General features: G+C 46.0%; 50 protein-coding genes and 3 pseudogenes (1 of these 53 running past the window's edge). 25 read left to right on the forward strand and 28 right to left on the reverse strand.

Annotated features, from left to right (window positions below; translation table 11 throughout):
• A pseudogene (locus tag QUA04_RS05265) lies at positions 1-594 on the forward strand (hypothetical protein); the annotation flags it as partial.
• 71 nt (positions 595-665) lie between these two features.
• Entirely contained in the window at positions 666-1469 is an 804-nt protein-coding gene (locus tag QUA04_RS05270) for a DUF4142 domain-containing protein (protein WP_333254454.1), read from the forward strand.
• A 472-nt stretch (positions 1470-1941) separates the two neighbouring features.
• On the opposite strand, the gene QUA04_RS05275 is transcribed toward QUA04_RS05270, so the two are convergent.
• The gene (locus tag QUA04_RS05275; protein ID WP_333254455.1) at positions 1942-2310 is read right to left on the reverse strand and encodes a Lin0512 family protein; all 369 of its coding nucleotides are present in this window, start codon (positions 2308-2310) and stop codon (positions 1942-1944) included.
• A gap of 282 nt (positions 2311-2592) precedes the next feature.
• Here QUA04_RS05275 and QUA04_RS05280 point away from each other — a divergent pair, with 282 nt between their 5' ends.
• Positions 2593-3507 (forward strand): branched-chain amino acid transaminase, encoded by a 915-nt coding sequence (locus QUA04_RS05280; RefSeq protein ID WP_333254457.1) that lies wholly within the window; start codon positions 2593-2595, stop codon positions 3505-3507.
• Between the two features lie 190 nt (positions 3508-3697).
• Here the strand turns inward: QUA04_RS05280 and fghA are convergent, their stop codons facing one another.
• On the reverse strand, positions 3698-4552 hold the full coding sequence (fghA, locus tag QUA04_RS05285) for an S-formylglutathione hydrolase (RefSeq protein WP_333254459.1): 855 nt from the start codon (positions 4550-4552) through the stop codon (positions 3698-3700).
• A 201-nt stretch (positions 4553-4753) separates the two neighbouring features.
• Complete coding sequence (locus tag QUA04_RS05290) at positions 4754-5863, reverse strand: S-(hydroxymethyl)glutathione dehydrogenase/class III alcohol dehydrogenase (protein WP_333254461.1); 1110 nt, start codon at positions 5861-5863, stop codon at positions 4754-4756.
• A gap of 79 nt (positions 5864-5942) precedes the next feature.
• Between QUA04_RS05290 and QUA04_RS05295 the strand changes: the two genes are divergently transcribed.
• The 3 genes from QUA04_RS05295 (at position 5943) to sppA (ending at position 9921) form a co-directional block, all read left to right on the forward strand.
• Entirely contained in the window at positions 5943-6626 is a 684-nt protein-coding gene (locus QUA04_RS05295) for an SDR family NAD(P)-dependent oxidoreductase (RefSeq protein ID WP_333254463.1), read from the forward strand.
• A 144-nt stretch (positions 6627-6770) separates the two neighbouring features.
• Positions 6771-7820: a type 2 isopentenyl-diphosphate Delta-isomerase gene (gene fni / locus QUA04_RS05300; protein ID WP_333254465.1), complete on the forward strand. Its 1050-nt coding sequence runs from the start codon at positions 6771-6773 to the stop codon at positions 7818-7820.
• Positions 7821-8100: 280 nt separating this feature from the next.
• The gene (gene sppA, locus QUA04_RS05305) at positions 8101-9921 is read left to right on the forward strand and encodes a signal peptide peptidase SppA (protein ID WP_333254467.1); all 1821 of its coding nucleotides are present in this window, start codon (positions 8101-8103) and stop codon (positions 9919-9921) included.
• Positions 9922-10282: 361 nt separating this feature from the next.
• Here sppA and QUA04_RS05310 read toward each other — a convergent pair whose 3' ends face one another.
• On the reverse strand, positions 10283-10552 hold the full coding sequence (locus QUA04_RS05310) for a GlsB/YeaQ/YmgE family stress response membrane protein (RefSeq protein WP_333254469.1): 270 nt from the start codon (positions 10550-10552) through the stop codon (positions 10283-10285).
• A gap of 300 nt (positions 10553-10852) precedes the next feature.
• Here QUA04_RS05310 and QUA04_RS05315 point away from each other — a divergent pair, with 300 nt between their 5' ends.
• Positions 10853-12040, forward strand: a complete 1188-nt coding sequence (locus tag QUA04_RS05315; protein WP_333254471.1) for a tetratricopeptide repeat protein — start codon at positions 10853-10855, stop codon at positions 12038-12040.
• Between the two features lie 124 nt (positions 12041-12164).
• Here the strand turns inward: QUA04_RS05315 and QUA04_RS05320 are convergent, their stop codons facing one another.
• Positions 12165-12875 carry a carbonic anhydrase gene (locus QUA04_RS05320; RefSeq protein ID WP_333254472.1) on the reverse strand — a complete coding sequence of 237 codons (711 nt, stop codon included), beginning with the start codon at positions 12873-12875 and terminating at the stop codon, positions 12165-12167.
• A 234-nt stretch (positions 12876-13109) separates the two neighbouring features.
• On the opposite strand from QUA04_RS05320, the gene QUA04_RS05325 reads away from it, so the two are divergent.
• Entirely contained in the window at positions 13110-13925 is an 816-nt protein-coding gene (locus QUA04_RS05325) for an MOSC N-terminal beta barrel domain-containing protein (RefSeq protein ID WP_333254475.1), read from the forward strand.
• A gap of 19 nt (positions 13926-13944) precedes the next feature.
• Here the strand turns inward: QUA04_RS05325 and ylqF are convergent, their stop codons facing one another.
• Together ylqF and QUA04_RS05335 are read right to left on the reverse strand one after the other, a co-directional pair.
• Positions 13945-14799, reverse strand: coding sequence for a ribosome biogenesis GTPase YlqF (gene ylqF, locus QUA04_RS05330; protein WP_333254478.1), 855 nt, complete (start codon positions 14797-14799; stop codon positions 13945-13947).
• A 200-nt stretch (positions 14800-14999) separates the two neighbouring features.
• The gene (locus QUA04_RS05335; protein WP_333128466.1) at positions 15000-15413 is read right to left on the reverse strand and encodes a universal stress protein; all 414 of its coding nucleotides are present in this window, start codon (positions 15411-15413) and stop codon (positions 15000-15002) included.
• Between the two features lie 183 nt (positions 15414-15596).
• Between QUA04_RS05335 and QUA04_RS05340 the strand changes: the two genes are divergently transcribed.
• Both QUA04_RS05340 and QUA04_RS05345 read left to right on the forward strand, forming a co-directional pair.
• Positions 15597-16796, forward strand: a complete 1200-nt coding sequence (locus QUA04_RS05340) for a phosphoglycerate kinase (protein WP_333232227.1) — start codon at positions 15597-15599, stop codon at positions 16794-16796.
• 191 nt (positions 16797-16987) lie between these two features.
• Positions 16988-17704 carry a pentapeptide repeat-containing protein gene (locus tag QUA04_RS05345; RefSeq protein ID WP_333254480.1) on the forward strand — a complete coding sequence of 239 codons (717 nt, stop codon included), beginning with the start codon at positions 16988-16990 and terminating at the stop codon, positions 17702-17704.
• Between the two features lie 219 nt (positions 17705-17923).
• On the opposite strand, the gene QUA04_RS05350 is transcribed toward QUA04_RS05345, so the two are convergent.
• From QUA04_RS05350 to QUA04_RS05365, 4 genes are all read right to left on the reverse strand, one after another.
• Positions 17924-18700, reverse strand: a complete 777-nt coding sequence (locus tag QUA04_RS05350; RefSeq protein WP_445242290.1) for a response regulator — start codon at positions 18698-18700, stop codon at positions 17924-17926.
• A 202-nt stretch (positions 18701-18902) separates the two neighbouring features.
• On the reverse strand, positions 18903-20249 hold the full coding sequence (locus tag QUA04_RS05355) for an EAL domain-containing response regulator (RefSeq protein ID WP_333254482.1): 1347 nt from the start codon (positions 20247-20249) through the stop codon (positions 18903-18905).
• Positions 20250-20832: 583 nt separating this feature from the next.
• Complete coding sequence (locus QUA04_RS05360; RefSeq protein WP_333254484.1) at positions 20833-21102, reverse strand: hypothetical protein; 270 nt, start codon at positions 21100-21102, stop codon at positions 20833-20835.
• 80 nt (positions 21103-21182) lie between these two features.
• A complete protein-coding gene (locus tag QUA04_RS05365; protein WP_333254486.1) occupies positions 21183-23090 on the reverse strand; it encodes a serine/threonine-protein kinase in 1908 nt (635 codons plus the stop codon).
• Positions 23091-23392: 302 nt separating this feature from the next.
• On the opposite strand from QUA04_RS05365, the gene QUA04_RS05370 reads away from it, so the two are divergent.
• On the forward strand, positions 23393-24922 hold the full coding sequence (locus QUA04_RS05370; RefSeq protein ID WP_333254488.1) for a phenylacetate--CoA ligase family protein: 1530 nt from the start codon (positions 23393-23395) through the stop codon (positions 24920-24922).
• A 47-nt stretch (positions 24923-24969) separates the two neighbouring features.
• On the opposite strand, the pseudogene QUA04_RS29895 reads toward QUA04_RS05370, so the two are convergent.
• Positions 24970-25155 (reverse strand): annotated as a pseudogene (locus QUA04_RS29895) (serine/threonine protein kinase); the annotation flags it as partial.
• A gap of 448 nt (positions 25156-25603) precedes the next feature.
• On the opposite strand from QUA04_RS29895, the gene QUA04_RS05375 reads away from it, so the two are divergent.
• The 3 genes and pseudogenes from QUA04_RS05375 (at position 25604) to QUA04_RS05385 (ending at position 28335) form a co-directional block, all read left to right on the forward strand.
• Positions 25604-27487: an MASE1 domain-containing protein gene (locus tag QUA04_RS05375; RefSeq protein WP_333254490.1), complete on the forward strand. Its 1884-nt coding sequence runs from the start codon at positions 25604-25606 to the stop codon at positions 27485-27487.
• Positions 27488-27595: 108 nt separating this feature from the next.
• A pseudogene (locus QUA04_RS05380) lies at positions 27596-28012 on the forward strand (element excision factor XisH family protein).
• Positions 28000-28335: a XisI protein gene (locus tag QUA04_RS05385; RefSeq protein WP_333124309.1), complete on the forward strand. Its 336-nt coding sequence runs from the start codon at positions 28000-28002 to the stop codon at positions 28333-28335. The pseudogene QUA04_RS05380 and the gene QUA04_RS05385 overlap by 13 nt, the downstream one beginning before the upstream one ends.
• Before the next feature lie 41 nt (positions 28336-28376).
• Here the strand turns inward: QUA04_RS05385 and QUA04_RS05390 are convergent, their stop codons facing one another.
• The gene (locus QUA04_RS05390) at positions 28377-29135 is read right to left on the reverse strand and encodes a Uma2 family endonuclease (RefSeq protein WP_333254612.1); all 759 of its coding nucleotides are present in this window, start codon (positions 29133-29135) and stop codon (positions 28377-28379) included.
• A 153-nt stretch (positions 29136-29288) separates the two neighbouring features.
• On the reverse strand, positions 29289-30377 hold the full coding sequence (locus QUA04_RS05395; RefSeq protein WP_333254493.1) for a Rho termination factor (modular protein): 1089 nt from the start codon (positions 30375-30377) through the stop codon (positions 29289-29291).
• 221 nt (positions 30378-30598) lie between these two features.
• Here QUA04_RS05395 and QUA04_RS05400 point away from each other — a divergent pair, with 221 nt between their 5' ends.
• Entirely contained in the window at positions 30599-30838 is a 240-nt protein-coding gene (locus tag QUA04_RS05400; protein ID WP_333254495.1) for a hypothetical protein, read from the forward strand.
• A gap of 143 nt (positions 30839-30981) precedes the next feature.
• On the opposite strand, the gene QUA04_RS05405 is transcribed toward QUA04_RS05400, so the two are convergent.
• From QUA04_RS05405 to QUA04_RS05420, 4 genes are all read right to left on the reverse strand, one after another.
• Positions 30982-31695 (reverse strand): ParB N-terminal domain-containing protein, encoded by a 714-nt coding sequence (locus QUA04_RS05405; protein ID WP_333254498.1) that lies wholly within the window; start codon positions 31693-31695, stop codon positions 30982-30984.
• Complete coding sequence (locus QUA04_RS05410) at positions 31695-33197, reverse strand: AAA family ATPase (protein WP_333254500.1); 1503 nt, start codon at positions 33195-33197, stop codon at positions 31695-31697. Before QUA04_RS05410 ends, QUA04_RS05405 begins: the two co-directional genes overlap by 1 nt.
• 315 nt (positions 33198-33512) lie before the next feature.
• Complete coding sequence (locus QUA04_RS05415; RefSeq protein ID WP_333254502.1) at positions 33513-34565, reverse strand: fatty acid desaturase; 1053 nt, start codon at positions 34563-34565, stop codon at positions 33513-33515.
• A gap of 257 nt (positions 34566-34822) precedes the next feature.
• Entirely contained in the window at positions 34823-35104 is a 282-nt protein-coding gene (locus QUA04_RS05420; RefSeq protein WP_333254504.1) for a hypothetical protein, read from the reverse strand.
• Between the two features lie 120 nt (positions 35105-35224).
• Here QUA04_RS05420 and thrC point away from each other — a divergent pair, with 120 nt between their 5' ends.
• Entirely contained in the window at positions 35225-36403 is a 1179-nt protein-coding gene (gene thrC, locus QUA04_RS05425; RefSeq protein WP_445242291.1) for a threonine synthase, read from the forward strand.
• A gap of 295 nt (positions 36404-36698) precedes the next feature.
• Positions 36699-37553, forward strand: coding sequence for a formyltetrahydrofolate deformylase (gene purU / locus QUA04_RS05430; RefSeq protein WP_333254506.1), 855 nt, complete (start codon positions 36699-36701; stop codon positions 37551-37553).
• Positions 37554-37690: 137 nt separating this feature from the next.
• Here the strand turns inward: purU and QUA04_RS05435 are convergent, their stop codons facing one another.
• Positions 37691-38662, reverse strand: a complete 972-nt coding sequence (locus QUA04_RS05435) for a mechanosensitive ion channel family protein (RefSeq protein WP_333254508.1) — start codon at positions 38660-38662, stop codon at positions 37691-37693.
• Positions 38663-39077: 415 nt separating this feature from the next.
• Positions 39078-39710, reverse strand: coding sequence for a hypothetical protein (locus QUA04_RS05440; protein ID WP_333254510.1), 633 nt, complete (start codon positions 39708-39710; stop codon positions 39078-39080).
• A 137-nt stretch (positions 39711-39847) separates the two neighbouring features.
• Here QUA04_RS05440 and QUA04_RS05445 point away from each other — a divergent pair, with 137 nt between their 5' ends.
• On the forward strand, positions 39848-40873 hold the full coding sequence (locus QUA04_RS05445; RefSeq protein WP_333254512.1) for a YihY/virulence factor BrkB family protein: 1026 nt from the start codon (positions 39848-39850) through the stop codon (positions 40871-40873).
• 44 nt (positions 40874-40917) lie between these two features.
• Here QUA04_RS05445 and QUA04_RS05450 read toward each other — a convergent pair whose 3' ends face one another.
• Positions 40918-41106 carry a hypothetical protein gene (locus tag QUA04_RS05450; protein WP_333254514.1) on the reverse strand — a complete coding sequence of 63 codons (189 nt, stop codon included), beginning with the start codon at positions 41104-41106 and terminating at the stop codon, positions 40918-40920.
• On the opposite strand from QUA04_RS05450, the gene QUA04_RS05455 reads away from it, so the two are divergent.
• Positions 41105-41767 carry a hypothetical protein gene (locus tag QUA04_RS05455; protein WP_333254516.1) on the forward strand — a complete coding sequence of 221 codons (663 nt, stop codon included), beginning with the start codon at positions 41105-41107 and terminating at the stop codon, positions 41765-41767. The genes QUA04_RS05450 and QUA04_RS05455 overlap by 2 nt on opposite strands.
• Before the next feature lie 92 nt (positions 41768-41859).
• A complete protein-coding gene (locus QUA04_RS05460; RefSeq protein ID WP_333254518.1) occupies positions 41860-42519 on the forward strand; it encodes a hypothetical protein in 660 nt (219 codons plus the stop codon).
• Between the two features lie 153 nt (positions 42520-42672).
• Here the strand turns inward: QUA04_RS05460 and QUA04_RS05465 are convergent, their stop codons facing one another.
• Positions 42673-42903 (reverse strand): hypothetical protein, encoded by a 231-nt coding sequence (locus QUA04_RS05465; protein ID WP_333254519.1) that lies wholly within the window; start codon positions 42901-42903, stop codon positions 42673-42675.
• A 208-nt stretch (positions 42904-43111) separates the two neighbouring features.
• Here QUA04_RS05465 and QUA04_RS05470 point away from each other — a divergent pair, with 208 nt between their 5' ends.
• Together QUA04_RS05470 and QUA04_RS05475 are read left to right on the forward strand one after the other, a co-directional pair.
• A complete protein-coding gene (locus tag QUA04_RS05470; protein ID WP_193973468.1) occupies positions 43112-43291 on the forward strand; it encodes a ribbon-helix-helix domain-containing protein in 180 nt (59 codons plus the stop codon).
• A gap of 68 nt (positions 43292-43359) precedes the next feature.
• On the forward strand, positions 43360-43536 hold the full coding sequence (locus QUA04_RS05475) for a ribbon-helix-helix domain-containing protein (RefSeq protein WP_333254521.1): 177 nt from the start codon (positions 43360-43362) through the stop codon (positions 43534-43536).
• A gap of 117 nt (positions 43537-43653) precedes the next feature.
• Here the strand turns inward: QUA04_RS05475 and clpB are convergent, their stop codons facing one another.
• Complete coding sequence (clpB, locus tag QUA04_RS05480; RefSeq protein ID WP_333254523.1) at positions 43654-46269, reverse strand: ATP-dependent chaperone ClpB; 2616 nt, start codon at positions 46267-46269, stop codon at positions 43654-43656.
• 407 nt (positions 46270-46676) lie between these two features.
• Here clpB and QUA04_RS05485 point away from each other — a divergent pair, with 407 nt between their 5' ends.
• Positions 46677-47369, forward strand: a complete 693-nt coding sequence (locus QUA04_RS05485; protein WP_333254525.1) for a DUF2259 domain-containing protein — start codon at positions 46677-46679, stop codon at positions 47367-47369.
• 117 nt (positions 47370-47486) lie between these two features.
• Here the strand turns inward: QUA04_RS05485 and QUA04_RS05490 are convergent, their stop codons facing one another.
• From QUA04_RS05490 to polA, 5 genes are all read right to left on the reverse strand, one after another.
• Positions 47487-49223, reverse strand: coding sequence for a calcium-binding protein (locus QUA04_RS05490; protein ID WP_333254527.1), 1737 nt, complete (start codon positions 49221-49223; stop codon positions 47487-47489).
• 366 nt (positions 49224-49589) lie between these two features.
• Positions 49590-51305 (reverse strand): ATP-binding protein, encoded by a 1716-nt coding sequence (locus tag QUA04_RS05495; RefSeq protein ID WP_333254529.1) that lies wholly within the window; start codon positions 51303-51305, stop codon positions 49590-49592.
• Positions 51306-51763: 458 nt separating this feature from the next.
• The gene (locus QUA04_RS05500; RefSeq protein ID WP_333254531.1) at positions 51764-52285 is read right to left on the reverse strand and encodes a hypothetical protein; all 522 of its coding nucleotides are present in this window, start codon (positions 52283-52285) and stop codon (positions 51764-51766) included.
• Positions 52286-52816: 531 nt separating this feature from the next.
• Positions 52817-53389, reverse strand: a complete 573-nt coding sequence (locus QUA04_RS05505; RefSeq protein ID WP_333254533.1) for a thermonuclease family protein — start codon at positions 53387-53389, stop codon at positions 52817-52819.
• 11 nt (positions 53390-53400) lie between these two features.
• A complete protein-coding gene (polA, locus tag QUA04_RS05510; protein ID WP_333254535.1) occupies positions 53401-56472 on the reverse strand; it encodes a DNA polymerase I in 3072 nt (1023 codons plus the stop codon).
• A 392-nt stretch (positions 56473-56864) separates the two neighbouring features.
• Between polA and QUA04_RS05515 the strand changes: the two genes are divergently transcribed.
• Positions 56865-57131 (forward strand): hypothetical protein, encoded by a 267-nt coding sequence (locus tag QUA04_RS05515; protein ID WP_333254537.1) that lies wholly within the window; start codon positions 56865-56867, stop codon positions 57129-57131.
• A gap of 160 nt (positions 57132-57291) precedes the next feature.
• On the forward strand, positions 57292-57671 hold the 5' portion of the coding sequence (locus QUA04_RS05520; protein WP_333254539.1) for a LuxR C-terminal-related transcriptional regulator. 280 nt of this gene lie beyond the right edge of the window; the window shows 380 of its 660 coding nt (coding positions 1-380); the start codon lies at positions 57292-57294; the stop codon falls past the right edge of the window.

Consider the following 57671-nt stretch of genomic DNA (forward strand, 5'->3'; position numbering starts at 1 on the left):
ACAAGCGGTACAAGCGGCACCGGCACAAGCGGTACAAGCGGTACAAGCGGCACCGGCACAAGCGGTACAAGCGGTACAAGCGGCACCGGCACAAGCGGTACAAGCGGTACAAGCGGCACCGGCACAAGCGGTACAAGCGGTACAAGCGGCACCGGCACAAGCGGTACAAGCGGTACAAGCGGCACCGGCACAAGCGGTACAAGCGGTACGACTGGCACCGGCACAAGCGGTACAACGGGTACGACTGGCACCGGCACAAGCGGTACAACGGGTACGACTGGCATCGGCACAACGGGTACAACCGGTACGACTGGCACGGGCACAACGGGTACAAGCGGTACGACTGGCACCGGCACAAGGGGTACAAGCGGTACGACTGGCACAAGCGGTACAACCGATACGACTGGCAGCGGCACAACGGGTACAACCGATACAACGGGTACAACTGGTACGACATCGACGCCGGCTGATACTAATTCTGGAGTTTTGAGTGCTCGGCGCGATCGCCACAACAATTTGGGGTGGCTGGGTGCCTTGGGCGCGTTTGGTTTGATCAACTTGTTTCGGAAAGGCAGTACACCCTCCCATCGGTAGTTTCGGGCGATTCCCTAGGGGATAGCTTCGTTTGACGTACTTTTGAAAACAACTTAGAGGCTTAGAAATTCATGACTTCACTAAATGGCAAAAGCTTGTTCAAAAAATTGGTAACAGTTGCCGGAATTGCCGGCGTTAGTTCCTTGATTGCTGTGCCGGGATTCGCAGAATTAAACCGCCAGACTAACGGCTTCAACCAGTCGGGCGATCGGGTTTTTGATCTTGCTGATAACGCTACCCAGGATCGTACTCTTCCACGCTCTCCTGCTACCGATCCGAACAACAATAACAATCCCGGCGGTTCTCCCAACAGTCCAAATACCCCCAGCAACAACAATCCCGGCGGTTCTCCCAACAGTCCAAATACCCCTAGCAACAACAATCCCGGCGGTTCTCCCAACAGTCCTGCAGGTGGCGAAACTTCGCCTAATTCTCTCAGCAGCAGAGACAGAACCTTTGTCATGCAAGCAGGTCAAATGGGTATGCTGGAAGTGGAGCTCGGCCGATTGGCAGTGCAGCGCGGTTCTAGTGCTGGTGTGAAACAATACGGGCAAGAAATGGTAGAGGAACACACTCGGGCAAATCAAGAGCTGATGCAGTTAGTAATGCAAAAGCAGGTTGAACTGCCAACCGAGATGAGTACCCAGAACACAGCTTTGATGAAGCGACTTTCGGGACTCTCCGGTACAAGTTTTGACACTGCTTACAAGCAGGCTATGATCGAGAGCCACAATCAGGCTATTGCTTTGTTTCAGGCACAATCTCAACAGGGACAAGATCCCGAGTTGAAGGCTTGGGCTACCCAGAAGTTGCCGAACCTTCAGGCGCACTTGCAAATGGTTAACCAAATGTTGGCAGATACCAGCAAGCCGTAATATGAAATAGAGTCCGATCGCGTTTTAGGCGATCGGACTCTACCTTTGCTGAGCCGAGAGGGAACAGCAATAAATTCTTTTAAACCCTATAATTTTTGAGAACAATGGAAGATTTTCTCCGCAGCTTGTTGGGCAGCAATATTACAGCGACGTGGCTGTTATTAATCGTAGGGTTTTGCTGGATTGCTTATATACCCGGTCGCCTGAACAATTAAAAATTATTCATTAAAAATTCAAAATTAACTAGGTAGGCGCAAATAAACCTTACCGTTGCACAGACTAAGTTATAGCGTGCCTCAGAGCCTCAGATTTTCTAAGATATTTCATGCCATATCTCCGGGCCACCCTACAACTTAGTCTAAATTAATCATTTTTTAACAGGCAGGCGTACGATCGCCCGATCGCCGAAACCAGCAAGTGCGATCGGGCGCTCGAACTTCGGCGCCGATTTATTCAAACAACACAAAATTAATTAATCCTCAGTGTCCACAAAAACACTCACAGCCGCCACAGCGATTAGCATTTCATCATTTTTATCATTCAGAGAGGCGATCGCCCTTCCTGCCACAATCATGCCTCCTTGCTCCACAATCAGAGTTTTGCTGCCGAAAGGCAGTACCGCCAACACCTCCTGTTCCCGCACTTGTTCCGGGTAAGGAACAGCCACCTTAACCTCAACAATCATCTGATTGGGGTCGCTCAAACCTGCCACTTCCCAGACCCCCAGCAAAGCATTATGGGCGATCGCATTCCGTACAGCCCTTGCACAGGCTACAGTCGGTTCCTGCCCGTGCTGGTCTATACCCATCCCCATTTCAATGATGAAACATTTGCGTGCCATAGTTGCCCTTTGGTTGATTTTTGTTTGTAGTCGATCGCACTTTTTCCCAAAACAATTATCAAGCAAACTGACCGCTCTTGAGATTATTTTATAAATTGATATAACCAGATAATAATCCCAGTTAAAAAAACAATGCAACTGTGGGCGCTCCAAACTTATATCGAATCAGTCATTTCCAATTCTTCAATTCTTTAATCTAAAATCTAAAATGGTATAACTTATGGTAATATAACCAAATTCACCATTCCTCGCGGACTGCAAAACTCATCGCCAGCTTGAATCATGGATAGTTTTCTGCCAATTGCCTACTTTCAAAACCAATTTCTCCCATTTACCGACGCCAAAATTTCCATAGCCACCCACGCACTGCACTATGGAACCGGAGTTTTAGGCGGGTTGCGGGGAATTCCAGACCCCCAAAATGCCGATCGAATATTGCTATTTAGATTAGACCGCCACTGTCAGAGATTAAGTCAAAGTGCCAGCTTCCTTCACTGCGATTTACCAGCCAGCAAAATCCAACAAATAATCATTGATTTTGTTCACAAAAACCAACCAACAAAATCATTTTATATCCGCCCTTTCGTCTACACATCCAGTTTAGGAATTGCCCCCCGACTGCACAACGTAGAAACCGACTTTTTTGTCTACGGATTAGAACTTTCAGACTATTTGCCCAAAGAAGGAGTCAACTGTAGAATTAGCTCTTGGTACCGCCAAGAAGACCGCAGTTTGCCCTTAAGAGGTAAAATTAGCGCCGCTTACATCACCTCAGCTTTAGCTAAAACAGAAGCAGTACAATCCGGCTTCGACGAAGCTATTATGATGAATACTCAGGGAAAAGTCAGCGAAGCTTCAGGAATGAACATATTTGTCGCCAGAAACGGTAAATTAGTTACTCCCGGTTTCGAGCAAGATATTCTCGAAGGAATTACCAGAGACAGCGTAATCACAATCGCCAGAGACTTAGGAATTGAAGTCATAGAAAGACCAGTTGATAGATCAGAATTGTTGATTGCAGACGAGATTTTCCTCTGCGGAACCGCCGCCAAGATTACGCCGATTAAGCGAGTAGAAAACTATCACTTGCCCAAAAACCGACCCATCACCGAAAAGATTTTGGACAAACTAACCGGGATTATCGAAAATCGCGACAGCAATTATAAAGAATGGGTATTTCCGATTAATCTTAATTAACCGAAAATACCTGTACTCGTAGAAGCGAGTTCACTCGTTACCAGGCTCTGCCTGGTAAAGCAGATCAGGAGGCTCTGCCTCCACATTTCATGGCAGCCATTAGAGGCAGAGCCTCTGGATATCGGTTCCCAGGCAGAGCCTAAGAACCAGTTGTTGTGGAGCAGGCATCTTGCCTGCTTCCTGCTAGGAACTACCCGCACAAAACAGCCGCGTGATGGCGAATGTGATCCTCCATAAAACTAGCTATAAAATAATAGCTATGATCGTAACCTTCCTGCATCCTTAAAGTTAGCGGCTGTCCCGCTTTTGCACAAGCCTCCGCAAACACTTCCGGCAACAACTGCCCGTCAGCAAGAAACGAATCACCCGTGCCGCAGTCAATCAGAATCGGACGGTTGTATTGCGCCTCAAGCACCAATTCGCTAGCATCCCAAGCCCTCCAAATCTCTTTGTCGCTGCCGAGGTAGTTTGCAAAAGCTTTTTGTCCCCAAGGACAGCGCATGGGCGCGGAAATAGGCGCAAAAGCGGAAACTGAAAGATAGCGATCTCCATTTTTCAAAGCACAAATTAAAGCCCCGTGTCCGCCCATGGAATGACCGAAAATTCCTTGTTTTTCCGGTATCGCCGGAAATTTTTCGGCGATTAAATTCGGTAATTCATCAACCACATAACTGTACATCCGATAGTGAGAATTCCAAGCTGCGGCTGTCGCATCAACATAAAAACCCGCACCACTTCCTAAATCCCAATCGTCCTCTTCGCCGGGGATACCAGTATTGCGTGGGCTTGTGTCGGGCGCAACCAGCATTAACCCGTATTTGGCCGCCAATTGTTGCGCCCCCGCTTTTGCCATAAAGTTCTCTTCTGTGCAGGTTAAACCTGATAAAAAATACAAAACAGGTACGGGTTGAGATAAAGCTTGCGGGGGCTGGTAAACAGCGAATTTCATCTCGCTGTTGCAAGCAGAGGATGGATGGCTGTAAAATCCGAGTTTGCCACCGAAACTTTTCTGTTCTTTTTGCAGTTTTAGGGATTCTGATATCATATTAATTCTATTTCATTTGTGAATGAGATTTTTTTATTAAGCGCAGAGGACGCAGAGGACGCAGAGGCAGAGAGAAGAGAGAAGTTATGTAGGGTGCAGCCGTGTACCTTACGGCTATAGGTAGCGTAAAACCACTTTTTCGGTAAGTCCTATCTTCCTTCTTCCCTCTTCCCTCTTCCTTCTTCCTTCACCTTCAAAAACTCAAAATGTCAACACTGTGCGAATTACTTCGCCTTTGTGCATTAAATCAAAGGCTTCATTGATTTTGTCGATCGGCATTACCCGAGATACCAAACTATCAATATCAATTTTACCGTCCATGTACCAATCAACAATCTTAGGAACATCAGTTCTGCCTTTCGCTCCCCCAAAAGCTGTGCCTTTCCAAACCCTACCCGTTACTAGCTGAAACGGGCGGGTGCTAATTTCTTCACCGGCTCCCGCTACCCCGACAATTATGCTCACGCCCCAACCTTTGTGGCAGCATTCTAAAGCTTGGCGCATCACATTAATGTTGCCGATACATTCAAAACTGTAATCAGCTCCGCCTTTGGTTAAATCTACCAAATAAGGCACTAAATCGCCTTCCACTTCGCGGGGATTGACAAAGTGAGTCATGCCGAATTTTTCCGCCATCTCTCGCTTGTCGGGGTTCAAGTCTACGCCGACAATCATGTTAGCTCCCACCATGCGAGCCGCTTGAATTACATTCAAACCCACGCCACCCAAACCGAAAACTACCACATTAGAACCAGGCTCTACCTTCGCAGTATTAATGACAGCGCCGATGCCAGTTGTTACGCCGCAGCCGATTAAACAAACTTTATCAAAAGGGGCATCTTCGCGAATTTTTGCTACTGCAATTTCCGGCAATACTGTATAATTAGCGAAGGTAGAAGTTCCCATGTAATGGTAAAGTTTCTGCCCGTCGATGGAAAACCTACTCGTGCCGTCGGGCATCAATCCCTGGCCTTGAGTCACGCGAATTGCTTGACAGAGATTGGTTTTTTTGCTCAAACAATATTCGCAGTTGCGGCATTCAGGAATGTATAGAGGAATTACCCGATCGCCCACTTTGACGCTCGTTACTCCCGCCCCAACTTCTGCGACAATCCCGGCTCCCTCGTGGCCTAAAATAGCCGGAAACAAGCCTTCAGGATCGGCACCGGAAAGAGTGTAAGCATCAGTGTGACAAACACCCGTGGCTTTAATTTCCACCAGCACCTCTCCAGCCCTCGGCCCATCCAGCTCCACCGTTTCAATACTCAAAGGTTTGCCGGCACTGCGAGCAACTGCTGCTTTTACTTTCATGCTTTCTCCCTGCGATCGATTTGTCAAGTGACCAGTCAATATGTATTGTATTACTTAAGACAAAAATAGCAACAAATCTATGACAAAATTAATTGTAATTACCGGAGTCAGTCGCGGTCTAGGTCTTGCCATGACCGAAAAGTTTATGGAATTGGGACATACAGTTGTGGGATGCGCCCGTTCTGCCGAAGCGGTGGAAACACTCCAACAAAAATATAGTGCGCCCCACCATTTTACTTGTGTGGATGTCACCAACGACGATCGAGTAAAAGCTTGGGCAACAGAAATACTGACCAAAAAAGAGCCGCCAGATTTGCTAATTAATAATGCAGGTGTAGCTAATCATCCCGCGCCTCTTTGGAAGGTCAGCAACGAAGAATTTTCCCAGGTAATTGATGTTAATATTAAAGGTACGGCTAATGTAATTCGCCACTTTGTCCCGGCAATGATTGCTCGAAAAAGCGGGATAATTGTCAACTTTAGTTCGGGTTGGGGAAGGTCAACTTCGCCGGAAGTCGCGCCCTATTGCGCTTCCAAGTGGGCAATAGAAGGACTTACGCGATCGCTCGCTCAAGAATTGCCCGCAGGTATGGCAGCAGTTCCTTTGAATCCGGGGATAATTCACACCGATATGCTGGACATTTGTTTCGGCGAAGATGCGGCAAATTACACATCAGCCAAAGCCTGGGTGCAAAAAGCAGTTCCTTTTTTACTAAAATTGAAACCTTCAGATAACGGAATGCCGCTGACTGTTCCTGGGTAATACAGCAACCCTGGCAGGATTTACGCACATCTCTCTTTTCTTCTCCTCTGTGCCCTCTGCGCTCTCTGCAGTTCATTAAAAAATTCAAAAATGAAATAAAATTGCTATATTCCAAAATCACAACTCTTTCCCCAAATAGCCACTGTGAACTTGCCGCTAACCTCCCCCTCGCAAACCGAAACTCGCAAAGCAGACCACCTGCGGATTTGCCTCGAAGAAGACGTACAATTTCGCGAAACTACCAGCGGCCTTGAACGCTACCGTTTTGATCACTGCTGTTTACCAGAACTCGATCGCACCGAAATCGATTTAACCTCCACATTTCTCGGCAAAAAACTAGCCGTTCCCCTGCTAATTTCCTCGATGACCGGCGGCACACAATTAGCCCAGACAATCAATTATCGCCTCGCCGATGTCGCTCAAGAATACAAACTGGCAATGGGAGTCGGTTCCCAGCGAATTGTTGTAGAAAATCCTCAACTAGCTCCTACCTTTGCCGTCCGTCGCCGTGCTCCCGATATTCTGCTGTTTGCCAATATCGGAGCGGTTCAATTAAACTACAATTACGGTTTGGAAGAGTGCCAAAAAATTGTCGATATTTTAGAAGCAGACGCACTAATTTTGCACCTCAATCCGCTGCAAGAGTGCGTTCAAACCGAAGGAGATACTAACTTTAAAGGACTGCTAGATAAAATTGCCAAATTGTGCGCTAAATTACCAGTACCAGTTATCGCTAAAGAAGTCGGCAACGGTATTTCAGGAAAGATGGCAAAGAAATTGCTCGCCGCCGGGGTAGGTGCGATCGACATTGCCGGGGCCGGAGGCACTTCTTGGGCCAAAATAGAAGGAGAGCGAGCTAAAGATGGCAAGCAGCGCAGGTTGGGCGCAACCTTTGCCGACTGGGGAATACCGACAGCCGAGTGCATTGTCAGCACCCGCGCCGTAGCGCCGGATGTTCCTCTGATTGCCTCTGGAGGCTTGCAGAATGGGTTGGATGCAGCGAAGGCTATCGCCCTTGGCGCGGATATTGCGGGACTGGCGCGGCCGTTTCTACAAGCTGCTGCGGAATCGGAATCAGCGGCAGCCCTCCTAGCTGAGGCTTTAATTGCAGAAATCGCCACCGTGATGTTCTGTACGGGCTGCGGTAATTTGGATGAGTTAAAACAATCTGGCGTTTTGGAAAGGTTAAGATAAAAGTGAGTCAGCAGTCAAAAGTCATTAGTCAGCAGTCAAAAGTCATTAGCTAATAACTACGACAGGGGATAATTGCTAAATCCTAGTTGCAGGAATTACCCATAATATCGTTTTCACTGGCATCGGAATAATATTTTCCCGAGTGCAGTGCGAGCGGGGACGCTTGCAAGCTCGCTATCATTCCGCTCTAACCGGATTTGATATAACTAATAACTAATGACTATTGACTAATGACTATTGACTAATGACTATTGACTAATTACCAATTACAGATTATCTAATGAAAGATTTCCTAAAATATACCTGTGCAAGTTTGCTGGGAACCTTCCTAGGATTGTTGCTGCTGGGCAGCCTAGGATTAGGGGGACTGGTACTGCTAATTGCTCTGGCGGCATCGTCGTCTAAAGATTCAGGCCCACAAGTTAAAGATAAGTCTGTATTGGTATTAGACCTTTCTTTAAATATCACCGACAGCAAACCGATCCGTAGCACTAGCGCGGCGATTGAAGAAGTGCTTTCGGAAGATTCCGGCGATGCTGTGACGCTGCGGACTGTCTTAGACACGATCGAATATGCGAAAAAAGACCCGAAAATCGTTGGCATTTATCTAGAAGGCAGCTCAAATTCGAGCACCAGCGCGTTTGCCAATCTCAAAGAAGTTCGATCGGCTTTGCAGCGTTTCCGAGATGCCAAAAAACCCATTTTTGCTTACCAGATGGACTGGAATGAGCGAGATTATTACCTCGGTTCTGTTGCTAATACAATTGCCGTCAATCCTTACGGCGCTTTGGAAATCAACGGTTTTAGCAGTCAGGCAATGTTTTTCACTGGTGCTTTGGAAAAATACGGCGTGGGAGTGCAAGTGACTCGCGTCGGCAAATACAAGTCAGCCGTTGAGCCGTTTTTGCTCAAAAAAATGAGTCCCGAAAATCGCCAGCAAACTCAAAAGTTGCTCGGAGATATGTGGGGAGAATACCTGCAAACTGTCGCTCCGAGCCGCAAAGTGACTGTTCCGCAACTGCAAGCGCTTGCAGATAATGGCGGAACTTTGATGGCTGACGAAGCTCTCAAAAACAAGTTAGTTGATAAGGTTGTATACTTTGACGAAATATCGACCGAACTCAAAAAGCTCACAGGAACCGATCGCGAAAACAAATCTTTCAAGCAAATTAGTTTGAAAAACTACGCAAAAATTGCTGAGGATAAAAGCTCAACTCGCGCTAACAAGAAAAACCAAATTGCTATACTTTACGCTGAAGGAGAGATTGTAGACGGCGAAGGGGGCCCGACTCAAGTAGGAGGCGATCGCATCGCTAAAGAAATGCGGAAAATCCGAGAAGATGACGACGTAAAAGCAGTGGTTTTGCGCGTCAACAGTCCCGGAGGTAGCGCGACGGCGGCCGAAGTCATTGGACGCGAAGTGATGCTGACGGGGAAAAAGAAACCAGTTATCGTTTCGATGGGCAATTTAGCAGCATCCGGCGGCTATTGGATTTCGATGGGTTCCAGCAAAATCTTTGCCGAACCCAATACGATTACCGGTTCGATCGGCGTTTTCGGAATGCTGTTCAACGCCGAAAAGTTGGCTGCTAACAACGGCGTGACTTGGGACGTGGTGAAAACCGCCCGCTTTGCGGATACTAGCACAGTTTCCCGTCCGAAAAATCCTCAAGAATTGGCGAATATTCAGAGGATAGTTGATCGCATTTACGATCGATTTATTACTAAAGTCGCCAACTCCCGCAAACTGCCGAAAGACAAGGTACAAGAAATTGCTCAAGGCAGAGTGTGGTCTGGTACGGCCGCGAAACAGTTGGGTTTAGTCGATGAAATTGGCGGGCTTGAAGATGCTGTCAGAGAGGCGGCGAAGCAAGCTAAACTCGGCGACGATTGGAAGTTGGAAGAATATCCAAAACGCCGCAGTTTGGAGGAGCGAATTTTGGAAAAAATTTCCGGCGTTCACGTTTTGAAACCAGCCACCAAACTCGACCCGCTAACGGCCGAATTTAAGAAAATGCAAGATGAATTGGCTGTGATCAAGTCGATGAACGACCCGCAGGGGGTTTATGTTCGCTTGCCTTTCAATTTGCGGATTGATTAATTAATACCAAGTCCGGGATTTTTACCCCTTTATTCTTCAGTCCCCCTCTGTTGAGACGAAAGTTTTGCTCTTGAACTGTTGCAAGCGCTGAGTCTGATAGGGGTTTTTAACCCGGATTTGGTAAAAGTAGGCTGACCAAGAATTTCTTGATGGTACAAGCCCCCGCATTTATCCGTGGAATCAATCCAAAATCGAAAATCCTCAAGCCCCCGCATTTATCCGTGGGCTCGCCTCTAAAATCTAAAATCTAAAATCTAAAATCGATTGACGCACCTACAAACAACTGAAAATCCCGGTTTCTTCAAGAAACCGGGTTTATGAATACCCTAAAAGTCGATCGACTGGGAATTGGCAATATTTGTTATGCAGCACGCTGAGTTAACAATCCCCAGATGAAAAGTAGAACGATCGCACCTACTACTGCAAAAGCTATGCTGGGTAGAGTCAATGCTCCGAAGGATGCTCCCCCGCTCGTCCCCAGTAAGACTTGACCTAGATAACCTCCCACTAACGCGCCCAAAATTCCTAAACCTGTTGTTGCCAGAAAGCCACCGCCTTGAGTTCCCGGATAAATGGCTTTGGCTAGCGCACCGGCAATCAGTCCTAAAACGATCCAAGCAATAATTCCCATTTCTTTTTCTCCTGAATACTTAAACTTTTCTTGTGCCTTGTCTTATGTTCTTAGAATAACAACCCCTATCCCGGTCTTACCTCTACCGCAGGGATGAACCGACAGTGGTAGGATTTCTCATGAATCGTCCGAGTTTGAGGCTTTTTAATATCTCAAAAGAGTTAACCCACTTTTTCTAGGGAAGAAAAATACTTATGCTCAAAGCCAAAGGGAAATAGGAAAATCTTTTCTGGGACTTTTTGTGTTTTGGTGGTTAAAAAAATTACAATATGTCTGTGAAATGAGGAAAGTTTGCGCCCGATGGATCTGACTCTGTGCATGATTGTGAAGAATGAAGAGGCAACACTGTCGCGGACTTTGGACAGCGTTAAGGGTGTTGTGGACGAAATGGTGGTGGTGGATACGGGATCGGGCGATCGCACCCGTGAAATTGCCCGAGAATGCGGGGCGAGGGTTTATGACTTTGAATGGTGCGACGACTTCGCAGCGGCGCGCAACGAGTGTCTGAAGCACGCCCAGGGCGACTGGATTTTGGTATTAGATGCCGATGAGGTTTTGGTTCCGGAGATTCTGCCTCAAATTAAGCAGGCAATTGCGAGCGAGAACCTTCTGCTAATCAATCTCATCCGCCAAGAAATCGGCGCCTCTCAATCTCCTTATTCCCTAGTGTCGCGCTTGTTTCGCAATCGCCTCGATATCCGCTTTTCTCGTCCTTACCACGCAATGGTAGACGACAGCGTGGCTGAGATTTTGCAGAGGGAACCAAAATGGAAAATAGCTTCTCTCCCCGATGTGGCGATTTGGCACTCTGGTTATCAAAAAGATGCGATCGCCGCAAAAAGTAAATTCCAAAAAGCTCAAGCAGCAATGGAACGCTATATAGCTTATTATCCAAACGATGCTTATGCTTGTAGCAAATTAGGCGCTTTGTATGTAGAAAGCGGGCAAATCGGGCGGGGAATTAATTTATTAACGAAAGGCTTGACTGCGGAAGCCATTAATGATTCTATTCTTTACGAACTAAACTATCATTTGGGAATTGCATATCGCCAGCAGCAGCAGTTTGCCAAAGCAAAAGAACACTATCAAGCGGCAATTAATACAAATGTGTTCCCGCCCCTCAAGTTGGGTGCTTACAATAACTTGGGTAATTTGCTCAAAGATGAAGGAGATTTGAAATCTGCTGAAAAAGCTTACAAAGCAGCTTTAAAAATTGACCCCAATTTTGCAGTAGGTCACTATAATTTAGGACTGACGCTGAAGGCAGCCGGAAATTTAGCAGATGCGATCGCCTATTACCGACAAGCGATAAAAATCGATCCCGAACACGCCGAAGCTCATCAAAACTTGGCAGTAGCCTTGCTGAAAATTGGCAAAATGCCAGAAAGTTTAGCAGAATTCAAAAGAGCGATCGCCCTTCACGAACAGCGTCGCCCTTTTGAAGCAGAACGCCTGCGCCGGGGACTGCAAGAAATGGGTTTACTTTAAACTTGCATATCTACTTGATCGTTACCAATAATTCTTAGGGGCAATCCCCGATGGTTTCCCCTCGCTCCCCAAGGGGTAGGCACTCTGGGCACTACCCTACAAATTCTGAAAATTACCAGCAAAATCAAGCAATTATCTCTACTTTGCCGCTATCCAAATCGTAGCGGCCCCCAACAACTTTAAGCTTGCCCGCTTTGACTGCTTCAGCTAAAATAGGCGACGAGGATTGTAACTTATTTACATTCATTTTCACATTAGCTCTGACTGCGTTATCCCACGCATCGCCTGTTTGACCTTTGGTCGAATCAACTGCTGGTTTAATCGCCGCCACCAAAGTGCTAATGTGACCAGGCACAGCTTTGCCATCTAAAGCTGCTTTGACAGCCCCGCAGCGTTCGTGACCCAGAATTACTAATAGTGGCACGCCTAATTCTAAGGCCGCATATTCTATATTTCCGAGAACCCCATCGTCTAGAAAATTTCCAGCTACTCGGATATCAAATAAATCCCCTAATCCTTGGTCGAAAATAATTTCGGGAGTAACCCGCGAATCAGAACAAGCCAGGATGGTTGCAAACGGATGTTGAGCCTGTGCTACTTCTACAATTCGCGATCGAGCTTGGTCGGGAAATGTCCGTTTTTGCTCAATGTAGCGTTGATTCCCCGCCATCAATTTCTTAAGAGCACTGTTAGGAGTAATGTCAGAGATTTCCTGTGCATTTGCGGCTTGGGCTTGTAAAAGCGCAGGTGCAAAGCTTGCCGCCAGCATCCCTGCACCAGCCCTCAACATTAAATTGCGTCGCGAAATCATGCCTCTACTTCCGCTTTCAGTCATTGCTTATAACTCGATTCAATTTTTTCTATTTTATACCATAATATCTACCACAAGCTCAGTCATAATTCTTTGATTTTTCTTTACAAGCTGCTCCGGCACAATGTAAACTTTAAAAAAGTTGCCCTTTTTTATTTCATTGAAATTTTATTTAGTAAAGTCAACTGCGGTCCTCATTCTGCTGGCAGGGGATGCTAGAATGTATCTAAAACGACAATTATTTATCAATGGCTCGAAATGTCTTACGTCGCCAGCATTCATATCTATCCGGTCAAGTCCCTTGACGGCATAGCAGTCAGTCAAGCAACAATTCTAGCCAGCGGAGCTCTAGAAGGCGATCGCTCTTTTGCCATCTGCGATGCAGCAGGAGAATTTGTTAATACTAAGCGCAACAGTGGAGTCTGTTTTCTACGCTTATCCTTTGACATAAAAAAGAGAATTGCCGGTCTAAAAATTCAAGGCACCGAACAAGAAATATTTTTTCATGTAGATAGAGAACGCTTGGGAATAGAATCTTGGTTGAGCAGCTACTTCGGTTTCCCCGTCAAGTTAATTGAAAACTTGCTGACAGGTTTTCCCGACAATACCGCTGCACCAGGGCCAAGCATTATCAGTACCGAAACAATTGCCGAAGTTGCATCTTGGTTTCCGAGAGTTTGCGTTAACGAGATGCGCCATCGCTTGCGAGCTAATATTGAAATAGGAGATGTCCCCGCTTTTTGGGAAGACCACCTTTTCCCACAAGCTGATGAAATTGTTAGGTTTAAAATAGGGACTGTAATATTTGAAGGTATTAATCCCGGTCAGCCCTGTCTCCTATCTACGCGAAGTTATGCAGCGAAAGAAGCTTATCCAGATTTTAAAAATATACTAACAGCCAAGCAGAAGGAAATCATGCCTGACTTGGTAAAAAAAGGGCATTTAAATCACTTTAGTCGGCTGATAATTAACACGCGAGTACCACCTCAAGCAGCAGAAGAAATAGTACACATAGGAGACGAAGTTCAAATTCTCAACGTTAGCAAATCCCTATTTAATACCATTCCTGATTAGTTGTATAGCACGAGTCTTATCACGCCGGCGGCAACTCCAAAGTAAGCTGACCCAACACACCCGTTCTAAAATCGTTTAACATCTGCCGCGCCGTTCGTTCGACATCTCCTTTATACCTGTCTTTTGCTACCTCGTGCAGATAATCTTCACCATTACTAGAGGTTGCATCTAATTTATAGCGGGATTTGAAACCAGATAGTGATATCAACGTGTCATCAGCCGCCTCCAGCCCTTGGAGCAAATCTACCATCGCTGCTGCTACTACTTGATTGTCGTAAGCTGCTTCGCCAATATCTTCGCAAATAGCTAATTTTATGGCATTTTCTTGATTGTTAATTCGGGTTGGGATCACTCCGGGGGCGTCTAATAATTCAATTTCCTCAGAAATGCGAATCCATCGGAGCGATTTAGTTACTCCAGCTCTGCGGGCACTATCCACCACTCTCCGCCCTAACAGCCGATTAATTAAAGCAGATTTTCCGACATTGGGAAATCCCATTACCACTGCCCGGACTGGACGGGGCAGCATACCTCGATCGAACCTTCTTTTATTTAGCTGCACCCCAGCATCCTGCACGGCATCCGCCACAGCGTCTACTCCTTGACCGTGCTCGGCATTAGTAAAATACGCAGTTTCCCCCTGGGCCTCAAACCATGTTTCCCACGCCTCGCGCGATCGAGGCGTAATCATATCCATGCGGTTGACGACCAATACTCGCGGCTTGCCGCCCACCCAACTCGGCATTTGGGGGTGATAAGTAGCCAATGGAATGCGGGCATCTCGGACTTCGAGCACCACATCTACCCGCTTTAGCTGTTCTTTTAATGCCCGTTCAGCTTTGGCAATGTGACCGGGATACCAGTGAATTTTCATTAGTTAGTTGACTGTTGACTGTTGACTGTTAACTGTTGACTGTTGACTGTTGACTGTTGACTATTGTGATTGGTTAGTTGTTATTGGTTAGTTGACTGTTGACTGTTGTTATTGGTTAGTTCTTAGTTGTTAGTTCTTGAATGACAACTAACAACTGCCAACAGTCAACTGCCAACAGTCAACAGTCAACTGACAACTGACTAAGGCACAATCAAAACTGCACAAGGAGACAGATTGATCACCCGATTGGTAACGCTGTCAGACGCCCCATCATCGGTTAAACCCATCCCCCGACAGCCCATCACAATCAAATCGGCCCCAATTTCGTCAGCCACATCGCAAATCGTGAAAGCAGGTTTGCCTTCCCGTTCGATGATTTCAGCTTCAATTCCCTGCTGGGAAAACATCGATTGGGCCTCAGAAAGAAGTTTTGCGACTGCTTCGGGAGAAGTCATCACCTCTCGCGCGGGGGCGTCGGCCTCCTCGGCTGGGGGCTCGACTACCGACAGAATAACTAAGCGAGAACCGTAGGTTTTTACGATATTGACCACCTTTTCGGCAGCTTCGCGGGCTTCTCGGCTTTGATCGACAGGAAATAAGACTGTCTTGAACATACTGCACATCTCCGGGACACGGACTCCGATAAAATGTTTAGGTTAAGCCAATCAGTGCCGTTTGTTCCATCTTCCGTTTTTTGTACGGGCGCGGTTGAATGCGTCCGAGGCCGGGGTGCAAGTTACCAGTGCCGCCATTTCAACGGAATTCGACAAAAACACACATATTAGGAGGTTAATCCTGTGACAAAAAAAACTGTAGCAAATTTATCGGCATCGGACTTATCGGGCAAACGGGTATTGGTGCGGGCGGACTTTAACGTGCCGCTCGACAACGGCAATATCACCGATGATACTCGCATCCGGGCGGCTCTGCCGACAATTCAAGATTTAGCGTCCAAGGGCGCTAAGGTGATTTTGTGCAGCCACTTCGGTCGTCCCAAGGGCGTGACGGAGAAGTTACGCTTGACGCCCGTTGCTGTGCGCCTGTCGGAATTGTTGGGCAAAGAGGTCAAAAAGACTGACGACTGCATCGGTGATGAAGTCGCTGCTACAGTCGCCGCGATGCAAGATGGCGATGTGCTGTTGCTGGAAAATGTCCGCTTCTACCCAGAGGAGGAGGCAAACGACCCAGAATTTGCTAAGAAGTTAGCTTCTGTGGCCGATTTGTATGTCAATGATGCTTTTGGTACGGCTCACCGGGCTCACGCTTCTACTGAGGGCGTTACTAAGTATCTGAGTCCTTCTGTGGCTGGGTTTTTGATGGAGAAGGAACTGCAATATCTCGGCAGTGCGATCGACAATCCTCAGCGTCCTTTAGCTGCTATTATCGGCGGTTCTAAGGTTTCCAGCAAGATTGGAGTCATTGAAAAACTGCTCGAAAAGTGCGACAAACTGCTGTTGGGCGGTGGCATGGTTTTCACCTTCTACAAAGCTCGCGGCTTGAACGTGGGCAAGTCTTTGGTGGAAGATGACAAGCTGGAATTGGCGAAGTCTTTGGAAGCTAAAGCGAAGGAACGGGGAGTTACTTTTCTGTTACCTACTGATGTGGTAGTTGCTGACAAGTTTGCTGCTGATGCTAACACTCAAACTGTCTCTGTTGAAAGCATCCCCGACGGTTGGATGGGTTTGGATATCGGCCCGGATTCAGTCAAAACTTTCCAAGATGCTTTGGCCGATTGCAAAACGGTAATCTGGAACGGGCCGATGGGCGTGTTTGAGATGGAGAAGTTTGCTGTAGGAACTGAAGGGATTGCCCATTCTTTGGCGGGGATTACTAAAACCGGTACTACCACAATTATCGGTGGTGGTGACTCGGTGGCGGCTGTGGAACAGTTGAATTTAGGCGAACAAATGAGCCACATTTCCACAGGTGGCGGTGCTAGTTTAGAACTGCTCGAAGGTAAGGAATTGCCTGGTGTTGCTGCTTTAGATGAAGCTTAATTAAGTTAAGTAGGGCGGGCTTTGCCCGCCTTGCTGGAAGCAGGTCTAAATCCTTGGCTGCGAATCATGTTTTTGAAGATTTACCGCAGAGGGCGCAGAGAACGCAGAGCAAGAGAAAAGAGAGAAGGATATGGGTTTAAAGTCTATAGTTTGCTAGTATAATTTATTTGAAGTAGCAGTGAGGTTTGTTTGTGAAACTTAAACTCTTGGCAACTGTAACGGCAAGTTTAGCTTTGTTTGGGCTGGCGGCTCCCGTTAAAGCTCAAAATCCAGATCATGTTAGGCAATTGCTGGAAACTAAAGAGTGCGAGGGCTGTGACTTGAGAAATGCTGATTTGTTCAAGGCTAGCTTGTACAGAGCTAATTTAAGAGGAGCCGATTTAAGCGGAGCAAATCTCTATGAAGCTAATTTGCTAGAAGCCGATTTAAGTGATGCTAATTTGGCAAATGCTAACTTAGTTAATGCCGAGATGTACGGTGCTGAATTGAATGGTGCTAATCTGCGAAATGCGGATTTGTCTAATGCTTTTTTGGGGCGAGCGAATCTGACGAGTGCGGATTTGCGCGGTGCTAAACTTTTTAATGCGAATCTGGGGGAAGCTTTTCTGCTGCAAGCTAATTTGTCGAATGCCGATTTGAGGCGTTCGCTGCTGTTTAGAGTTAATTTGAATCGTGCGAATTTAAGCGGAGCGAATATGTCTTCTGCCGATGTGCGCGATAGTAATTTGCAGAATGCTATTTTGTCAAATACTAGGCTTCCTAATGCTCAATTGAGCGGTACAAATATCGATGCGGCTAATAACGTGCGGCAGGGTGATTTGGAACGTGCCAACTTTCGGGGTACGAATTTGGGGCCGGGGGTTTGCGTGATAACTAATTTTCCTTATTGTGTTTTGAATGTGGAATAATCTGCTTGCTGAGTGCGTCAGCCTCCATTTTTTTGGCAATTACGGGAGTTTTTGATGCCGACCAAAAACGGATAGAAGCCCGCGACTTAAGTAGTGGAAAGCTCAAAATTTTAGACTAAAGTTTTAGCTCCCAGAAGAATCTGTAGAGTAAATCTAAAATCTAAAATCTAAAATCTAAAATCCACTGGCTGGCTGGCGCACCCTAGGTTGAGATCAGAGCTAAGTTTGAGGTGGTTTGTATCCTCTTTCTAGGGCAAATCTCACAAGCTGGGCACGATTTTCTAACTGTAATTTGCTGAAAATGCTGCCTAAATGAGCTTGCACAGTCCGGGGGCTAATAAACAGTCGATCGCTAATTTGTTTGTTAGTATAACCCTGGATAACCTCCCAAAAAACTCTTTCCTCGGCTGGCGTTAAAGGCAAAGGTGCAGGTGCTGGCAATACTGCCACCAATTGTGGTTCCACCGCCCTACCGCTAGAAGTTTGAAGCAGTCGGACAATCTCGGCGTGAATGCGGTGAGAGCGCTCTAACTGCGCCTTTACCTTAGCTAAAATTTCTTCAGACTGAAAAGGTTTTACCAGATAATCGTCACCGCCGATCGAATGACCTTCAACTTTTGACTCCAACTCGCCTTGACCCGACAAAAATATAAAGGGGACTAACTGTCCCAAACGGGTAGTTCGCAAACGGCGACAAAACTCAAACCCGTCCATTTCCGGCATCATGACATCTGAAATTACCAAATCTGGGGGGGCATTTTCAAAAATCGAGAGCGCCTCAACCCCTGAATTAGCGCATTCCACCCGATATCCTTGACTTTCTAGGTACATTGCTAAGACTGTTTGACAGTCTGCTTCGTCGTCAACCACTAATATTCTTTCCATGACAGGCTTGCACCAATTCCAGTTGGACAGTTCTTGAAACTGCCAGTCCCAAAGTAAGAACTTAAATGAGTGTACCTCCTGCAACTTGATAAAGGCTCGCCATTTCAACACGCCACACTTTCTCAAATAGTCCAATTAGGGGCGCCTAGCGCATAAAAGGGGAAGTAGTAGAGCAATATGGGGAACAATATCCTTCTTTGATTCGCCTATCATCAAAAGCTACAATTTTTTAGGAGGAAGGGTCAACTTTTATGCAGAAAATAGAAGTTAAAAGAAAGAATTTTATCCTATAAAACAGAAATTTTGGTGACACTTACACTATTCCTAGACCCGACATTGAAAGGTTTTTAGATTTTTCGGGTTCGGACACAGGTACAAAAGGGACAACGCGACCAGGTGCTGCTGCTGGGGGCGGCCCGAACAAACTCGGGTTGGCAACCAACATACTTTCAATTATCGCTGCGGGTTCGGGGCGGCTGAACAGATACCCCTGCATGATATCGCACTGATGTTGTTTCAAAAAATCTAGTTCTGCTTCTGTTTCCACTCCCTCAGCAATTACGGTCATGTTCAAACTGTGACCCAGTAAAATTACCGCTGTAGTAATAGCAGCATTTTGAGTATCTTCGTTGGCATTACGGACGAAAATTCGATCGATCTTTAAACTGTCAAAAGCAAATTGCTTAAGATATCCTAAAGTAGCGTAACCGGTGCCGAAGTCGTCAATAGCAATCCGAATTCCTAGAGCTTTTAGTTGGTTTAAAGTAGCGCCTGCTACTGTCGCATTTTCCACCAAAGCGCTTTCGGTCATTTCTAATTCTAAATTAGCAGGCTCTAAACCTGTAGTTTCCAATATTTGGACGATTCGCGCCTTGAGTTCCGGGTCAGACAACTGCCGGGCCGACAAGTTTACTGAGATTGTAAAGGGCGAAAACCCCGCCGCCAGCCAACTAGCGGCTTGAGCGCAAGCTGAAAGCAGTACCCACTCGCCAATTTGAATAATTAAACCTGTTTCTTCTGCTAATGGAATAAATTCGCAGGGAGAAATTATACCTCGATCGGGATTTTGCCAGCGCACTAAAGCTTCGGCGCCGATAACTTGGCCGGTAGCAATATTCACTTGTGGCTGATAGTATACCTGAAACTCACCTTGTGCCAAAGCGTGGCGCAGCAAAGCTTCGAGAGCAAACTTTTCAGGAGAGAGGGTTGTAACCTTGGTGGAGTCATTAACTAAATCTTTGAGTCTGGCTTCTGCTTGGTGAAGCGCGACTGTTAGGGGTTGAGTAATAGTTTGCCGTTTCAAGACGCGAGAAGCAATGGCTCCCAGCAATTCAGCCTTGGTAAACGGTTTTGTCAGGTAATCGTCGGCCCCCAATTCCATCCCTCGACGAAAATCGGTTTTGTCACTTTGAGCCGTGAGGAAAATAAATGGAATTGTTGCAGCTAGCGAGTTTTGCCGCAGAGTCCGCAACACGTCATAACCGTCGAGTTCCGGCATCTGCACGTCGCACAAAATTAAATCCGGTATCTCCGAAAGTGCCATCTGCACCCCAGCTCGACCGTTTTCTGCCGCAATGACCCGGTAGCTGTGAGATTCCAGGAGTTGCAGAAGAGTTTCCCGGATTAATTCGTCGTCTTCAATCACCAAAATTTTGAGCATGATACTTAGATAATAGATGGCACTATATATCTGAACCTGACTAACTCTAGCATACTCAAACTAGCAAATTAATAATTCAGCTAATTAGCCAATAAATGATTAGCCAAATGGCTGAATATTTCCCCTCGGTTCTTAAGTCACAATCAAAGAACTGCCCAAATTGGGAAGATTTCAATCTCTTTCAAGAGCCGCAAACTGCTGCGCCCGACTCGTTTGATAAACTTTTATTACAAAATTTACGGCGTTTCTCATAAAAAAAATTCAGCCAACTGTTTCAGTGCGCGGATGGCGGAAATTACTCAAGCTATTACTTATATGATGTCCGGTTAATTGTTCATAATTAGTCCGTGTTTGTACTGACAAGTAGAGTTTTCTCTCAAGGGATGAATCAGGACGCTGCGTCCTGATTCATCCAAAAAAGGATACTTGCTTTCAGACAACAGTCGTAGAGAGATAAAAATTTTAGATTAAGGTTCAACCTGCCAGATTCCTCTGTGAAGTAAATCTCAAATCTCAAATCTCAAATGGACTAACGGAGAACTTAATTAGGGTTCTATAACCGGAAATCCTCTTATGCACTGCCTTAATTCACAGGCTTAGTGGAATTCGCGCAAAACTTTTCATCTACAATTGCAGAAGTGATACTGACAGCGTTCATGGATGATGACGGAATTATCAAATCTTGCGGAACAACCACGGTCTTTTTACAAACCAGCTCGCTACTGCCTACAGAGGCAAAGTTCCAAGCATAAAATTCGGGAGTGCTGACTGTCGCATTGGCCGGATGTAAACCTAGTGCAGTCACTAATACTAATCCAAAAGTCACTAAAGCTACGATCGCGAATCTCAGCATATTCTTTGTTTGAACCCGACAACTTATCTGATTGGTATTACCTTATTATTGCCTGGGTGGATCGAGAGCGTCAATAGCAGTTATTCCGCCGTCAGGTTCAACTCGTAAGCGATCGGCTCAGATGCTTGAGAAACTACCACAAATTCATAATAACCAGCATCATCCAGCAATCCAGACCAACTAAGTCCCTCTGCATCTTCCAGCAAAGGTCGCGCGCCCTTTGTCCGCCCCGGAGTATAAATTGACAGTAGAGTAGATTTGCGCGGTGCTTGTAGATTCACGCGCAAAGTTTGATTTTGAGCGAACCTGGCAATGTAAGCTTTCCCTTCCCCGGGTTTGAGATTCCCTGTGAGGCTTTTGCTGTTCGATCGGCGGTCAAATTCAACGCTTTCGACAGTTGCTCCAGCTTGTAAGGCTTCGAGTGCGTCGGCGGTAATTGCTTGCCAAATTTGTCCGATCGGCAAACCAAGGATATTGCGATCGCGCGGCTGTTCTGGAAACCAATAAAAGAACTTAGCATCAGCCAAATCGTACAAAGCCCTACTGCTCAAATTCAGCTTGTTAACCTCTGTTTTCCAGCGATCGAGATCAGTGGTGTCGTAAGTGCCCAACCGCGCTCTAGCGTCGCTGCTGAGATTTTCCAGCTTATCGAGCAACTCCTCGCCGATTTTCTGCCACCTTTCGCGCCATTGGCGATCGTCATCGCCTTCTTTTAACAGCCGTCCGCCCAATTCCGGGTATTTGGCATAGAAAGTCTCGTCCACAAGGTTGACATAACCGCTATAGAATCGATCGTCAATTTTGAGCTTGACAAAGCGATCTTGCAAAGCATCTTCTTGCTGCTGCTTCGGGTTTGAAGGCTGGGGAACTTTCTGCACTTTTGATTGCAGATTTAACAAAGAATTGCCCGCAAACCAGCCAACTCCACCCATAGTTGATAGCACAGCCACCACAAACAAAACCATTTTCCAAGCAGGCATTTTTTGCTGATTGCCAATAGCAGCAATTCGCACCGGAGTTCCCGGCAGTTTTGGCGTGGGAGCGGGCACGGGTATAGGCGAGAAATCCGGCGGTGGCTGCGTGATCCCAAAATCCGGGGCTGGTGGCAAAGGTGGCTGTAAAGGCGGATTGCCGGAGAGAGCGAGCATTACCTCGCGAGCCGAGGAGTAACGCTGGCTCGGCTGTTGAGCAAGCATTTTATCCAGCACCAGGGACAAATTCGGAGACAGAGAACATTCCGCCCGCCACTTCCAATTCAGGGTATGGCTGTCGAGCAATTGATGCGGTTCCTTCCCCGTCAGCAACACCAAAACCGTGGCCGCCAGAGCGTACAAATCGCTGTGGGGAGAGACGATGCCCATCTGCATCTGTTCGACGGGAGCATAGCCGAGCTTGCCGATGCGAGTCGCGGGGGCGGGAGTGCCGTTAGCCTCAGCGAAAAGAGACTCTACGGTGGCGGCGACTTGTTTTACTCCCCCAAAGTCGATTAGCACGGGCATCCCGTCAGAACTCCGCAGAATCAGGTTGTCCGGGGAGATGTCGCGGTGAATCACTCCCAAAGAGTGAATGTATTCGAGCACGGGCAAAATCTGGATGAGCAGTTGATTGATTTCTGCCTCTATGAACCGCAAACCCTGACGCTTGCGGGCGTCTAGCAAAAAGCGGTAAGTTTGGCCTGGCACGTAGTCTTGGACGAGAAATAGGTAGCCTCGATCGCTGATACTGACGCGGAAGAGTTCGCGAAAGCGCGGGATTTGATTGTGTTGCAGCTTGTAGAGCACTCCCGCTTCCCGCTCGAACAGTTCCTCGGATTTTTGTAAAGCGTAACTTCCGTGTACTTGGGGCGCAAATTCTTTTAAAACGCAGGGTTCGTTAAATCGGTGGGCGTCTTCTGCTAGGTAGGTGCGCCCGAAGCCTCCGTGTCCCAATTCGCGGACGATGCGGTAGTGATTGTTGAGAGTTATGCCGGGGTAGATGGGATTGTTCATTGGAACTTGCTGCGTCGGATTTTCACGCTTGACTGAGACTGGGAGTTTTGGGCGATCGCTGAATTAATCTTGACATAGTGTGTCAGTGTTTATTAGTTGATCGGCAGCTTGGCTATCCCCTGTGGTTATTGTGAAAACAGCGGTTTCGTGCTATGGAAGTTTATCTCCTGCGCCATATTTTCGATCGACCTCAAAATGTGTTCAAATTTTTAGTGTCCAGCCCAATGTGCGATCGGGCGTTAGCGCTACTAATTGAATCTTGAGCGATCGAGGTGCAAAATACGCATTTTAAGGAGCAAATAATGCAGCCAGAACAGCGTCAGCGAGCAATGGGGGGGTTTGAAGAGTTTTTGAGGGCGCCGCTTGAGGAACGATTGCAACACCAGCAGAATCGAGTTGCCGAATCCAAGGCGATCGCGCTTTTTCAAAAAGTCGCGGCCACAGTACCAGCTTACCAGACTTTCCTAGCTGCACTTAACATCAATCCCGCCTCAATTCAAACCTTTGAAGACTTCCAAAAATTGCCGCTAATTACCAAAGAGAATTATTTACGCTGTCACCCGCTACCTCAGTTGTGCTACCAGGGTAAATTAGAAAGTTGCGATTTCATTGCGGTTTCATCTGGTTCGACAGGAAACCCGACATTTTGGCCGCGTTTTATCAGCGATGAGTTGCAAATTGCCGCTCGTTTTGAACAAATATTTCACGACAGTTTTTACGCCGACAATCGCTCAACTTTAGCTGTGATTTGCTTTGCGTTGGGAACTTGGGTAGGCGGAATGTACACGGCAAATTGCTGTCGCTATCTAGCGAGTAAGGGTTATCCAGTTACAGTTGTGACGCCTGGGAATAATAAGACTGAAATATTTCGAGTTGTGCAGGAACTTGGGGAGCATTTCGAGCAAGTAGTTTTGTTGGGATATCCGCCATTTATCAAGGATGTGATTGATAGCGGAATTGCTGGGGGTGTGGAGTGGCAAAAATATCGAATTAAGATGGTGTTTGCGGGGGAAGTGTTTAGCGAAGAATGGCGGAGTTTGGTGAGCGATCGCACTAATTCAGACAATCTATATTACAACTCTGCGAGCCTTTACGGTACTGCGGATGCCGGCGTTTTGGGCAACGAGACACCGCTGAGCATTTGCATCCGCCGCTTTTTAGCAAATAATCCGGAAGCATCACGAAATTTATTCGGGGAATCGCGGTTGCCAACGCTGGTACAGTACGATCCGAAAAGCCGTTTTTTTGAAGTGAATAATGATGGCACGCTATTATTTTCTGGCGACAACGGCATCCCGCTAATACGCTATCACATCTCCGATAACGGCGGTTTAATTTGTTACGAAGCAATGCTCAATTTTTTGGCTGAATGGGGATTTAACCCTGTGGCACGTTTGCAGCAAGCAGCAGCTATGAAAGTTTCTAATTTCCCCAGAGGAATTCGCTGCTTGCCATTTGTCTATGTATTTGGGCGATCGCACTTTACCGTTTCCTACTTCGGTGCTAACATTTACCCGGAAAATGTCACCGTAGGTTTAGAAGTTCCCACCATTCGGGAATGGGTGACGGGAAAATTTGTACTGCAAGTCAAGGAAGATGCGGATCAAAATCGGTTTTTATCGGTGGTTGTGGAATTAGCAGCGGGGGTGGAGGGCGATGAGGAGATGAAGCAGGCGATCGCATCTTCAATTCTCGCGCAATTGCGGCGGCTAAACAGCGAATTTGCTAATTACGTGCCGCCCGAATATCAGTTACCTGTGGTGACATTAACTGCGACGGGCGATGCCGAGTATTTTCCGATTGGGGTGAAGCACCGATATACGCGACAGTAAGTAATTTGAATTAATGTAAGCTTTCCCTTCTCCGGGTTTGAGATTGCCTGTTCGGATTTTTGTAAAGCGTAACTTCCGTGTACTTGGGGCCCAAATTCTTTTAAAACGCAGGGCTCGTTAAATCGGTGTGCGTCTTCAGCGAGGTAGGTGCGCCCGAAGCCTCCGTGTCCCAATTCGCGGAGGAGGCGGTATTGGTTGTTGAGAGTTATGCCGGGGTAGATGGAATTGCTCATTGGAACTTGTTGCGTCGGATTTTGACACTTGGCTGAGACTGAGGATTTTTGGCGATCGCTGATTTAATCTTGACATTAATTTGGACATAATTGATGAGCTTTTATCTGCCGCTCTGTCGCACGCGCCGCTCCTAGTTTTATGTTATGACAGCGAGTGCGATCGGGGGCAAGTGAGTTCACAAAGCCATTCGTCATCGGATTTTAGATTTTAGATTTTAGATTAAGACTACAGATGAATCCGGGAGGTCGTGACCCAATTTTTTGGTCAGAAGTCTGCTATGGTAAATTAAAGACATCCGCAGCAACAATGACTATGCTTGAGTTCATGATTTTTGCTGGTTTTTTGCTGTTTTATACCTGGGGATGATCCTCGGAAGCAACTTTGTCAAAAAATTGGCGATCGGCTCCGAATATTGTTAAAAAATAAGAGCAAGTTCACAGAGTTTTAATGAATTTTCGATCGCTACCAAAATGGTTGCTGCACGCGACAGCAGTTACGGTTATAGCTGCTGTATACTACAGCACCGCTGAATTGGGGAGATTTTTGGCATCTACGCCAGACAATGTGACTCCCGTGTGGCCTCCTGACGGGTTCGCTTTAGCCGCCCTCCTGCTGCTAGGATATCGCGTTTGGCCGGGAATTTGGATTGGTTCATTTTTTGCCAATATTTGGGCTTTTTTGGACAAGACAAATGCAGATTCTGTTGCGATTTCTATCGCAATTGCCTCTAGCATCGCTGCAGGAACTACCTTATCAGCAATCTTAGGCAGTTTCCTGCTAAACAAGTTTGTCAGACGCGGCCATCTGTTCGATCGCCCTCAAAATGTGTTCAAATTTGTAGTTATGGGCGGAATGGGCGGCCCGATTGTCAGTGCGACTGTGGGCATTACCACTCTCTGTTTGCGGGGTATTGTCCCTCTGGCAGATTGGGGCATGAACTGGTTTACATGGTGGATGTCAAATGTAGGCGGAATTCTGATTTTTACACCTCTAGTATTAATTTGGAGCCAACCACTATTAGAGGCACTTCAGGATTTATTCGAGCTCTGTACAGCAGGAATAAGGCAAAAAAAAAAGCTGAAATTGAAGCATTTGAAATCTATCTCATCTGAGGTCAAAGTGGCTGAGCTTGCCATATTGATACTGCTCGTGCTGGCCGTAGGTAAAATTGCTTTTGGCGGCGGCTATCCTGTAGAGTATATGCTGATTCCATTTCTTCTATGGGCAGTATTTCGCTTTGACATCCAAGGAGCAACATTATTAATTTTTATTGTCTCGGCAATTGCTGTTTTAGGAACAGTTAAAGGTAGCGGGCCTTTTGCGCGTCCCGATCTTAATGAATCTTTGGTGTTATTGCAGTCTTTTATCGGGGTTGTTGTGCTGACAACTTTAGTGCTTTATGCTGCGATCGCACAACGGCTGCAAGTAGAGAACCAGTTGCGAGTTCAAACTCAACAGATTGAAAAAACTTTAGGGGATTTGCAGCAGGCACAAGCTCAATTAATTCAAAGCGAAAAAATGTCTGGGTTGGGACAGTTAGTAGCTGGAGTTGCTCACGAAATCAATAACCCCATTAATTTTGTTGGCGGCAATTTGTTTCACGCCAATCAATACACTCAAGAGTTACTCGATCTTGTCAAATTGTATCAAAAATTCTATCCTCAACCAGCACCAGAAATTCAAAATGAAATAGAAGCAGTCGATCTAGAGTTTCTTATGGAAGACTTGCCTCAACTTCTCTCTTCGATGAAGATAGGAACAGAGCGCATTCAAAAGATAGTCTTGTCTTTGCGAAATTTTTCCCGCATGGACGAGTCGGAACTAAAGAGAGTAGACATACATGAAGGATTGGATAGTACGCTGCTTATCTTGGATAACCGCTTGCAATCTAATGCGGAAAATCTGAGCATTCAGGTGATTAAGAAATACAGTAAATTACCTAAAATCGAATGCTATGCTTCTGACTTAAATCAAGTGTTTATGAATATAATTGTTAATGCGATCGATGCTTTGGCAGCCAAAAGGATTAAAACAAACATTAATGATCCTGAAACTTTCCCGCAAATCGAAATTAGCACGAAGCTTTTAGATAAAAATTGTGTATCTGTCAGCATTACGGATAACGGGATCGGTATGCCAGAAGAGATAATAAACCGCATTTTTGACCCTTTTTATACAACTAAACCAGTCGGAAAAGGTACTGGTTTGGGCTTGTATATTAGCTACAATATAATCTCGGAAAAACACAAAGGTAAATTGAAATGCCTTTCAGCACCAGATCGAGGTACGGAGTTTATAATAGAATTGCCAATTAGGCAAGGCAACTCATGAATTATTGATATACATGGCAGTAAGTAGTTTTAATTGATGAGCTATCAGTTGGGAAAAGCCTTGTGTTATTATATAATTAGGGGGACAGTTGATGGTCCCGCTTAGAATATGTCAACAAAAGACATCTACCACAATAATGTCATAACAGCTCTAGAAAAAGATGGGTGGACGACAACAAACGCTCGGTTAACCTGAGAAATTGACGATCGTACTCTCAGCGTCGATTTGGGTGCAGAAAAACTATTTGCTGCCGAAAAGCAAGGTCGCAAAATTGCTGTAGAAGTAAAAAGTTTCGTGAGTGCTTCACCAGTTCATGACTTAGAAGAAGCTGTTGGACAGAATATTGTCTACGAAGATATTCTAGAGCGATCGGAACCTGAACGGATAATATATCTGGCAATCCGTGCAGAAGTTTATGCACAAATTTTTTCTGAACCTATCGGGCAGCTTTTGTTAGAAAAAAAGAGATTTAAATTAATAGTTTTTGATTCGTTAAAGGAGACAATTGTCAGATGGATAGACTAGATGAGTATCGCCGATTTATTCAGAAAATCTTAGAGAGTTATGCCCAGATTCCCTACCTCTACGGAGAAATTAAAAGCAGCGTTATTGTTGACCGCGAACAAAACAATTTTTTACTGATTCACGAAGGCTGGCAAGGACCTCAAAGAATTCACGATTGTATCGTCCATGTGGAAATTATCGACGGCAAAATCTGGATTCAACAAGATGGTATAGAAACGGGAATTACCCCAGAACTTGTAGAATTAGGAGTGCCTAAAGACAAGATAGTTTTAGGGTTTCATCCGTATCATGTTCGGCAACATACGGGATATGCGATCGCCTAAACCAGCTTACAATACAGGAAAATTGAATGAAAGGACGATCGCTAAATCGTATCGGGATCAATATTTAATTCTCGCAGTTTCGCGGCCAGGCGATCGGCTCGTTGAGCTTCTTGTCCGGCTCGTTGAGCTTCTTGTCCAGCTCGTTGAGCCTCTCCGTCGGCTCGTTGAGTCTCGCATTCTGCAAATTCTTGAGGAGTCGGGACAAGCTCTCCTTCTGCGGTAAAAAAACGCAATTTTCCGCCACAAATTCCGAGACTCAAATCGAGCTGCTGACTCCGCAGATGCCCTAATTCGTTCGGTGCGATTGCTTCATATTCCCCGTCAACTAAATGAAACCCAGCTAATTCTAAAGTTTCTGGATCAAACCAAAAGTAGTCGTGAGTGCGAAAAGTATCTTGATAGAGTTGTTTCTTAAAGTTTTTGTCTATATCCGCTGTTTTGGGAGACAGGATTTCAACGATGATATTGGGGTACTTTCCTTCTTCTTCCCAAACTACCCAGCTTTTCCGAGTTTTGCGTTCAGTTCCGAGTACCACAAAAAAGTCTGGGCCTCGGAAGTCTTTCGATTTGAGTTGCTTGGGACTGTAATAAATGGTGAGGTTTCCAGCAGCATAGAAATCATTTCTATCTCGCCATAGCCATTCTAGACAGTTGAGGAGTAGGATTATTTGTCGGAGATGCAGTTCTGTTTCCACGGGAGGTTCGTCACTGTATAAATCGCCTGAAGGAAAGATAACATTTTCTGGTATCTCTTGTTCTGGTATCTCTTGGGTAGTGGCTAATTCTGCGGTTGCGGACATGGCTGCTGGGTGAGGAGTAAGAGGTTGTGTGTCTATTTTAGCAAGCTTTTCATATCTCTGCCGAGGAGTATTCTGAGAGCCCGATCGCGCTTTTTGCAAAAAAATGCGATCGAACACCGAACAATTAGTCTTTAACTACTAGCAATTACCCCTTTATTGGCCGTCAGTGTCCCTGAGAGCGGCCAGAATTTCCGGTCGTTTCATGCGCGCGTAGCCCCGCACTTTCCGGTCTTTGCCGATCGCCTTCAACCGTCTCAGCGAAAGACTTTCGTAGTCTTCCTCTGGGGACGGAAACGGCAACTCCAACTGCAACTGCGGTAACTGAGGTTTCTGCTGTGCTTTCGACTGCTTCTTCGGCTGCGTTTTTGACTGCTTCTTCGGCGGTGCCTCTGGCTGTCTTTCTGAGTGAGTCGCTGCGGCTCCCAGTTGGCGGCGGAGCGTTTCAATTTGATTTTTCAGGTCATTTTCTACGTCTTCAATGGCGTCGGAAACAAACTGATTAATTGTTTGGACTGTGCGTTCTAATTTTGTTGACAGCAGTTTTTCCAGTTCATCCAACTGTCTCAAAGCACCTTCAAGATTTACCTCAGAAATAACAGCAGATGTTGGCGGACGGTTGCTGCTCGATTGTTCAATTTTTTTAGACATTTTATCTACCTTTTCATGAAATGCTTTTTCCACTTGTGCGAGCAAATGCTTAATCTGTTCTATTTGGTTACGCTCAAAGTTCTGCTCAGTGAGAGCGTTTACGTGTTTTTTTAGCAGCTCTTCATTTTTTTTAACAGATTGTTCTATTTGTTTTGTTAGACTATCTACCTTTTTTTGAAATGATAGCTCAAATTGTTGCAGTAGAGTCTCAATTTGTGCTGTTTTCTGAGTCGGTTGCGGAGCTAAATGTTCCATTTCTGCTTGAGCAACAGCTACCTCCTCGTCGGTCATTTCAAATACCCACGCCCACATTTGCTCGATGCCGAGTTCTTTAGCAAGAATACACCAATCTGAGCCGCAGACAACTTCATATTCTTCTTCATTGCTGTAAGCTTCAGTGGGGCGCACAATTAAAGGAATCAAGTTGCTGCCTTGCTCGATCAAACTTCTCCTGATAGCTTCGCGGCGTTCGCGGGGAATCTCTCCCATCTGAGCCTCTGGTACTGCAATTTGGGAAGTGTAAATCTGGCTGTGACTAATTGGCTTAATTCGCAAATATTCAACTATTCGGTTTTGATCGGACGATCGCTCCATCTTGTTACAAGTCCCCTTTTGTCATTAAAATCTGGTGTTTGGGTGTTTATTTATGTTTGCACTTTACAGCCTGCGTTTTAAGTGCTGCAGGACTAACCCAAGAACTGTAATTGTAGGGTGCGAGACAAACACCTTACCCAGACCGTGGTAAGTTAAAGGGTTTCTTGGGCTGAGTCTTCCCAGTCTGCGATCGAACTTGGTTATCTGGCGGAGATATCGCGTTGCTGCTGTACCTATGCGGCTGGCTGTGCGGTGACAGCCCGGGCGATGGCGTCCCGCCCCGCAAGCTACGGCAAAAGTTACTGCAATTCCTAAAAAAAGCGACTGTGATGAGTTTAACTGCCTGCGGGACACCAATGCTCCACTGCTTTACTCATCTTTACTTTTTTTGGCGTCAGGGCGATCGGGCTGACGTTGCGAGTTGCGATCGCAATTGCGATTTATACGAAAGCCAGCTTTAATATCGCCCTTATTCTTTAGTCTCCAGCGAGAGGGACGGAAGTTTGTGTAGGATGGGTTTCAACCGCCGAGTCATATCGGGTTTTTCAACTTTTGTCGGGCGGGCTTTGAGCGCCCCAAAAATGCAATTGAGATGGCTGAAAGCTTATAAATATTTTTGCCACTTGTCAATAAGCTTAATCATTGTTTTCTCGCCTAACCCTTTACCTTTCATGCGTTCCAACACATTTTCAAAAGATGCAAACTGCTGCAAATCTCGCTCTTTGATGATTTGTTCTATTGTTTGAGCTTTTATGCCAGCATTTTTCAAATTTGTAGCCAACTTGAATTTATCTTGAGTGTTGAGTGCTTCCAACAGCGGAACAGGTTTGGGAATCCGACTTTCAACATCTTTAACCCTCTCTATCAGCGCCTGTTTTTCCCGCGTATACTCGGCTTTTAATTCCGTAATTCTGTTTTCCAATCGAGTTTCAATATTTGTCAGCCGCTGTTCAAAACTGGAGGAATGTTGAGGCACCTCACTTACAAATTTATTGTCAGTGCTTGCGGTTTTTCTGAGAATTTTAAGTTGTTCCAGTAGAAGCTCTTCATTTTCTTCTTCCAGGATAAATGCTCCGATTGTCTCGCCTTTTTGAGGTTCTATTTCCTTTGCTCTCGCCGCCGCATAGTATTCAAAGTCTCCGTCTACTATTTCGTAAGCATCCATACCGTTTCGGCGGACAATTATCGGATTAATCAATCCTCCTGACTCTAAAATCAGTCGCGCTAATTTGTCCAAATCAGCCTCGGCAAAATTGGAACGGGGAACTGCGGATGTAATTTTTTTAACTGCAACCAGTGACGGAGATAATTTTTTCATTAGTTTTTACCTATTTTTTCCAAAACTTCAAGTGCTAGCATTTCAAATTCTTGGGATGCGATGCAATCAGGCTTAAAGTCTAGCACTGAAATGGGATCGGCGATTTCCATATTTCCCACGATTTGAAATTGTTCTGCACACTTTGCTAAATCGTCTCTCTCGTAAATTACGCTGTCCATGATTTCAAAGCCGTAGCGTTTGGGAATTGCCTCCCTCCGCTTGGGCAAACTGTACTGTACAAATTTACTATTAGTTGAGATTTTGCAAGAGAGTACGCCTAAAACTTCTAGAGGTTTCTTGCGAATTTGTTTTTTGAATACGTTGACTTTTTTAATAAAATCCTTGACATTAATCAGTCCTTGATTGGCAAAAGGTTTTAAGTCAGAAGGAATAATTAAATAATCCGCCGCAATTAGGGCAACTCTAGCATAAAAATTCAAAGATGGCGGCGTATCGATCAGTACAATATCATATTTATCCTGTACTTCTTCTAGTTTATTAATTAAAATCATTCGGCTGAAATCTAGTTGATTGAGTTCCGTTTCATATTGCATTAAATCAATGTGGGAAGGAATCACATCAATTTCGGGATGGCAAAAATTAGACTTGCGAGCTACTTGTGCAATCGAGAAAAAGTCTTCTGATTGCAAAACTTGAAGAATATTATTATCTTTCAAATCGTCTTGTTCTTCATCCTCAAATTTTACTAAACCTGTCGCAAAGGTTGTATTAGCCTGACTGTCTAAGTCTATCACCAAGACTCTCTTACCTTTCTTGCTCAGCGCAGCAGCTAAATTGACTACTGTTGTAGTTTTGCCAACGCCGCCTTTATTGTGGTAAACAGCAATTATTTTCATAGTATTTTGCCTTTTTTGGGGAACGGTTACATCGGATTTAACTTGAGGCTTAACTGGATAATTTTCAGGTATTTGTTCCGGTTCAGAGATTTGACTTGGCTCAGGTTCTACGGTGGCGGGATTGTTGGGCTGTACTGGGACTTCGCTAATTAACTCAGGACTAACCAAACTAATTTTACTATCTTCCAGTTGAAGATTATCTGGATTTTTTATAAAATTTAAACTATCTCTGCCAATTAAAGCGATAATTTCATCAATTCTATTTTCAAGGTCTTGTCCAGCACACTTAAAGACTAGCTCAATATCATCGGCGACTCTTTCGTAAATTCTAATTTCTTTACCGTTAGTTATGAGTCCGTAGCGGATGCTCAAACTTGTTAAATAGCGAGTGAGTTTTCGCAGGTGGCGGTCTAAATTTTCTTTCGGATGTTTAGCCTCCATAACTACACTCATCGGTGAGTCTGTCTCGACGACTATGGGGATAACTTGGGTGGCAAATGAGAGGAAGTCTAGACGAATAGTCCCAAATGCTATTTCTTGGTGCCAAGTGTCGGGGGTATAGCCTAGTTTTGGTAGCAGATAGCTGACAATGAGTTTGCTTTCTACTTCGCTTTCGTTGCGACAGTTATTGGGATTGAAAGTCATTCGATTTTAGATTTTAGATTTTAGATTTTAGATTGGGAATGACTGATTTAATAATGGTACGGATTGTGATATTGACAGTAGGGCGCGCATTCCTCCCTTTACAAAGGCTACGGATTGGGGAGCAGCTCATATTTGTAAAAACACTTCTTCTGCCTCCTTCCTTCTTCCTCTTTTCTCCTGGCTCCTGACTCCTGACTCCTAACTCCAATTTCTAGCTTAGCTGCTTTCATTGAGATGCTCCCACGGATTGTAATATCGAAAAACCCGGTTGTGTTTTACAAACCGGGTTTTTCGGGCATTTATCGCGTTGAAAACTTACTTGGTTTTAGCGTTAAATTCCTGCAATGTTTGATAGCCGCCAGCGGGATTGTACAAGTGACAGTTGTCGGCAATCCGCTTCATTAAAGACCAAGAAAATTCTGTTTCGTAGAGATGATCTTGCCAATTTTCCTTTAAGCTGCTGTGGGCGAGGCGCAAATTGTACCAGGGAATAGCAGTTGAAAGGTGGTGGGGAACGTGCACGTTAATGTCGTGGCACAGAAACTCTACCCAGCGGGGATAATCGCAGTGAACTGTTCCCGATAGTTGCGCTTGGGCTTCGTCCCATTCTTCAGGTTCTTGAAAGGAAATATCTGGTGCTGTGTGGTGAACGATCGTAAAAGTGCTCATCCAGAAATGGTAAACCAGCCAGGGCACTAACCAAAATTTGACAAATCCCCAAATGCCTGTGGTTGCAATTAAAATCGGGAATCCGATCGCAGCACCGATTAAAACTACAAAAACTGAAAACCGCACTTGTTCTTGTTGCTGTTTGCCTTTGAAGCGCCACCACTTAAAGTGTACTTTTGCCCAGTGGGCGATCGAGCCAATCCACCACATCCGACCGAAAATTAAACTATAAGCTATTTGTAAAGCCTTGGGAGCAGCAGCGTAGTCTTCCGCTGTCATCGGCTGCCAAGCATTATCTTCGCCAAGTTTATTGGTGTGCTTGTGGTGATAATTGTGGCCGTGCCGCCATGCGTGAAACGGAAAAATTAACGGCAGAAATGCAATATGTCCGACTAAATCGTTTACCCAGCGGCGGTTAGCAAATGACCTGTGCCCGCAGTCGTGGCCGATCACAAAAAAACCGGTTAATCCGGTTCCTGTGAAAATCCACATTAGGGGTAGTAGATACCAAGGAGAGACTGCTATGCCCCAATAACCGACAGCAACTAGCAAAACGTTGACGATTACTTTTGTCCAAGCTTTGCGGGGGTTTTTGACGAATACTTCCCGCGGCAGGGTTTTGAGAATATCTTTCAGGCGCAGGTTGGAAATGTCACTTGCGGATGTCAAATTTAGTGGTTTTTCGATCGATGCTGTCATAAACTGATTTCGATTCTCCGTATGCCATGAGGATGGCTTAACAAATTAGCGCAATAAAAAAGCGCAGTAAAATCTCAGCTCGTTGCCAGCTTGCGGCAGACGAGTTGAGCAGTAGGCAAGCGCGTTTTAGCAAATGCTAGCGATCGCTATCCGCAGTTAGGAATTTCTAGCACTTTCGCCAAAAAATACTGCGGGTAGCAAAACCTTTGTTTTTATAACACAGGGGCAGGACAATTAGCATTAGGCGCTGTTGTCTGCTAATTGCTCTTGCTGCCAGAAATCGGGTCGAGAGCCGGCAAGCCAGCGATCGAGCGTTGCTGTTTGAGGCTTTGCACTTCCAGCAGCAAGGATTCGATTTCCGCTTGCAAGTGCAGGAACTTAACTTGCTGGTCGGCTTGGTAGGGGCACTTCACCGAATCTACTTTGCGGGCAAGACTGGTCGATAGGGTAGAAGAACTAGCCATTTCGGGGTTGCTCGCGGTGACTTGAGGCCGGGAAAGAGTGGATGAATTATTTGACATCAGTAATTGAGTAGACATATCTACACATTCACACCATTAAGTTACTTTAACCTGAACCGATCGTATTAAACATCAAATTAACCGATCGAGCTAAAATTAGTGTAAATTCTTTGGCCATTGCCTAAAACCATTGACATCGTGACCCTGATTCTACCTGCTACTGACTCTGTTGCTAACTCTGCTGCTAACTCTGCTGCCCGCGCCGCCGAGCCGAAACGCTACGGCTGGCCCGGCTTGATCGAAGCTTATCGCCCCTACCTGCCGGTGACGGAAACCACGCCGGTAGTGACGCTCCAAGAAGGCAATACTCCCTTGATTCCAGCACCTGCGATCGCCTCTCTCATCGGTCGAGACGTGCGCGTCTTGGTGAAATACGACGGCCTCAACCCCACTGGGAGTTTCAAAGACCGGGGGATGACAATGGCGATTTCCAAGGCAAAAGAAGCTGGTGCCGAAGCTGTAATTTGCGCCAGTACCGGCAATACTTCGGCCTCCGCGGCCGCCTACGCCCGACGCGGGGGGATGCGAGCTTTCGTGTTGATTCCCGAAGGTTACGTGGCTTTGGGCAAGTTGGCGCAAGCTTTGCTTTACGGTGCGGAAGTAATTTCGATAGGGGGAAATTTCGATCGCGCCTTAGAAATTGTCCGCGAAATGGCTGTCAATTATCCGGTGACATTGGTAAATTCGGTGAATCCTTACCGCTTGGAAGGTCAAAAAACCGGAGCTTTTGAAGTTGTGGACGCTTTAGGGGACGCCCCCGACTGGCTGTGCATTCCCGTGGGAAATGCGGGAAACATCACAGCATACTGGATGGGTTTTTGTCAATACCACCAAGCCAAAAAATGTTCGCGCCTGCCGCAGATGATGGGATTTCAAGCCGCCGGGGCTGCACCGTTGGTAACGGGCTCACCGGTATCGCACCCAGAAACCCTGGCGACGGCGATTCGGATCGGCAACCCTGCTAGCTGGAAACAGGCGATCGCAGCTTCCGAAGCCAGCCGCGGCAGTTTTGCTGCAGTCACCGACGCCGAAATTCTGGACGCTTACCGTTTGTTAGCATCGCAGGAAGGAATTTTCTGCGAACCGGCGAGTGCAGCTTCCGTGGCCGGTTTGCTGAAGGTAAAAGACCAAGTTCCGACTGGGGCGACGGTGGTTTGCGTGCTGACTGGTAACGGTTTGAAAGACCCGGATACCGCAATTAATCACAGCAACAATCAGTTTAAAAGCGGCATTGCTCCGACTTTGGATGCAGTAGCTGGGGCGATGGGATTTTATAAGAAGGAAGAAGGAACAGGGAAGAAGGAAGAAGGAAGATAGAGACAGACAAGATGCCTGTTCCACTCTTAGTTAAAATCTCTTGTGGGGTGGGCATCTTGCCCGTCCGTAAGCCCATCGAAACAGGCAAGATGCCTGTTCCACTCTTAGTTAAAATCTTTTGTGGGGTGGGCATCTTGCCCGCCCCTAAACGCGACATCCTACATTTTCTCCTGAGATATCCATGCACCCCAAAAAACAGGATGAACTCACAATTTATGATCGGAGTTAGTATCAATAAACTCCTGTGATATCACTTTTCTCAATAAACTCAGCGAGACACTTTTGTGATTAAATTATGACTAGCCCTACTGCAACCCTGTTAATTGCCTGTCCCGATCGCAAGGGGCTCGTCGCCTTACTTGCCAATTTTATCGCCTCCCACAACGGCAATATCATCCACGCGGATCACCATACAGATTTTACCGCTGGATTATTTCTGAGCCGGCTAGAATGGCAATTAGATGATTTTGATTTAACCACCGAACAAATAACACCTGCTTTTAGTGAAATTGCCAAGGATTTACAAGCCAATTGGCAATTGCATTTCTCCCAAAAAATTAGACGGCTTGCGATCTGGGTCAGCCGTCAAGATCATTGTTTATTAGACTTGATTTGGCGACAGCGAGCGCAAGAAATCAGAGGTGAAATTCCGCTGATTATCAGCAACCATGAAAATTTAAAGCCTCTTGCCGCACAATACGGTATCGACTTTGAGTATATTCCCATTACTAAAGACAATAAAGCTCTTCAAGAAGCACAACAGTTAGAACTTCTTAAAAAATATGAGATTGATTTAGTGGTTTTGGCTAAATATATGCAAATTTTGAGTCAAGACTTTATCAGAAAGTTTCCCCATGTGATTAATATTCACCATTCATTTTTACCCGCATTTGTGGGTGCAAATCCCTACGAAAGGGCTTATGAAAGAGGGGTTAAAATTATCGGTGCAACAGGCCACTATGTTACACCCGATTTAGATGCTGGCCCGATTATCGAACAAGATGTTGTGCGCGTGAGTCACCGCGATGAAGTGTCTGATTTGGTTCGCAAAGGTAAAGATTTAGAAAGAGTTGTGTTAGCAAGAGCCGTGCGATATCATTTACAAAATCGTGTTTTAGTTTATGGCAATCGGACTGTGGTTTTTGCTTGAAAATTAGGCATCATATCAATCCTGGTTTGTTACTCCTTTGATCACTCGGTGAGTGATATCAATTCCGGTTGCACGAGCGCAGTGCAGCGAATCCCACTGTTTTCTTAACTTGACATTTTTCATGACTTGTGATCCTGTTAAGATTTTCCGTTGTCGTCAATTTGCGATCGCCTTTCGACCAGTTTTCGCAAAGAGCGGCGCATACGACGAGGTTTCGGAACTTTTCCTTCACGCTGCTGGGATCGATGGCCATCTGTCTCTTCGGTTTGATCGTGGAACAAGATGTTCCGCGTGGGATAAGGCAAATCGAGGCCGTTTTCCACATATAGCTTTTTTTTAATAGCAGAAATCACCTTGTCGCGCGATCGCAGATCGTCCATTCGGCGCGGCGGAGCAATCCACCACCGAACGCGGATATTGACCGTACTTTCTGTTAGATCCATCGCTAGTACATCGGGTGCAGGAGCTTTCAAAACCTCCTTTACGCTGTACATTGCTTCTAGGATTAACTGCTTGGCGTGGTCAATATCGTCGCCGTAACCAATACTAATATCGTATTCCATGCGACGTTTATCGAAAGCAGTATTCACTGTCACCGTATTCGTAAACAATTCAGCATTAGGAATGACAATCCGCCGACCATCATAGGTTTGGATTGTTGTAGCGCGAGTCTCAATATTTTCTACCGTTCCCTCAAAGTTTTTAAACACAATCTGGTCATCGATTCGGAACGGTTCCGTCAAAAGAATTAGGATACCGGCTAAGAAGTTTTGCAAGATCTCGCGAAAGGCAAAACCAATCGCCACCCCGCTAATTCCCAGCAGTTGCACCAAATCGCCAGCTTTCAATGTGGGAATTACAATCGAAAGAGAAATAAACAGACCAACGAGAAAGATCGTACTCTGGGCTAACCGTCCTAACACCAGCCCCAAATTTCGAGCTTGGTGGTGGTGGCGGGTAACTCGCCTGACCACTCTCTTAATTTGCCGACCCACAAAGTAAAAAATTGCAAAGACAATTAACGCCAGCACAATATTAGGCAGCATGATCAGAAAGCCGTCGATCATGCTCTGAATCTTTTTCCAGACTATGGATATCTCTGCCTTCATGAAGTTTCCTCGCGCATCAGTCGTTGTCGATAGTAGTAGAATTTAGCTTGATTAAGTTCTATCTAAAGACTGTAGGTTGGTACGACGCGAGGAAGATTTTTTGGCAGTCCTCAAAATTTTGAAGGCGGATTATAGGTTGGGATATAGTACAGTTACATCGATTAGTAGACCATCCGTAGATGCGGAATAATATCAACTTAGCCCTTCATCGAAATTATTCATCTCTCTTCCCTTCCTCTGTATCCTCTGCGTCATCTGTGGTTTAATCATTCCGATATAACCGGAATTGAACATCATAAAGAAGCTGATAAATTAATACTGCTTAATTGCAGGAAAAGCAAAAACAAGGAATCGGTGACTAAATCGCACCTACTAAGGGGATTCGCCCTGCCAACAATTCCTGAATTTTTAACTTCTAATTCCCAAATGGTGGTAGATCAAGTAACTGATTTTTAGAAGGTGGAAGCTGGGCGGGATTTTTGCCGGGGGCAGAAGTTTGGCGGATTTCCAGAGCAGTTTCGCCAGGATTTGCAGTGCGAGTAGGTACTATTTCTAAAGAATATACTGTCTCCGTTTTTGCAGGGGCAGGATTTTGGGCTTTCGTGAGCAAGTCAACGGCATCTCCGAGGGCGCTAGTTAAATTTTTGCTAGTTTCGGCGTGACGGGCTTCTTCTTGTTTGAGGGCTTGAGTGAGTTGTTTAACTTGTTCGATCGCCCGATCGCGCTCTTCGAGAACTTCTGCTAACTTAGCTTTAAGTTCGCCTACTGTTTGCAGTTGTTCGACTTCCTGCTGGCGAGCAACCCCAGCATCGTCGCCTTCGGGTACAATGGGGGAAAAATTTTGTAATTGCTCTATTTGTGCTTCTAGAGAAGCGATGATTTGCTGAGTTAATTTAGCATCATTCCGTCGCTGTTCGGCTTCGGTATTGTAGAGTTGCCGCCACTGAGCCGCACTTTCACCAGCCTCATCTCGATCGCGCGAAACTTCTGTTAACTGCTGTTGCAGCCGCTTGATTTCATCTAACCACTGTCTGACATCCTGAGCCATAATATTGATTTTAGATTTGAGATTTTAAATTGGGGAATTGGGAATTGGCAATTGGGAATTGGCAATTGCTAGTTGATAAGGGCTTAATTAATTAACGACTTGTGTTATCTCATCTTTCGCCCCGTTGCCTGTGCGCTATGAACATTTTTTACTGGTTGCGCTATCTGATTTTAGCTTTGTTTCAGGCGCTTTTGAGGCTGCTTCGAGCTCTCAAACGGAAATGGGGTGGTTTTTGGCTGTTTTGTCGGTGTTTGACTTGGGGCACGCTCAAGGAAGTCGGGGCGAAGGCGGGAGAGCAGCGCTTACCGGGGCTGTCTGCGGAAATGGCCTACAATTCTATGCTGGCGCTGTTTCCGGGGCTGTTGGCTATTTTGTCTGCGATCGCCCTCTTTGAACCTTTGCAGTCAACACTTTATCAAATCGCCCGTCTCTTGGGCGAAGTTATACCGGATAACGTTCGGAATTTGATTGGTGGGTTAATCAAAGAAATTTTGTTAACTCGAAGTAAAGGGCTGTTTTCGGTGAGCTTTTTTGCGTCGCTTTGGGTATTTTCTGGAGTAATGAGCGCGGCGATGGCTGCACTCGATCGCATCCATCAAATCCCGATGGAGCGAACTCGACCTTTTGTGAAAGCCAAACTTATTTCTTTAGGGCTGAGTCTCGGTACAATTTTGCTGTTAATTCTAGCATCGGGAGTAGTATTTGTCAGCGACTTAATTGTGCAAGCTATTGCCCGCCAGAGTTGCTTACTGGAGTCCGTCGCCAATTGCGATTTAAAAGATGTCCAAAATTGCTTGCTACTCGTCGGCAATTGCCCTTTGGAGTCGCAACTGTTAGGTGTTTGGCGGCTGTGGCGGTGGCCGATTTCTTTGGGAATTGTATCACTTGCCTTTGCCTTTGTTTACCGCTACGGGCCGAGCCGCCACCAAGCAGATATTCCTATTTTTTCGGGAGCAGTTTTTGCTGCTATTTTGTGGGCGCTGTTTTCAGCTTTATTTCGGTTTTATGTTTGGCATTGGGGCAATTTCAGTTGGACTTACGGCACGATCGGAACTTTTATTGTGTTGCTGCTGTGGCTGGATATTTCTTCTTTGGTGATGCTGATAGGCGCTCAGTTGAATGTGACAGTGGGAAAGGCTATGAAACAATCACAATTAAAATAATTTGTTAATTTTGAATTGTTAATTGTTATTTGCCGGATGCTGGCTTACCTACGGAGTAAAGTGCTGAGAATGCCCGCAACAAAAGACAGCAAAATCAGTATCCAAATGACACCACCGGGAATGAAGGTCAAAATACCAACACCTCTAAGAATCCAAACTAGGAGGGTGAGGGCCAGGATAGTCAAAAAGATGCGGGTAGATAGTCGCATTTGAAATCTAGGAGAATTAGTCATGTTGAATCTTAAAGTTTTGTCTGGATCAATGATAGCTGCTTTGCTGGCGATCGGCAGTTACCTCACCTTAATTTCTGTTCCGGGTTCCGCTGTTGCGCCTGGGGGTGCAAATAAGTTGGGGGAAACGGCAAATGCTGCTCAAAAAACACCTGCTGCAAGTTTAACAATTTCCGATCGCACAATTGGAGCGGCGAAGGTGGGAATGACTTTCGGACAATTGAAAAAGGCTCTGGGTTCCACGGCGCAGTTTAAAGTTCAGTCTCCTTTTATGGTAGACTTTGATGCCGTGGCTGTCAGCCAGTCGGGAAAAGTGCAATATCGGATTATTTATCCTGCGGGTACAAAGCTGAAAGATTCGGATGTCATTGAACTTTTGATGACTGAGAATTCTAATTATAAAACAGTTCAGGGCGTCGGGCCGGGAATGACTTTGAAACAAGCTGAGGCAATTTACGGCAAAGCTACTTTATCTTACAATGTTGATAATGAATCGAGAGAAGGAGTGGTATTTGCCAAGCAACCCACTAGAAACATTATGTTTGTTCCCAAGGCTGAAGGCAAACAATTTGCGGGAGTTTATGGCGCTGGTAAAGGGGGATTTTATCAGACTAATAAGTATCAGCCAAATGCTGTAATTAAGTCTGTGATGGTGCGGCAGTAAGTTATCAATCCTGGACGAAAAACCCGGGTTTCTTAAGGTAAACGAAAAAGATACGGGTAGATAGTCGCATTTGAAATCGGGGAGAATTAGCCATGTTGAATGTTAAAGTTTTGTCTGGATCAATGATAGCTGTTTCGCTGGCGCTCGGCTCTTATCTGGGAGCACTATCGAGGCCCGGTGCCGCTGTGGCGCATGTGGGTACAAAGGCGCTGCCAGAAGTGGTAAAGGTTGCTCAAAAAATACCTGCTGCAAGTTTAACAATTTCCGAGCGCGGAATTGGAGCGGCGAAGCTGGGGATGACTTTCGGAGAATTGAAAAAAGCTTTGGGTTCCACGGCGCAGTTTAAGGAATCTCCTTTTTTTGATGGCCTTGATGCTGTGGCTGTCAGCCTGTCGGGACAAGTGCAATATTCGATTATTTATCCTTTTCGTACAAAGCTGAAAGATGCGGATGTCATTGAATATTTAATCACTGACAATCGCAATTATAAAACAGTTGAGGGTGTCGGGCCGGGAATGACATTAAAACAAGCAGAGGCAATTTACGGCAAGGCTACTTTAGGTTATAACACGGACTATGAATCGCAAGAAGTACTTGTCTTTGCCAACCAACCTAATAAAAAAATTCGCTTTGATCCCAAGGCTGAAGGGAGGCGATATGCGGGGGTTTACGGAGCTAGTCAAGGCGTTGTTCGTGAGACTAATAAGTATCAGCCGAATGCTGTAATTCGCTCTGTGAGCGTGCGGAAGTGAATTAGTAGAGACAGAAACCCACAGTTTTAAAGACTCGGGCTACACAAACCAAGTCCGCCTGCGCGGGTTCAAGAAAGAAAGGCCGATCGCACTTATCAAAAAAAGTGCGATCGCCAATGTTTAGTTAACTGAAACCGCCGCGAAAATTACCATTTATAACGCGCTGGTGACGGGATTGGAAGGGTGGCCCAGCGCCGATAAACGGTGACTTTCCCCAGTGCGATCGAACACAACCTCAAACTTAACGTGGGGTATAGTTTGCCGCAAAAACTGAAAATGCCCGTCTGCATCTGAACGACTGCGGAAGCGGGCAACAATAATCCATTGCTGAGAGGGTAACAGACGGGCGATCGCCCAACAGCACAAGCGGTCTTTGTACGTCATAATAGAATCCGTCTCCAGTGAATTGTTGGAGCCAGAGCCAGCCCGGAACCTTGGACAGTAAGGGGCTGGCTTTTGACTGTTTACAGGTAGTATTATAACACACAATGACGTACAATGATTTAAAATAACTTAAAATGAAATATTTTTATCGGTCTTAACTCAAAACAGCGTAAGATGGACTGTATTGAGATTTTTTGTAGTGCAACGAATGGCTTCACGGGGAAGAGTTACCGCATACCTACCAGAGGAAATTCAAAAAGCTCTGGAAGAATGGGCAGAAGAAGAAAGCAGATCCGTTAGCAGTTTGACAACTTACCTGCTGACGAAATCTGTTAGAGAGCGCCAAGAGCAGAAAAAGGACGAATCGCGGAGCGATCGCCCGAGTTGATTTTGGGCGATACTCAAAGGTGTTGGAGTGTAAGATTAAAGACAATTGAAGTAAAACCATGCCAGCCCATGCCTTCACGTATGCGAGTCACAGTTACACTTCCAGAAGACGTTCATCAAGCCTTGTCCGAATGGGCCGAAGAGGAAGATAGAACGCTCGCAAACCTGCTTTCCCATGTGGCAGCTAAAGCAGTCAGAGAACGCCAAGAACAGAACAAAGATAAATCAGAAAGCGATCGCCCTTAAGAACGATCGCCCGCAATCCCATCCGCGTCCATCCCCGTCCATCCGCCTACATCTGCGGTAAAAAAAAGAACCATCGCCTCAAAAAAATAAGGTGGGCCGCAGCCCACCCTACTCAAATTATTTCGCAGTCACCAACTGTGCCGGCAGCCGCTTAAACGCCAACCTTTCATTCTCGATATCCACAAAAATGGTATCGCCATCAGCAAAATCTCCCCGCAAAATACCCTTCGCCATTTGCGTTTCCAACTCGCGTTGAATTCCCCGCTTAAGAGGCCGCGCACCGTAAACTGGATCGTAACCTATTTCTGCTAAGAAGTCGATCGCAGATTCCGACAATTTCAGAGACATTTTGCGATCGGCTAAACGACGTTCCAACCGCTTCACTTGCAACAGCACAATCTGCCGCAGTTCCGTCTTACTCAAACCGTGGAAGATAATCATCTCATCAATCCGGTTCAAGAATTCCGGGCGGAAAGTTCCCCGCATCGCTTCCATCACCCGACTCCGCATTTGTTCGTTATCTCCCGCCACATCTAAGATGTATTGAGAGCCGACATTCGAGGTCATAATAATCACAGAATTCTTAAAGTCTACTGTGTGACCTTGAGCATCGGTAACGCGGCCGTCATCCAGAATTTGCAGCATAATGTTGAAAACATCCGGGTGCGCTTTCTCGATTTCATCGAATAAAATCACGGAGTAAGGACGGCGGCGCACAGCCTCAGTTAATTGTCCACCTTCATCGTAGCCGACGTATCCCGGAGGCGCACCAATTAACCGCGAAACCGCGTGTTTCTCCATGTATTCCGACATATCAATTCGGACGATCGCTTCTTCGGTGTCGAACAGATAAGACGCTAATGCTTTGGCTAACTCAGTTTTGCCAACACCCGTGGGGCCAAGGAAGATAAAACTCGCAACCGGACGATTGGGATCGGCTAAACCTGCGCGCGATCGCTGAATTGCATCTGCAACCGCCGTCACCGCTTCATCCTGTCCAATTACCCGCTTGTGCAGTTCATCTTCCAACTGCAGAAGTTTCTGCATTTCCGATTCCACCAACTTGCTGATCGGAATTCCCGTCCACTTAGAAATAATCTCGGCAATGTCAGCTTCAGTGACTTCTTCCCGCAGCAAACTTTTACCTGTGGTTTGAGTGGCTGAAAGTTGAGCTTCTGCTTCTTGCAATTGTTTTTGCAATTCAGTTAACTTGCTATATTTCAACTCAGCAGCGCGGTTCAGGTCATATTTTAATTCGGCTTGTTGAATTTCAATGTTAACCTTGTCGATTTGTTCTTTAATCTTTTGAATGCTGGCAATGACACCTTTTTCTGATTGCCACTGGGCATTCAAAGCGCTTTGCTGTTCCTTGAGGTTGGCTAAGTCTTTTTCCAGTCTTTCCAAACGGTAGACCGATCCAATATTGCTTTCTTTTTGTAGCGACAGTCTTTCCATTTCTAGCTGCAAAACCTTGCGATCGATTTCATCGAGTTCTTCCGGCTTGGAGGTAATCTCCATTTTGAGTTTAGCGGCTGCTTCGTCAACTAAGTCAATGGCTTTGTCGGGCAGGAAGCGATCGCTAATATATCGAGTTGACAAAGTAGCCGCCGCCACTAACGCATTGTCGGAAATTTTTACCCCGTGGTGTACTTCGTACCGTTCTTTCAAACCCCGCAGAATTGAGACAGTATCTTCAACTGTCGGTTGGTCAACATAAACTTGTTGAAAACGGCGTTCTAGTGCCGCATCTTTTTCGAGGTATTTGCGGTATTCGTCGAGAGTTGTAGCGCCGATACAGCGCAATTCTCCCCTCGCTAACATGGGTTTAAGTAAGTTCCCGGCATCCATCGAGCCTTGAGTTGCACCAGCACCGACAACGGTGTGAATTTCATCAATAAATAAGATGACTTTGCCGTTGCTGTCCATCACTTCTTTGAGTACAGCTTTCAAGCGTTCTTCAAATTCTCCCCGGAATTTTGCCCCGGCAATTAAAGCGCCCATATCTAGGCTAATTAATTGTCGGTCTTTGAGAGATTGCGGCACATCTCCGGTGATAATTCGCTGGGCGAGTCCTTCGGCGATCGCAGTTTTGCCGACTCCCGGTTCCCCAATCAGTACGGGGTTGTTTTTGGTGCGACGGCTCAAAATTTGAATCGTGCGGCGGATTTCATCATCCCGTCCGATTACCGGATCGAGTTTGCCTTGACGCGCGGCTTCAGTCAAATCTCGGCCGTATTTTTCCAGCGCTTCGTATTTGCCTTCTGGATTTTGATCTGTCACTTTGTTGTTCCCCCGGACTTGGGCAATGATATCTTTGAGCTTGGCTTCATCTAGTTTAAATTCTTGTAGTAGGTTTTTGCCAAAACGATCGTCCTTAACGTAACCTAGTATCAAATGCTCGATCGAAATAAATTCATCGCCGTAGTCTTTGCGATAAGTTTCGGCGCGATCGAGCAAAGTGTCGAGAGAACGACCTAGATAAACGTTGCCACCGCTTCCAGTAATTTTCGGCTGGCGACTGATAAACTCATCAGTGCGATCGCGCAATTTTGCTACAGAAACTCCAGCTTTGTTAAATAAGCTGCTAGCGAGCCCTGATTCTTGTTCCAGCAAAGCTTTCATCAAGTGTTCGCTTTCTAGCTGCTGCTGCTGACCTGCTTTGACGATTTCGGGGGTGCGGGCGAGGGCTTCCCAGGCTTTTTCTGTAAATTGGTTTGGATTATTCGGTTGCATAAATTTTAATTCCCTGAATAGAAAAGGATGACTGCTGTAGAGGCAATTGCTTGATTGCTCATACAATTGTCATTGTAGGGAGTTGCAGAAGGGGGGCGGATCGGTGTTCCCCTATCTGTAGATAGGTATTTCCGTCCTTTGTCGCAGTCTCTGGCAGCCAAAAGCAAACTGTGGCCCCTAAAAGTTGCACTCTTGGATAAAAGCAACTCTCACATTAAAAATGCTTTCTAGTGCGACTTAAAAAAACTGCACATTCTTAAACAGTCTCCTGCGGAAAAAAGAGAAACTCTCATGTAAATAGGAGAGAGGACTTGAGAATCGTCACTGTCCTATAGTTAAACCCAAAGCGTTATTGTTTTACGCATCGATAACAACCGCTATAACTCTCAGAACAGGACTATATAGCTATGAAATTTTTACCTTTAGTTTCGTTAGGTATTATAGCAAGTGCCTCGATCGCAGTAGCCCCTGAATCTTTAGCAAATACCTGGCGTGCCGCACACCGGATGTCGGGTTTTTCCGCCGACAGCAATTACTACTTGTATCTAGAAAGTTCCCGAGATACAGGAGCGGGAATTCCCAAAGCAAAATTGCAAATTGTCCAAGTTGCTGCAAATTCCTGCATCAGAAATGGGTGTATCGAAACTAAATATGGCGAGCCCGACTCGAATAAAAGCACTAAAATGGCAGAAGATGACTTGCTTAAAAAAAGTTGGAATAGCAGGGAAACTTTGAAGTTAACTCCTCCTCAATCTGGAACTAAACTGAAGATTATTTCTCGTACTCCCGGAGCCAAGGGAAGCGAGACAGTCGCCGTCAAAGTCAATACAGCAAAACCTTTACAAATTCGCCTGGAACAGCGGCAAAAAAATGCTTCGGCTGGCAAAGAAAGCGCGGCAATGCGTCTTGTAATTAATCATAACGGTCGGCAGCGTGTCTTGGGAACGCTGAACAATTTTCAAGATTGGGTGTTCTCTTATTCAATTCGAGAAGTTCGTTTGTCTCCGAACGGGCGCAATGTAGTTGTGCTGGTGGACAAGACAGAACGCACTTTTGAAGGAGTCTTGAAAACTACTGTTGTACAAGGCTTTGTTCTTTAGGCTTGCTATATTCCTAGGTTTTGACCTGGGAATTATCAAAACTTACAAGGATTGTTGGCCAATTTTAATCATGTTCCCTGAGTAAAAGTGATTCCACAAATGACCACTTTACTATCTCTAGACCGAGATGAAATCTTCAGAACCGATGAGATTGGGAGCAACACCTATCAAAGAAGCTAAAACTTCACCGCTGCTGGCTACTGTAATTAATGTGCCGTCCGTTCCCGGCGAAATTGATAACTGTCCGAAGGTCAAGCCATTGATTAATTGCACGGTATCTTGAGAGTTGGCGAAATCAGCAATTGTATCAACTCCCAACCCGGCACCTAAAACAAAGACATCGTTGCCCCCGCCACCGACTAGAATATCGTTTCCTAAACCACCATTGAGAGTGTCGAAACCTTTGCCACCATTGAGAATATCGCTGCCGTCGCCCCCGACAAGGATATCGTTGCCTCGCAAGCCCATAAGTACGTCATTCCCTTCCACACCGTTGATGATGTCGTTGCCGCTGGTGCCAGTCAGGATGTCGTTGTCGGGACTGCCGTTGATGCTGTTATCCGGAGGGTTATTGCCTGGAGTGCTACCGGTGTCAGAAACAAAGACATCGAGGCGGCTATTGTAAGTAAAGTTAGTATCCCCCGGTACGAGGTTACTGGCCTCAGATGAAAACGCTACTCTCTGCCCATCTGCAGAGATGGAGGGCTCAAAAGACCCGCTGTTCCCCTGATTGCCTGCTGAGTCAACAGAGACGCGAGTGGTGGTATTCGTCAACAAGTCCCGCACGAAGATGTCGTGTCTGTTGTTAGTATCCCCCGGCACGAGGTTGGAGGCAAGAGAATCAAACGCCACAAACCGCCCGTTGGCTGAGACGGAGGGGCTCAAGACGGAGTAATTGTTCGCCTGATTGCCTGCTGAGTCAACAGAGACACGGGTGGTGGTATTGGCTAGCGTGTCCCGCACGAAGATGTCAGGGTTATCGTTAGTATCCCCCGGCACGAGGTTTGTGGCACCAGACCAAAATGCCACAAACCGCCCGTCGGCTGAGATGGAGGGATCATAGGACCCGCTGGCTTTCGGGGAGGAGTCGTAGGACTCCCTGTTGGCTTGATTGCCTGCTGAGTCTACAGATACGCGGGTGGTGGTATTCGTCAACAAGTCCCGCACGAAGATGTCGCCGCTATTGTTAGTGTCCCCCGGCACGAGGTTTGTGGCATCAGACCCAAATGCCACAAATCGCCCGTCGGCTGAGATGGAGGGATAGTCGGAATACTGGTTCCCCTGATTGCCTGCTGAGTCTACAGATACGCGGGTGGTGGTATTCATCCACAAGTCTCGCACGAAGATGTCGCCGCTATTGTTAGTGTCCCCCGGCACGAGGTTTGTGGCAAAAGAGAAAAATGCCACAAACCGCCCGTCGGCTGAGATAGAGGGAGCGGAGGAGCCTGCATTCGCCTGATTGCCGGCTGAGTCAACAGATACGCGGGTGGTGGTATTCGTCAACGAGTCTCGCACGAAGATGTCGCCGCTATTGTTGGTGTCGCCCGGTACGAGGTTTGTGGCACTAGACCCAAATGCCACCAACTGCCCGTTGGCTGAGAGAGAGAGAGCGGAGGAGCCTGCATTCGCCTGATTGCCGGCTGAGTCAACAGAGACGCGGGTAGTTGTATTGGTTAGCGTGTCGCGCACGAAAATGTCGGTGTTATTGTTAGTGTCCCCCGGCACAAGGTTGGATGCTGGAGATTCAAACGCCACAAACCGCCCGTCGGACGAAATGGAAGGATGGGAGGATATCGATGGGCCTTGATTGGCCTGATTGCCTGCTGAGTCAACTGAGACGCGAGTAATATTCATAAGCTCTGATATTTCAATAGTCCGAACTGTTTTTATTTCGTAGTCTGAAACCCTCGATTTTCCGTTGGTAGCTCGATCGCCTTGGAGCCTTGAAACCCTTATCCTACGGGTGGTAATCAAAAACTGTCCGAAGTATTGATATTTAAGAGTACAACTTTGGAGATGGGTTTTGCGATCGCACGGCAATTGGGGCTATTTACACTTTATGCCCTCACCGACGAAAGCGGTTGCTATATCAATACATTTTAAAATTTCCCTCTTCCTTCCTCCCTCTTTCTTATTCCTTGAACATCTGCCTCGTGACTATTGAGGAATGCTCAATAATTAATCCGTGTATCCGTGTCAAAATCCATATTTTGCCTCACTTCATCCCTGCATTACCACCCGTTCCGGGAGACTGACAATAAAAGTTGAACCTTTACCGTTTTCGCTTTCGACGCTAATTTCGCCGCCGAGAATTTGACACAAACGCTGGCTAATTGTCAATCCCAAACCCGTCCCTCCATACTTGCGGGTAGTCGAAGCATCAGCTTGGGTAAAAGGTTTAAATATCTGCTCTAATTGCTCGTCCGTCATCCCGATGCCGGTGTCGCTGACTCGAAACATTAAAACTTGAGAAGTGTAGCTTGAACCAGAGTGAATATCATTATTTTTATTGTGTTTCGTCGGTCTTGACTTTTCAATTTTCATTCTTTCGACGCCGATAGTAATGACGCCTTTTTCCGTAAATTTGGCAGCATTGCTGAGCAAATTGAGGAGAATTTGTCGCACTTTCGGTTGGTCGGCGTACATTGTGCCGAGTTCGCCTTTTGTTTTCAGTGCTAAAGCATTGCCTTTTTTTTCTACTAGCGGTTGAGCGGTAGTCATCACTTCTTCAATCATGGTCGCCACGTCGAAGTTTTCCAAATAAAGGGTGACGTGACCCGCTTCTATTTTGGAAATATCGAGGATGTCGCTAATCATATCCAGCAGGTGTTTGCCTGCGGTTTGAATTTTTTCTAAGTCCGGGAGAAAGTCTTCTGAACCGGAATCTTGAGCATCTTCTTGCAGCATTTCGCTGTAGTTAATGATCGCGTTGAGGGGGGTGCGTAGTTCGTGGCTCATGTTGGCGAGAAATGCACTTTTCGAGCGGTTAGCAGCTTCGGCGGCTACTTTTGCTTCGTGCAATTCTTCTGTGTATTCCGCTACTCTTTGGATTAGTTCGTTGAGGGAAATTGCTAGCATTCCCACTTCGTCGGAAGTAGTGACTGGTACTTGCAGGTCAAAGTTAGATTCTTCTGTCACTCGCTGAGCGATGAGGGTGGTGGCTTCTAAGGAGCGAGCGATCGCCCCGCTGGTGTATGCTGCTAGAATTGCTGCGATCGCACCTGATATCAAGAGAGAGCAAACGAGAATGAGAGTTCCCAGCTTTTCGGCATTTTCGTAGGTTCTCAATGCCTCGTCTGCTTTCTCGCCAAAGTTGCCGGCCAGTTGGGCTGAATCCTCGGAAAACTGTTTGAGTTTCAAAGCAGTTTCGCCCGCCACAAAATTGTTCAAATTCCGCCCCAAAGCCTGCTGCTGTTGCGGATTCAAAGCAGATAATTTGGCAGTCGCCAACAATTTTTGTACTTGTTGAAAGTATGATTCGACGGTTTTGCCGTTGGCTTGAGCGAACTGTTGAAGCTGTTGGTAGTCTTTGGCAATCTCGGGATTCTTCGTCGGCGACGAGGTTTGCAGTTGTTCGAGGAGGCCGCTCATCTGAGCAACGCGAGTCAGGAATTCCGAGCGTTCGCGATCGAAAATTTGCGGTTTGGTCGTCAGACTCGCCAGCTCTTGCTGCTGAATTCTGACTTCCTGCACCGTGTTATTGAGGTTTGTCAGGATTTCCGCTTTATCTCGGTCGATCGCTAGTTTTTCTCTAACTTGCTGTTTGTGATAGGATTCTACTCCCCGTCCCGCCACAGCACCCAAAACGGCAATACTAATGACCAAGGCGTATCCGCAGCCGATTTTCTGCCTGATACCCAAGCGGCCCAACAGACTTTTCAACCCTATTTGAGGACGGTTATGCAGTTGATTTTTCAAAGCTAAGGTTAAAGACATGGGAAATGTACTCGTCACCTTTGAGAGGCACCATCTATATTCTAATTGATGCCTGCCTGAGGGTAAATAAAGTTCTGGCTCAAGCTAGGTTTCGGCAGTTGTGGGGTCTTTGCAGGGTTCCACAGCTCGATCGGCTTGACAGTTTCGAGGAGTTATGCGTAACAAATTATAGCAGAACGAATAAGGCTCTTCCGCTGCCTTCGGGTCCCTTCCCTTCGGCGATGCGAGCCGGCCAGTCACGGTTCCTGAGCGAAGTCGAAGGGCAGGGCAAGTCGCTCAGAGTAAAAAAAAAGCAACAAGAAAGAACCAGTCAAAGGCATGGTTTCAGTAATTAATAACCTACTCACCGTCGGGCGTGGTTGCGATATAAGTGGCGAGTTATAAGTTGCAAGTTATGAGTTAGATTTCGGATTGAAAACTCTACTCTACTCGCAACCCACAACTCTATCGCTGCTCCCCTACTGGCAAAGTCGAAATTGTGCTATATCAGCAGGAATTCTTGAAGCATTAGGTACGCTAGCAGAAGTAGGAACGAAGATTCCCATGCCGAAACTGCAACCCTCTGCCGTCGTGCATTCCCCAGGCTTAGCAGTGATTTGATATTCGCCTTGGGATGGGGGAGTAAAAGAGAGTGACGGCAGTTCGCCTGTTTTTTGACTCACAGCGATTTCCTGACCGCTTGCATCCTTGAGAGCTAGGTTTAAATCTTGGCAATTTCCGTCGCAAGTGGCAACAAAAACATACTCCACATTAGGATGCAGCGTTGCTCTAAAAGGAGATGAAACTTGCTTGCGAACTTGGCCCAGCAACGGCACAAATACTAATTTTTGACCGCTGCCTTTCCGCTGGTCAACTTCTGTTTTCAAGCGACAAATAACCGTTTTTTGGCTTTCGGTCAGTTCTTGAGCAATCGCGTTTCCTACAATTGCAGTACCGAGGATTAGGGCCAGGCCGGAAATAACCAGATGTTTGAAATTCATTGATGTCCCTTAAAGTTAATTTTGGGTGATTGCAATAGACCGCTTTTGTCAGCAGTCTATTAGTTTATCTGGAGCCTATCACATTTGTTGACTTTTCCGAAAAAACAGCTCGGAGAAAAGTGCGATCGAACTCATGTCTGGTTTTAGATGAATCTGGCGTCAGCTATCGCCGAAACTCCACAGATTGCAGACCGTAGGAGCAGAACCTCGTCCTGATTGTATTGTACTAAATTAGGACGATCGGCATCGGTATCTAGAAACCCGCTTTCTGGGCCGATGCGGAGCAGCTAAACCTAAGATTTATAGTATAGACGGGGTTTAACAAAACCTGAGTAAGTCCAAGACTGTAAATGTCTGATACAGGTTCCCAGATTCCGCGCCAACAACATAATCCTGTCCCTGTCAATATACAAATCGGTTGAAACTTGTGGCTCTACTAGACTAACAAAACTCCGAAGGCAAGAGTTAGCTCTTACTCCTAGCATTTTCCTTCTTTTTACCCGATCTCGAAGTCGAAGGGCCTTCTTCCCATCATTTATCACTGTTCCGAAATTTCCACGCGGGAACGAACTTAGAATCTCCCCAAACGCCGCGGCGATTTTTCTTAGCTTCGGCTTCCGCTTGTTCCAGAACACTTGCACTCGGACAGTTTTTCAAGTAAGGACGGTAAACCATTGCTAATCCTTCGCGAACCAAAACTTCTTGGGCAAATGTACCATTTGGCAAGCGAACTTCGCTAACTTTGCGGCCGTAGCGGTCAGTATCGGTGACGGTCAAAACAACGCGACCACCCCCATGTTTGACAAGCTGCTGCATTCTTTGGTGCGCTAGATTTCCCCACTTAAATTGATTTTTTTGTGGTGATGCTTTGCTATTTTTCTCAGCATTTGTGTGCGCCACTTCCGGTGCATCTACACAGGCAAAACGCACTTTTATATCTTTCCCGGCGGCATCACTGGCCACAAGGGTGTCGCCGTCGCTAACTCGCTTGACAACATAGTTGTTGGGCGCTAACTTTTGTGGACACCCGAATAGTAGCAATAGCAGAGCAACTGCACTTAAGGTTTTTATTTTTGGGAAAATGGCGATTTTAAGTTGGCTCATATTTCTCTGTTTTATTTAGTTTCCATCCAATTTTGCCCAGCGTGGATGTCAACTATCAGCGGTACGCTAAGTGGCAGAGCATTTTCCATCGCAGTTCTAATTTTCGGTTGCAATTCTTCCCATTCATCGGGAGGGACTTCAAAGATTAATTCATCGTGAACTTGCAGCAGTAGTCGCGCCTGATAGTTTTGCAAAATTTTGTGTACCTCAATCATGGCAAGTTTAATGATATCAGCACTAGAGCCTTGAATCGGAGCGTTGGCTGCAGCGCGCAAAGATTGGGCGTCATCTCTGCTAACAGATTTAAGTCGATCGGAGTGAATGTCTTGAGGATTGCGGCCTTTTAAGTCGAGGAGGCTTTCGCTCTCGAATTTTAAATAGCGGCGGCGGCCGAGTATTGTGGTGACGTATCCGAGGGCGATAGCCTCTTTTTTTACTTTCTCCAAATATTCAAAAACTTTACTGTAACGCTGGTTAAATCGTTCAATAAACTTTTTACCGTCTGCTGAAGTTTTGCCCATCGAACGACCAAACTTGATCGCCCCCATACCGTAAATTACCCCAAAATTAATCGTTTTGCCAAACCGTCTTTCGTCCGGCGTTACTTCCTCTTTTTCAAACAGCAGTTGAGCTGTCACGGTATGCACGTCTCGATTGTTTTGGTAAGCTTCTATTAACACAGGTTCTTGACTCAAGTGAGCCAAAATTCGCAGTTCAATTTGAGAATAGTCAGCCGACACCATCAGCCAACCTTCTTCGGGTAAAAAAGCCTTGCGAATTTGCCGCGAAAACTCGGTGCGGATGGGAATATTTTGTAAATTTGGATTGGAAGAAGAAAGCCTTCCCGTACCCGTTGCAGTTTGGTTAAAATCTGTATGCACTCGCCCAGTATCGGCACGCACTAACTGCGGCAAAGCATCGACATAAGTTGATTTCAACTTGGATAATGTTCGGTGTTCCAATAAATCGTCTACAATCGGGTGGTCTCCTTGCAATTTATCCAATACAGCGGCGTCTGTAGAGTATCCCGTCTTAGTTTTGCGAGACTTTTTCTGAAACTCATCCGGGATTTTTTCTAACAATATTTCGCTGAGTTGTTTTGGGGAACCTAAATTAAACTTTCTCCCCGCTGCTTGATAAGTCTTTTCTTCTATTTCTTTTAAGCTCTTTTCTAGCTGTTGTGACAGTTCTTGCAGGTAAGCTGAATCAATGCGAATTCCGCAGTATTCCATTTCAGCTAAAACTGGTTCTAGGGGCTGTTCTACTTCCAACAGCAACTGGTGCAAAGACTTTCCCGGAAAGTTAGCTTCATCAGCTTTATCCAATTCTGCTCTAAGTTTATTTACTAACCCAAATGTCGTGTGAACATCCATGCCGCAGTAGTCGGCTACCGCCGGAATACTGATGTCAGCAATTGTTTTGTTTTTCGGCACTAATTCATTGTAACTTTTGGCGACAATGCCTAAGTATTTCCTTGACAATTCGCTGAGACTGTGGCTAGTTTCTGGGTTGAGTACGTAACTGGCTAGCATGGTGTCGAAGACGACTCCGGCTAGTTTGATTCCCTGACAGCGCAGGATCGATTGATCGAACTTAGCATTTTGCAGCGCTTTGGGATAATTCTCGCTTTCCAAAATCGGACGCAAAGCATTTAAAACTGTGGCTTTGTCCAAGCTTTTGCCAGTTTTGTGTCCCGTGGGAATGTAAGCGAGATCCTCTTCGCCGGTTCCCCAACAGCAGCCAATTCCGACTAATTCGGCGTCTCGCGGTTCGATCGCGGTGGTTTCGGTATCCCACGCCACGGGTGAGGCTTTGTCGGTGCAGGTTTGCAGCAGTTGGACTAATTCGTTTAACTCTTCGGTTGTTTGAATTATTCGGGGTTTAATTGGCAGTTTTTTCTGTTGCTGAGCAGCTTTGGTTTCTGCAGGACTAAAAAACGACAAGTCGTCGTCTTCTGAACTTTCAGAAGTTGCAGGTGACTTATCTATTGTGGGGTGGGCATCTTGCCCGCCCTTTGCAACAGGCATCTTGCCTGTTCCACTGTCGGCAACAGGCAAGATGCCTGTTCCACTCTCCATTGAATTGATTGTGGGGTGGGCATCTTGCCCGCCCTTTGCCAATGGTTCTTCAACGCCACCAAAACGCTTTTGAATTTGTTTAACTTTGCTTAAAAATGTTTTGAATTCCAATTTTTCCAGCATGGGAATCAAAGCTGATTCGTCAAAACCTATAAGCTGGCAATCTTCTAAGTTGATTTCTAATGGCACGTCTTGGACAATTGTCGCCATGCGTTGAGAATGATAAGCAGCTTCTTTGCCTTCTTCTAGCTTTTTCTTAGTTGCTCCTTTAATCTCATCGATGGCTGCATAGATTCCATCAAGGGAATTGTAAGCTTCCAGCAATTGCAGGGCCGTTTTGTCGCCGATGCCTTTGACTCCGGGGATGTTGTCGGATTTGTCGCCGCACAAAGCTTTGTAATCTACTACTTGTTCGGGCAAAATACCGAGTTTGGCTTTGACTTCTTCGGGACCGTATTCTTGGGATTTGCCTTTTCCCGATCGCCTGAGCTCATCGGTACTCAGATATAATACGCTGATTTGTTTTTCGGTTTCTACTAATTGAAACAAATCTCGATCGCCCGTGAGGATTTTGACCTGATAACCTGCCGCGCTGGCTTTATTTGCCAAAGTTCCCAAAACATCGTCCGCCTCGTAGCCGGGAGCAGTTATTGCTGGTAAATTCAAATAGGTGAGCAATTCTTGCAGGTTTTTGATATCCGGCTTAAAATCTTCCGGTGTTTCGGCTCGACCGGCTTTGTAGGTGTCGTCTGCTTCGTGGCGAAATGTGGGTGTGGCGAGGTCAAAGGCGATCGCCATGTACTGGGGGTCGTAGGCCGCCATAACTTCCAGCAGCGACTTGAGAAAGCCAAAACAGACGCTGGTGGGAATGCCCGTCGTAGTTCGCAACCCTCCGTCTCGACTTTTGGCAAAGGCGAAGTAGGAGCGAAAGGCCAGGGAGTGACCGTCAACTAAGATGAAGGTGGGTGCTTGATTTTCCGACACAGACACAGATCCCGATCGCACGAAAGTATTTTCTCATTGTAGCTATAGCAGAAGGATGTCTGATGTTTTGAACTAGCTCATCTTTGCACCAATTCTTGTAATGCCAAAAAACAGTAGAGTATGGAGTAGATATCTGGGTAAGTCAGACCAACTGCAACGATTCTTGCTATTCTGCGTCGATTTTACTCGCTCGCCTAAAATATCTCAAAAGGTTTCTCTACAAGGTCTTTGGGATGATAAATTTTTAAAACCCCTGATTGCCCCCCCTCTCCCCGAAAACAATCGCTCTCCTTCTAAGTCGTTTTCTGAACGGACTTGCGTAAACACGCAATATTATTTGCGCTTACTCCCCTATCAACCGGAAGACTTGAAGGACAGAATAAAACTATCAACTTTACAAACAGGTCTGAATCATGAACAAGGTAATGGTTACACTCATCTCTCTAGCTACCCTTGGGCTAGGCATTGCTGTTCCCCTCCAAGCCAATGCTCAGCCTATGAAGCAAACAACAAAAGTTGCGCTTACATCCCCACATCGCCATGAATACCGCGTCCAGTATCACCGCCCTAATGAAAAAAAATGGATAAATGCAGGCACTTTCCGAGATCGTGTAGCTGCTAACAAAGAGGTTAAAAAACTAGAGCATAAAGGTTATAAAGCCAAAATTGTAACTCTGTAGACTTACACAATAGAGGAGGGAGAGAAAAGGCGAGTGTTACTCGCCTTTCCCCTCATGATTATCATTATCAGTAAAAGCTCACGTTATATAGCCAGTCTAAATAGTCGTGCAAACGAGTCTGCTGCTGAAGAAATGATAAAATAGTTATGGCGGTCAAACTATGAGTTATCAAACACAACGCTTTCTGGTGATTGAGGATCACCCTGAAGTGGGTCAAAATAATTGTGATTTTTTGAGGATGATAGACCCTCAGTGTTCCTGCATTATTCAGGAAGCCCCTGAAGAGGGGATTGAGCAACTCAAGCAAGAGAACATAGATTTAGTAGTAATTGACTTACAATTTGGGACATTGACAGGCGAGGAGTCAGCCAAGCCAGGTTTAGCGCTACTCAACCATATTTTTGAGCATCACCCTCTGTTAAATGTTCTCGTCTATACCAGCGAACCAAGCTATTTAAGGCAAGTCCTGAAGCAAATATTTGAACATCAAGGGGGATTTGCTGTCGTTAATAAAATGGAAAGACGGAATGCTTTTCTAGA

The sequence above is a fragment of the Microcoleus sp. S13_C5 genome, from assembly GCF_036700845.1.
Classification (GTDB): Bacteria; Cyanobacteriota; Cyanobacteriia; order Cyanobacteriales; family Microcoleaceae; genus Microcoleus.

Bases quoted from the DNA above. Each gene is read 5' to 3' on its own strand.
- QUA04_RS05270 (WP_333254454.1), top strand. From the start codon at position 666: ATGACTTCACTAAATGGCAAAAGCTTGTTCAAAAAATTGGTAACAGTT.
- QUA04_RS05275 (WP_333254455.1), bottom strand. From the start codon at position 2,310: ATGGCACGCAAATGTTTCATCATTGAAATGGGGATGGGTATAGACCAG.
- QUA04_RS05280 (WP_333254457.1), top strand. From the start codon at position 2,593: ATGGATAGTTTTCTGCCAATTGCCTACTTTCAAAACCAATTTCTCCCA.
- fghA (WP_333254459.1), bottom strand. From the start codon at position 4,552: ATGATATCAGAATCCCTAAAACTGCAAAAAGAACAGAAAAGTTTCGGT.
- QUA04_RS05290 (WP_333254461.1), bottom strand. From the start codon at position 5,863: ATGAAAGTAAAAGCAGCAGTTGCTCGCAGTGCCGGCAAACCTTTGAGT.
- QUA04_RS05295 (WP_333254463.1), top strand. From the start codon at position 5,943: ATGACAAAATTAATTGTAATTACCGGAGTCAGTCGCGGTCTAGGTCTT.
- sppA (WP_333254467.1), top strand. From the start codon at position 8,101: ATGAAAGATTTCCTAAAATATACCTGTGCAAGTTTGCTGGGAACCTTC.
- QUA04_RS05310 (WP_333254469.1), bottom strand. From the start codon at position 10,552: ATGGGAATTATTGCTTGGATCGTTTTAGGACTGATTGCCGGTGCGCTA.
- QUA04_RS05315 (WP_333254471.1), top strand. From the start codon at position 10,853: ATGGATCTGACTCTGTGCATGATTGTGAAGAATGAAGAGGCAACACTG.
- QUA04_RS05320 (WP_333254472.1), bottom strand. From the start codon at position 12,875: ATGACTGAAAGCGGAAGTAGAGGCATGATTTCGCGACGCAATTTAATG.
- QUA04_RS05325 (WP_333254475.1), top strand. From the start codon at position 13,110: ATGTCTTACGTCGCCAGCATTCATATCTATCCGGTCAAGTCCCTTGAC.
- ylqF (WP_333254478.1), bottom strand. From the start codon at position 14,799: ATGAAAATTCACTGGTATCCCGGTCACATTGCCAAAGCTGAACGGGCA.
- QUA04_RS05335 (WP_333128466.1), bottom strand. From the start codon at position 15,413: ATGTTCAAGACAGTCTTATTTCCTGTCGATCAAAGCCGAGAAGCCCGC.
- QUA04_RS05355 (WP_333254482.1), bottom strand. From the start codon at position 20,249: ATGCTCAAAATTTTGGTGATTGAAGACGACGAATTAATCCGGGAAACT.
- QUA04_RS05360 (WP_333254484.1), bottom strand. From the start codon at position 21,102: ATGCTGAGATTCGCGATCGTAGCTTTAGTGACTTTTGGATTAGTATTA.
- QUA04_RS05365 (WP_333254486.1), bottom strand. From the start codon at position 23,090: ATGAACAATCCCATCTACCCCGGCATAACTCTCAACAATCACTACCGC.
- QUA04_RS05370 (WP_333254488.1), top strand. From the start codon at position 23,393: ATGCAGCCAGAACAGCGTCAGCGAGCAATGGGGGGGTTTGAAGAGTTT.
- QUA04_RS05375 (WP_333254490.1), top strand. From the start codon at position 25,604: ATGAATTTTCGATCGCTACCAAAATGGTTGCTGCACGCGACAGCAGTT.
- QUA04_RS05385 (WP_333124309.1), top strand. From the start codon at position 28,000: ATGGATAGACTAGATGAGTATCGCCGATTTATTCAGAAAATCTTAGAG.
- QUA04_RS05390 (WP_333254612.1), bottom strand. From the start codon at position 29,135: ATGTCCGCAACCGCAGAATTAGCCACTACCCAAGAGATACCAGAACAA.
- QUA04_RS05395 (WP_333254493.1), bottom strand. From the start codon at position 30,377: ATGGAGCGATCGTCCGATCAAAACCGAATAGTTGAATATTTGCGAATT.
- QUA04_RS05405 (WP_333254498.1), bottom strand. From the start codon at position 31,695: ATGAAAAAATTATCTCCGTCACTGGTTGCAGTTAAAAAAATTACATCC.
- QUA04_RS05410 (WP_333254500.1), bottom strand. From the start codon at position 33,197: ATGACTTTCAATCCCAATAACTGTCGCAACGAAAGCGAAGTAGAAAGC.
- QUA04_RS05415 (WP_333254502.1), bottom strand. From the start codon at position 34,565: ATGACAGCATCGATCGAAAAACCACTAAATTTGACATCCGCAAGTGAC.
- QUA04_RS05420 (WP_333254504.1), bottom strand. From the start codon at position 35,104: ATGTCTACTCAATTACTGATGTCAAATAATTCATCCACTCTTTCCCGG.
- purU (WP_333254506.1), top strand. From the start codon at position 36,699: ATGACTAGCCCTACTGCAACCCTGTTAATTGCCTGTCCCGATCGCAAG.
- QUA04_RS05435 (WP_333254508.1), bottom strand. From the start codon at position 38,662: ATGAAGGCAGAGATATCCATAGTCTGGAAAAAGATTCAGAGCATGATC.
- QUA04_RS05440 (WP_333254510.1), bottom strand. From the start codon at position 39,710: ATGGCTCAGGATGTCAGACAGTGGTTAGATGAAATCAAGCGGCTGCAA.
- QUA04_RS05445 (WP_333254512.1), top strand. From the start codon at position 39,848: ATGAACATTTTTTACTGGTTGCGCTATCTGATTTTAGCTTTGTTTCAG.
- QUA04_RS05455 (WP_333254516.1), top strand. From the start codon at position 41,105: ATGTTGAATCTTAAAGTTTTGTCTGGATCAATGATAGCTGCTTTGCTG.
- QUA04_RS05450 (WP_333254514.1), bottom strand. From the start codon at position 41,106: ATGACTAATTCTCCTAGATTTCAAATGCGACTATCTACCCGCATCTTT.
- QUA04_RS05460 (WP_333254518.1), top strand. From the start codon at position 41,860: ATGTTGAATGTTAAAGTTTTGTCTGGATCAATGATAGCTGTTTCGCTG.
- QUA04_RS05465 (WP_333254519.1), bottom strand. From the start codon at position 42,903: ATGACGTACAAAGACCGCTTGTGCTGTTGGGCGATCGCCCGTCTGTTA.
- QUA04_RS05470 (WP_193973468.1), top strand. From the start codon at position 43,112: ATGGCTTCACGGGGAAGAGTTACCGCATACCTACCAGAGGAAATTCAA.
- QUA04_RS05475 (WP_333254521.1), top strand. From the start codon at position 43,360: ATGCCTTCACGTATGCGAGTCACAGTTACACTTCCAGAAGACGTTCAT.
- clpB (WP_333254523.1), bottom strand. From the start codon at position 46,269: ATGCAACCGAATAATCCAAACCAATTTACAGAAAAAGCCTGGGAAGCC.
- QUA04_RS05485 (WP_333254525.1), top strand. From the start codon at position 46,677: ATGAAATTTTTACCTTTAGTTTCGTTAGGTATTATAGCAAGTGCCTCG.
- QUA04_RS05490 (WP_333254527.1), bottom strand. From the start codon at position 49,223: ATGAATATTACTCGCGTCTCAGTTGACTCAGCAGGCAATCAGGCCAAT.
- QUA04_RS05495 (WP_333254529.1), bottom strand. From the start codon at position 51,305: ATGTCTTTAACCTTAGCTTTGAAAAATCAACTGCATAACCGTCCTCAA.
- QUA04_RS05500 (WP_333254531.1), bottom strand. From the start codon at position 52,285: ATGAATTTCAAACATCTGGTTATTTCCGGCCTGGCCCTAATCCTCGGT.
- QUA04_RS05505 (WP_333254533.1), bottom strand. From the start codon at position 53,389: ATGAGCCAACTTAAAATCGCCATTTTCCCAAAAATAAAAACCTTAAGT.
- QUA04_RS05515 (WP_333254537.1), top strand. From the start codon at position 56,865: ATGAACAAGGTAATGGTTACACTCATCTCTCTAGCTACCCTTGGGCTA.